The organism is Streptomyces sp. NPDC051677 (genome assembly GCF_044453465.1).
Taxonomy (GTDB): Bacteria; Actinomycetota; Actinomycetes; order Streptomycetales; family Streptomycetaceae; genus Streptomyces.
Genome location: NZ_JBITCT010000013.1, coordinates 112,852 through 170,522, shown reverse-complemented (window position 1 = coordinate 170,522; position 57,671 = coordinate 112,852). Strand labels below are relative to the sequence as shown.

General features: G+C 70.6%; 48 protein-coding genes (2 of these 48 only partly in view). 26 read left to right on the top strand and 22 right to left on the bottom strand.

What is annotated here, in order from left to right:
- From ACIBAF_RS17895 to ACIBAF_RS17870, 6 genes are all read right to left on the bottom strand, one after another.
- On the bottom strand, positions 1-1,114 hold the 5' portion of the coding sequence (locus tag ACIBAF_RS17895) for a serine hydrolase domain-containing protein (protein ID WP_399464175.1). The gene continues 65 nt to the left of window position 1, outside the view; 1,114 of the gene's 1,179 nt are visible here — the first part of the coding sequence; it begins with the start codon at positions 1,112-1,114; its stop codon lies off the left edge, out of view.
- 116 nt (positions 1,115-1,230) lie between these two features.
- A complete protein-coding gene (locus tag ACIBAF_RS17890; protein ID WP_399464174.1) occupies positions 1,231-1,713 on the bottom strand; it encodes an organic hydroperoxide resistance protein in 483 nt (160 codons plus the stop codon).
- Positions 1,714-1,853: 140 nt separating this feature from the next.
- Complete coding sequence (locus ACIBAF_RS17885) at positions 1,854-2,321, bottom strand: MarR family winged helix-turn-helix transcriptional regulator (RefSeq protein ID WP_399464173.1); 468 nt, start codon at positions 2,319-2,321, stop codon at positions 1,854-1,856.
- Entirely contained in the window at positions 2,318-3,115 is a 798-nt protein-coding gene (locus ACIBAF_RS17880) for an energy-coupling factor ABC transporter ATP-binding protein (RefSeq protein ID WP_399464172.1), read from the bottom strand. Before ACIBAF_RS17880 ends, ACIBAF_RS17885 begins: the two co-directional genes overlap by 4 nt.
- Positions 3,103-3,864, bottom strand: a complete 762-nt coding sequence (cbiQ, locus tag ACIBAF_RS17875) for a cobalt ECF transporter T component CbiQ (protein ID WP_399464171.1) — start codon at positions 3,862-3,864, stop codon at positions 3,103-3,105. Before cbiQ ends, ACIBAF_RS17880 begins: the two co-directional genes overlap by 13 nt.
- 4 nt (positions 3,865-3,868) lie before the next feature.
- The gene (locus ACIBAF_RS17870; protein ID WP_399464170.1) at positions 3,869-4,939 is read right to left on the bottom strand and encodes an energy-coupling factor ABC transporter permease; all 1,071 of its coding nucleotides are present in this window, start codon (positions 4,937-4,939) and stop codon (positions 3,869-3,871) included.
- Positions 4,940-5,113: 174 nt separating this feature from the next.
- Between ACIBAF_RS17870 and ACIBAF_RS17865 the strand changes: the two genes are divergently transcribed.
- A complete protein-coding gene (locus ACIBAF_RS17865; RefSeq protein WP_399464169.1) occupies positions 5,114-5,470 on the top strand; it encodes an SsgA family sporulation/cell division regulator in 357 nt (118 codons plus the stop codon).
- 101 nt (positions 5,471-5,571) lie between these two features.
- On the opposite strand, the gene ACIBAF_RS17860 is transcribed toward ACIBAF_RS17865, so the two are convergent.
- The 3 genes from ACIBAF_RS17860 to ACIBAF_RS17850 form a co-directional block, all read right to left on the bottom strand.
- Positions 5,572-7,257 (bottom strand): penicillin-binding transpeptidase domain-containing protein, encoded by a 1,686-nt coding sequence (locus ACIBAF_RS17860; protein ID WP_399464168.1) that lies wholly within the window; start codon positions 7,255-7,257, stop codon positions 5,572-5,574.
- A gap of 173 nt (positions 7,258-7,430) precedes the next feature.
- Positions 7,431-9,065, bottom strand: coding sequence for a penicillin-binding transpeptidase domain-containing protein (locus ACIBAF_RS17855; RefSeq protein WP_399464167.1), 1,635 nt, complete (start codon positions 9,063-9,065; stop codon positions 7,431-7,433).
- Between the two features lie 146 nt (positions 9,066-9,211).
- Positions 9,212-10,963 carry a dolichyl-phosphate-mannose--protein mannosyltransferase gene (locus tag ACIBAF_RS17850; protein WP_399464166.1) on the bottom strand — a complete coding sequence of 584 codons (1,752 nt, stop codon included), beginning with the start codon at positions 10,961-10,963 and terminating at the stop codon, positions 9,212-9,214.
- A 73-nt stretch (positions 10,964-11,036) separates the two neighbouring features.
- Between ACIBAF_RS17850 and rsmI the strand changes: the two genes are divergently transcribed.
- The 13 genes from rsmI to ACIBAF_RS17785 all read left to right on the top strand — a co-directional run bounded on the left by rsmI (position 11,037) and on the right by ACIBAF_RS17785 (position 28,173).
- Positions 11,037-11,942 carry a 16S rRNA (cytidine(1402)-2'-O)-methyltransferase gene (gene rsmI, locus ACIBAF_RS17845; protein ID WP_399464165.1) on the top strand — a complete coding sequence of 302 codons (906 nt, stop codon included), beginning with the start codon at positions 11,037-11,039 and terminating at the stop codon, positions 11,940-11,942.
- A gap of 277 nt (positions 11,943-12,219) precedes the next feature.
- On the top strand, positions 12,220-12,636 hold the full coding sequence (locus tag ACIBAF_RS17840) for a hypothetical protein (RefSeq protein ID WP_399464164.1): 417 nt from the start codon (positions 12,220-12,222) through the stop codon (positions 12,634-12,636).
- A 35-nt stretch (positions 12,637-12,671) separates the two neighbouring features.
- On the top strand, positions 12,672-13,550 hold the full coding sequence (locus tag ACIBAF_RS17835; RefSeq protein ID WP_399464163.1) for a TatD family hydrolase: 879 nt from the start codon (positions 12,672-12,674) through the stop codon (positions 13,548-13,550).
- Positions 13,551-13,692: 142 nt separating this feature from the next.
- Entirely contained in the window at positions 13,693-15,108 is a 1,416-nt protein-coding gene (locus ACIBAF_RS17830) for a ubiquitin-like domain-containing protein (RefSeq protein ID WP_399464162.1), read from the top strand.
- 78 nt (positions 15,109-15,186) lie between these two features.
- On the top strand, positions 15,187-16,062 hold the full coding sequence (gene rsmA / locus ACIBAF_RS17825; RefSeq protein ID WP_399464161.1) for a 16S rRNA (adenine(1518)-N(6)/adenine(1519)-N(6))-dimethyltransferase RsmA: 876 nt from the start codon (positions 15,187-15,189) through the stop codon (positions 16,060-16,062).
- A complete protein-coding gene (locus tag ACIBAF_RS17820) occupies positions 16,059-16,964 on the top strand; it encodes a 4-(cytidine 5'-diphospho)-2-C-methyl-D-erythritol kinase (protein ID WP_399464160.1) in 906 nt (301 codons plus the stop codon). Before rsmA ends, ACIBAF_RS17820 begins: the two co-directional genes overlap by 4 nt.
- A gap of 76 nt (positions 16,965-17,040) precedes the next feature.
- Positions 17,041-18,279 carry a hypothetical protein gene (locus ACIBAF_RS17815; protein ID WP_399464159.1) on the top strand — a complete coding sequence of 413 codons (1,239 nt, stop codon included), beginning with the start codon at positions 17,041-17,043 and terminating at the stop codon, positions 18,277-18,279.
- A 337-nt stretch (positions 18,280-18,616) separates the two neighbouring features.
- On the top strand, positions 18,617-20,425 hold the full coding sequence (locus ACIBAF_RS17810; protein ID WP_399464158.1) for an ABC-F family ATP-binding cassette domain-containing protein: 1,809 nt from the start codon (positions 18,617-18,619) through the stop codon (positions 20,423-20,425).
- Positions 20,426-20,615: 190 nt separating this feature from the next.
- Positions 20,616-22,484, top strand: a complete 1,869-nt coding sequence (locus ACIBAF_RS17805; RefSeq protein WP_399464157.1) for a PQQ-binding-like beta-propeller repeat protein — start codon at positions 20,616-20,618, stop codon at positions 22,482-22,484.
- A gap of 73 nt (positions 22,485-22,557) precedes the next feature.
- Complete coding sequence (locus ACIBAF_RS17800) at positions 22,558-24,600, top strand: PQQ-binding-like beta-propeller repeat protein (protein WP_399464156.1); 2,043 nt, start codon at positions 22,558-22,560, stop codon at positions 24,598-24,600.
- A gap of 273 nt (positions 24,601-24,873) precedes the next feature.
- A complete protein-coding gene (locus tag ACIBAF_RS17795; RefSeq protein WP_399464155.1) occupies positions 24,874-25,581 on the top strand; it encodes a LuxR C-terminal-related transcriptional regulator in 708 nt (235 codons plus the stop codon).
- Between the two features lie 321 nt (positions 25,582-25,902).
- On the top strand, positions 25,903-26,922 hold the full coding sequence (locus tag ACIBAF_RS17790; protein WP_399464154.1) for an alpha/beta hydrolase: 1,020 nt from the start codon (positions 25,903-25,905) through the stop codon (positions 26,920-26,922).
- 12 nt (positions 26,923-26,934) lie between these two features.
- Positions 26,935-28,173: a glycosyltransferase gene (locus ACIBAF_RS17785; protein ID WP_399464153.1), complete on the top strand. Its 1,239-nt coding sequence runs from the start codon at positions 26,935-26,937 to the stop codon at positions 28,171-28,173.
- A gap of 386 nt (positions 28,174-28,559) precedes the next feature.
- Here ACIBAF_RS17785 and ACIBAF_RS17780 read toward each other — a convergent pair whose 3' ends face one another.
- Entirely contained in the window at positions 28,560-30,011 is a 1,452-nt protein-coding gene (locus ACIBAF_RS17780) for an MFS transporter (RefSeq protein WP_399464152.1), read from the bottom strand.
- Positions 30,012-30,212: 201 nt separating this feature from the next.
- On the opposite strand from ACIBAF_RS17780, the gene ACIBAF_RS17775 reads away from it, so the two are divergent.
- Both ACIBAF_RS17775 and ACIBAF_RS17770 read left to right on the top strand, forming a co-directional pair.
- Positions 30,213-31,955, top strand: a complete 1,743-nt coding sequence (locus tag ACIBAF_RS17775; RefSeq protein WP_399464151.1) for a fatty acyl-AMP ligase — start codon at positions 30,213-30,215, stop codon at positions 31,953-31,955.
- A 48-nt stretch (positions 31,956-32,003) separates the two neighbouring features.
- Entirely contained in the window at positions 32,004-38,753 is a 6,750-nt protein-coding gene (locus ACIBAF_RS17770; protein WP_399464150.1) for an SDR family NAD(P)-dependent oxidoreductase, read from the top strand.
- Between the two features lie 93 nt (positions 38,754-38,846).
- Here ACIBAF_RS17770 and ACIBAF_RS17765 read toward each other — a convergent pair whose 3' ends face one another.
- On the bottom strand, positions 38,847-39,536 hold the full coding sequence (locus ACIBAF_RS17765) for a DUF5050 domain-containing protein (protein WP_399464149.1): 690 nt from the start codon (positions 39,534-39,536) through the stop codon (positions 38,847-38,849).
- A gap of 538 nt (positions 39,537-40,074) precedes the next feature.
- Between ACIBAF_RS17765 and ACIBAF_RS17760 the strand changes: the two genes are divergently transcribed.
- Positions 40,075-40,539: a hypothetical protein gene (locus ACIBAF_RS17760; RefSeq protein ID WP_399464148.1), complete on the top strand. Its 465-nt coding sequence runs from the start codon at positions 40,075-40,077 to the stop codon at positions 40,537-40,539.
- On the opposite strand, the gene ACIBAF_RS17755 is transcribed toward ACIBAF_RS17760, so the two are convergent.
- Together ACIBAF_RS17755 and ACIBAF_RS17750 are read right to left on the bottom strand one after the other, a co-directional pair.
- Positions 40,520-40,729 carry a DUF397 domain-containing protein gene (locus tag ACIBAF_RS17755; protein ID WP_399464147.1) on the bottom strand — a complete coding sequence of 70 codons (210 nt, stop codon included), beginning with the start codon at positions 40,727-40,729 and terminating at the stop codon, positions 40,520-40,522. The genes ACIBAF_RS17760 and ACIBAF_RS17755 overlap by 20 nt on opposite strands.
- An 8-nt stretch (positions 40,730-40,737) precedes the next feature.
- Positions 40,738-41,589, bottom strand: coding sequence for a helix-turn-helix domain-containing protein (locus tag ACIBAF_RS17750; RefSeq protein ID WP_399464146.1), 852 nt, complete (start codon positions 41,587-41,589; stop codon positions 40,738-40,740).
- A gap of 197 nt (positions 41,590-41,786) precedes the next feature.
- Between ACIBAF_RS17750 and ACIBAF_RS17745 the strand changes: the two genes are divergently transcribed.
- On the top strand, positions 41,787-42,191 hold the full coding sequence (locus ACIBAF_RS17745) for an ATP-binding protein (protein ID WP_399464145.1): 405 nt from the start codon (positions 41,787-41,789) through the stop codon (positions 42,189-42,191).
- 129 nt (positions 42,192-42,320) lie between these two features.
- On the top strand, positions 42,321-43,118 hold the full coding sequence (locus ACIBAF_RS17740) for an SGNH/GDSL hydrolase family protein (protein ID WP_399464144.1): 798 nt from the start codon (positions 42,321-42,323) through the stop codon (positions 43,116-43,118).
- Positions 43,119-43,241: 123 nt separating this feature from the next.
- Here ACIBAF_RS17740 and ACIBAF_RS17735 read toward each other — a convergent pair whose 3' ends face one another.
- Both ACIBAF_RS17735 and ACIBAF_RS17730 read right to left on the bottom strand, forming a co-directional pair.
- Positions 43,242-43,637: a hypothetical protein gene (locus tag ACIBAF_RS17735; RefSeq protein ID WP_399464143.1), complete on the bottom strand. Its 396-nt coding sequence runs from the start codon at positions 43,635-43,637 to the stop codon at positions 43,242-43,244.
- A gap of 36 nt (positions 43,638-43,673) precedes the next feature.
- Positions 43,674-45,380, bottom strand: a complete 1,707-nt coding sequence (locus tag ACIBAF_RS17730) for a sodium:solute symporter family protein (protein WP_399464142.1) — start codon at positions 45,378-45,380, stop codon at positions 43,674-43,676.
- A 148-nt stretch (positions 45,381-45,528) separates the two neighbouring features.
- Between ACIBAF_RS17730 and galT the strand changes: the two genes are divergently transcribed.
- From galT to galK, 3 genes are read left to right on the top strand one after another with little or no spacing between them, the layout of a single operon-like run.
- The gene (galT, locus tag ACIBAF_RS17725; protein WP_399464141.1) at positions 45,529-46,590 is read left to right on the top strand and encodes a galactose-1-phosphate uridylyltransferase; all 1,062 of its coding nucleotides are present in this window, start codon (positions 45,529-45,531) and stop codon (positions 46,588-46,590) included.
- On the top strand, positions 46,587-47,567 hold the full coding sequence (gene galE, locus ACIBAF_RS17720) for a UDP-glucose 4-epimerase GalE (protein WP_399464140.1): 981 nt from the start codon (positions 46,587-46,589) through the stop codon (positions 47,565-47,567). Before galT ends, galE begins: the two co-directional genes overlap by 4 nt.
- Positions 47,567-48,724 carry a galactokinase gene (gene galK, locus ACIBAF_RS17715; RefSeq protein ID WP_399464139.1) on the top strand — a complete coding sequence of 386 codons (1,158 nt, stop codon included), beginning with the start codon at positions 47,567-47,569 and terminating at the stop codon, positions 48,722-48,724. The genes galE and galK overlap by 1 nt, the downstream gene beginning before the upstream one ends.
- A gap of 28 nt (positions 48,725-48,752) precedes the next feature.
- Here the strand turns inward: galK and ACIBAF_RS17710 are convergent, their stop codons facing one another.
- On the bottom strand, positions 48,753-49,208 hold the full coding sequence (locus tag ACIBAF_RS17710) for a GNAT family N-acetyltransferase (RefSeq protein ID WP_399464234.1): 456 nt from the start codon (positions 49,206-49,208) through the stop codon (positions 48,753-48,755).
- Positions 49,209-49,476: 268 nt separating this feature from the next.
- Between ACIBAF_RS17710 and ACIBAF_RS17705 the strand changes: the two genes are divergently transcribed.
- Entirely contained in the window at positions 49,477-50,244 is a 768-nt protein-coding gene (locus ACIBAF_RS17705; RefSeq protein ID WP_399464138.1) for a LuxR C-terminal-related transcriptional regulator, read from the top strand.
- Here the strand turns inward: ACIBAF_RS17705 and ACIBAF_RS17700 are convergent.
- Positions 50,203-50,700, bottom strand: a complete 498-nt coding sequence (locus tag ACIBAF_RS17700; RefSeq protein ID WP_079661767.1) for a MarR family winged helix-turn-helix transcriptional regulator — start codon at positions 50,698-50,700, stop codon at positions 50,203-50,205. The two genes, ACIBAF_RS17705 and ACIBAF_RS17700, sit on opposite strands and share 42 nt — an antisense overlap.
- A gap of 119 nt (positions 50,701-50,819) precedes the next feature.
- Here ACIBAF_RS17700 and ACIBAF_RS17695 point away from each other — a divergent pair, with 119 nt between their 5' ends.
- Both ACIBAF_RS17695 and ACIBAF_RS17690 read left to right on the top strand, forming a co-directional pair.
- Positions 50,820-51,620: a trans-aconitate 2-methyltransferase gene (locus ACIBAF_RS17695; protein WP_399464137.1), complete on the top strand. Its 801-nt coding sequence runs from the start codon at positions 50,820-50,822 to the stop codon at positions 51,618-51,620.
- 82 nt (positions 51,621-51,702) lie between these two features.
- Positions 51,703-51,876 carry a CsbD family protein gene (locus ACIBAF_RS17690; RefSeq protein WP_399464136.1) on the top strand — a complete coding sequence of 58 codons (174 nt, stop codon included), beginning with the start codon at positions 51,703-51,705 and terminating at the stop codon, positions 51,874-51,876.
- A gap of 39 nt (positions 51,877-51,915) precedes the next feature.
- Here the strand turns inward: ACIBAF_RS17690 and ACIBAF_RS17685 are convergent, their stop codons facing one another.
- From ACIBAF_RS17685 to ACIBAF_RS17670, 4 genes are all read right to left on the bottom strand, one after another.
- A complete protein-coding gene (locus tag ACIBAF_RS17685) occupies positions 51,916-52,164 on the bottom strand; it encodes a type II toxin-antitoxin system RelE/ParE family toxin (protein WP_399464135.1) in 249 nt (82 codons plus the stop codon).
- Positions 52,161-52,412 carry a type II toxin-antitoxin system Phd/YefM family antitoxin gene (locus ACIBAF_RS17680; protein ID WP_399464134.1) on the bottom strand — a complete coding sequence of 84 codons (252 nt, stop codon included), beginning with the start codon at positions 52,410-52,412 and terminating at the stop codon, positions 52,161-52,163. The genes ACIBAF_RS17685 and ACIBAF_RS17680 overlap by 4 nt, the downstream gene beginning before the upstream one ends.
- A 62-nt stretch (positions 52,413-52,474) precedes the next feature.
- Positions 52,475-53,161, bottom strand: a complete 687-nt coding sequence (locus tag ACIBAF_RS17675) for a TetR family transcriptional regulator (protein WP_399464133.1) — start codon at positions 53,159-53,161, stop codon at positions 52,475-52,477.
- Positions 53,158-54,168, bottom strand: coding sequence for an acyl-CoA desaturase (locus tag ACIBAF_RS17670; RefSeq protein ID WP_399464132.1), 1,011 nt, complete (start codon positions 54,166-54,168; stop codon positions 53,158-53,160). The genes ACIBAF_RS17675 and ACIBAF_RS17670 overlap by 4 nt, the downstream gene beginning before the upstream one ends.
- Positions 54,169-54,403: 235 nt before the next feature.
- On the opposite strand from ACIBAF_RS17670, the gene ppc reads away from it, so the two are divergent.
- Positions 54,404-57,145, top strand: a complete 2,742-nt coding sequence (ppc, locus tag ACIBAF_RS17665) for a phosphoenolpyruvate carboxylase (RefSeq protein ID WP_399464131.1) — start codon at positions 54,404-54,406, stop codon at positions 57,143-57,145.
- Between the two features lie 75 nt (positions 57,146-57,220).
- On the opposite strand, the gene ACIBAF_RS17660 is transcribed toward ppc, so the two are convergent.
- Positions 57,221-57,671, bottom strand: partial view of an LPXTG cell wall anchor domain-containing protein gene (locus tag ACIBAF_RS17660; RefSeq protein ID WP_399464130.1) — the 3' portion only. Its footprint extends 260 nt past the window's final position; 451 of the gene's 711 nt are visible here — the last part of the coding sequence; its start codon lies beyond the right edge, outside the window; the stop codon is at positions 57,221-57,223.

The following is a 57,671-nucleotide window of genomic DNA, read 5'->3' as shown; positions in this document are numbered from 1 at the left end:
TCACGCTCGACCTGAAGCCGTTGGTGACGTAGCCGAACGCGATGCCCGACTCCGGGTCGGCGAGACCGAGGGCGCCGCCGCGGCCCGGGTGGCCGAAGGAGGTGGGGGACAGCAGCGGGGACGCGGGGCCGTGCAGCATGTAGCCGAGGCCGAACCGGGTGTTCACCACGAGCACCCGGTCCGGGCCCGACGACTGCTCGCCGCGCGCCAGTTCCACCGTCTCCGGGCGCAGCAGCCGTGTCCCGCCGTCCACCTCGCCGATCAGCGACGCGTAGAAGCGGGCCAGGCCGTCGGCGGTGGCGATGCCGTTGGAGGCGGGGAGGGCGGCGGCCCGGTAGGCCGGGTCGTTCTCGTCGGGGAGCGGGGTGATCGCGGCGAACGCACGGCGGGTGAGGGAGTCGGGGTCGGCGTAGGCGGCGGTGACGGCGGGCTTGGGCCGGGTCTTCAGCGCTCCCGCTTGCGCGGGCGCCTCCACCTGCCCCACACGCCCCACCCGCGCGCTCTGCGCCGCCGGCAGCCCGCACCACAGGTCGGCGCCCAGCGGCCCGGCGATCTCGTCGGCGATCCACTCGCCGACGGGCCGCCCGGTGATCCGCCGCACCAGCTCGCCCGTCAGCCAGCTGAAGGTCTGCGCGTGGTAGCCGTGGTCGGTCCCCGGCTCCCACACCGGCGCCTGTGCGGCGACCGCCGCCGCGCCCCGCTCGGGGTCCGCGGCCTCGGCGGGCGTCAGCGGCCGGTCCAGCACGGGCACGCCCGCGCGGTGCGCGAGCAGGTGCCGCACGAGCGTCCGCTCCTTGCCCGCCGCCTTGTACTCGGGCCAGTACGACCCTACGGGCGCGTCCAGGTCCAGCTCGCCGCGCTGGTGCAGCAGCAGGAGGACGGCGGCGGCGACGCCCTTGGTCGCGGACCGCACGATCTGCGCGGTGCCGTGCTCCCAGGGGGCCGTGCAGGCCGCGCCGTCCACGTCCTTCGAACCGGCCCACAGGTCGACGACCTGGTGCCCGTCCCGGTAGACGGCGACCGCCGCGCCCCGGTCGCCGAGCGTCTCGAAGTTCGCCGCGAACGCCTCCCGGACCGGCTCGAAGCCCTCGGCCACCGCACCGTTCACGTTCACGCCCACGTCCGCACGCCCTCTCGACCCGCCTCGTTCGACCCGCCTCGGTCTCGCCGAGGTCTCGCCTTCGACTCTCCGGGGAACACGCCCGGCGGGCCTGCGATTCCTGCGTCTCGCTAGCCGAGAAGGATCGTTACGTCGATGTTGCCGCGGGTGGCGTTCGAGTACGGGCACACCTGGTGCGCCGCGTCCACCAGCTTCGCGGCGAGGTCGGCGTCCAGGACGGGCAGCGAGACGCTGAGGGCGACCGCCAGTCCGTAGCCCTTGCTCTGGTTCGGGCCGATCCCGACCTTCGCCGCCACCGTCGACCCGGTGAGGTCGTAGCCCGCCCGGTTGCCGACGAGGATCAGCGCGTTGTGGAAGCAGGAGCTGTAACCGGCGGCGAAGAGCTGCTCCGGGTTGGTGCCGTTGCCGTCGCCGCCCAGCTGCGGCGGCATCGCCACCTTCAGCTCGATCTGGCCGTCCTGGCTGGTGACATAGCCGTCCCGGCCGCCGTGCGCGGTCGCCTCGGCGACATACATGATCTTCGTCGGACGGGTGTCGACGGTGTCGACGGTGTCGACGGCGGCGACAGCGTCGACGGCGGCGCCTTCGGTCATGCGGGACCTCCCCGGAATCTCCCCGATTACATCGTGCACAAGGTACTGGCCGGTAGGGAGGCGCCTGCTTACCAGGGGGTAGTAACCGCGGGTAACTTCAGCTCAGGACTGCCGCGTCCACCGCGCGGGGCCCGTCGCGTCTACCGCGCGCGGTCCGCCGCGCTCTGCGCCCGTTCCGCGAGCTCCCACAACTCCCCGCGCAACCGTGCGACCTCCGTCGCCATCAGCCCCGTCGACGCGAGCAGCGTGCCGGGTACGCGCTCCGCGCGCCCCTTCAGTTCCTCGCCGCGCCCGGTGCACGCGACGAGCACCGTGCGCTCGTCCCGCGCCGAGCGCTCCCGGCGCACCAGCCCCGCCGCCTCCAGCCGCTTGAGCAGCGGCGACATCGTGCCGTAGTCCAGCCGCAGCGCCGCGGCCAGCTCCTTGACGGTGGTCTCGCCGCGCTCCCACAGGACCAGCAGCACGAGGTACTGGGGGTAGGTGAGGCCCAGCTCGTCCAGGAGCGGGCGGTACGCGGCGGTCACCGCGCGCTGGGCCGCGTACAGCGCGAAGCACAGCTGCTCGTCGAGGAGCAGCGTGCCGTCGGCGGTGGGTGCCTCGTTCGTCACGCGCCCATTGTGGCCGAGCGCGGGTCGAACCCGAAGGGCAGCTCCAGGCGGTGCGCGCGCATCACGGCGTCGTCGGCGAGCAGATCGCCGGTCGGACCGTCCGCCGCGATCACGCCCTCGCTGAGGATCAGGGCCCGCGGGCACAGCTCCAGGGCGTACGGCAGGTCGTGCGTGACCATGAGCACCGTGACGTCCAACGAGCGCAGGATGTCGGCCAGTTCGCGACGCGAGGCGGGGTCGAGGTTGGAGGACGGCTCGTCCAGGACGAGGATCTCCGGCTCCATGGCGAGCACCGTCGCGACGGCCACCCGGCGCCGCTGGCCGAAGGACAGATGGTGCGGCGGACGGTCCTTGAACTCCGCCATGCCGACCTGTGCGAGCGCGTGGTCGACGCGCGCCTCCAGCTCCGCGCCCTTCAGCCCGGCGGCCGCCGGTCCGAACGCGACGTCCTCGCGGACCGTCGGCATGAACAGCTGGTCGTCCGGGTCCTGGAAGACGATGCCGACCCTGCGCCGGATCTCGGCCATGTGCTGCTTGCCGACGGGCAGCCCGGCCACCGTCACAGTGCCCGCGCCGCCGGTGAGGATGCCGTTGAGGTGCAGCACCAGGGTCGTCTTGCCGGCGCCGTTCGGGCCGAGCAGCGCGACCCGTTCCCCGCGCGCGACCGAGAAGTCCACGCCGAACAGGGCCTGGTGGCCGTCGGGGTAGGCGAAGGCGAGGCCGGAGACCTCGAGGGAAGCCGTCACGTCAGGAACCGTCACGTCGGAAGCCGTCACATCAGTCACAGGGACCATCCCAACACGCAGACGACGAGGGCGGCGAACGGGAGGGTCAGGGCGTACGACCACTGCGCGCGGGACGCGGTCACCTCGTCGATCACCGGCATCGAACCGGCGTACCCCCGGCTGACCATGGCCAGGTGCACGCGCTCCCCGCGTTCGTAGGATCGGATGAACAGCGCGCCCGCCGACTTCGCGAGCACCCCCCAGTGCCGCACGCCCCGCGCCTCGAAGCCGCGCGACTCCCGGGCGATCCGCATGCGCCGCATCTCGTCCGTGATGACATCGCCGTAGCGGATCATGAAGGAGGCGATCTGCACGAGCAGCGGGGGAAGCTTCAGGCGTTGCAGGCCGAGAAGCAGGGCGCGCAGCTCCGTGGTGGACGCCAGGAGCACGGAGGCGGCGACGCCCAGGGTGCCCTTCGCGAGGACGTTCCAGGCGCCCCACAGCCCGTTGACGCTGAGGGACAGCCCGAGGACGTCCACGCGCTCGCCCTGCGCCACGAACGGCATCAGCACGGCGAACGCGACGAACGGCACCTCGATCAGCAGCCGCTTCAGCAGGAAACCGGCCGGCACGCGCGCGTGGTACGCGACGAACGCCAGCAGGACGGCGTACAGGCCGAACGCCCACATCGCCTCCCGTGGCGTCGACACGACGACGACCACGAAGGCGAACGCGGCGGCGAGCTTGGTGTGCGGCGGCAGGACGTGCACGGGCGAGTGCCCGTGCCGGTAGAGCCGGTGCGCGTGTCCCGCTCCCACGCCGTCAGACGCCGCTCGTGGAGGCGCTCGTCGACGTCGGGGACACGTCGTCCGTACGGCGCCTGCGCACCGCCCAGAACACCGTGGTGCCCGCGACGACGGTCGTGCCGACGCCGATCACGCCCGCGAGACCGCCGGAGAGGCGCGCGTCGGTGATGTCCTTGACGCCGTAGTCGGCTAGCGGGGAGTCGGAGGACGCGTGCTTCTGGGTCTTCTCGTCGATGCCCTTGTCGGCGGCGACCTTCTCCAGGCCGTCGGGGCTGGCGGAGGCGTAGAAGCTGACGAAGCCGGCCAGGACGAGGGAGGTGACCAGACCGGTCACCCACAGCGTGCGCCGGGAGGTGCGCGCCGCGACGGGCGTCGTGCGCGCCCCCTCGGCGGCGGGCGCGTCGACCAGTTCGCCGTTCACCCGCAACTGGAGCCGCTGGCGCAGATCGCGCGCGCCGTGCACGAGATCCGGCCGGACGGCGACGACGGCGCCCACGGTCAGCGCGGTGATCACGGCCTCGCCGACGCCGATCAGCACATGCACGCCGATCATCGCGGTGGCCACCTTGCCGATCGCCACGTCGGTGGTGCCGCCGATCCAGTACAGGAGCGTGAACGCCACGGCGGCGGCGGGCACGGACAGCAGGGCGGCGACGAAGGACGCGGTGGTGATGGACCGTCGGCTGCGCGGCAGCACCTTCACCAGGGCGCGGAAGACGGCGTAGGAGACGACGGTCGTCACGATCGCCATGTCGGTGACGTTCACGCCGAGCGCGGTCAGGCCGCCGTCGGCGAAGAGGATGCCCTGCATCAGCAGGACCACGGACACGCACAGGATCCCCGTGTAGGGGCCCACGAGTATCGCGGCGAGCGCACCGCCCAGCAGATGGCCGCTGGTGCCCGCCGCGACGGGGAAGTTCAGCATCTGAACGGCGAAGATGAACGCGGCCACGAGGCCGGCCAGCGGCGCGGTCCGGTCGTCGAGTTCACGGCGCGCGCCGCGCAGGCTCACGGCGATGACGCCCGCGGCGACGACTCCGGTCACGGCGGAGGTCGGGGCGTTGATGAATCCGTCGGGTACGTGCACCCGTCGATGATAGTGGCTTAATGCGAATGATTCGCAAGAGCGAGGAACTTGTCTATCGCAGATGTGAGATACGTCGGAATGGAGGAGCGTATTCCGGAAAATATGGGACATTGGGATGAGCGAAAGCGGATTCACAGGTGCCGCACAGGTCACGCTGCGTGAGAGGGCGGGTCGATGTCTGTAGTCGAGCAGTACGCGCGAGCCCACATCGTCACGGACGCGGACCAGGTCGAGGAGGAACGCAGGGCCGTCCCCGTCGTCCTGCGCTACGACCCCGAGAACGACCCGCGCGCGGTACGTGTCGCGCTCCCTGACCGCCACGAGTGGACGTTCTCCCGCAGCCTGCTGGAACAGGGCCTGCGCGCCCCGGCCGGCACCGGCGAGGTGCGGGTGTGGCCGCTGGGGCGCGTCCAGGCCGTCGTCGAGTTCCACTCCGCGCACGGCGTCTCGGTCGTCCAGTTCGAGTCGAAGACGCTGCTGCGCTTCCTGCGCCGCACGTACATGGCGACGGCGCAGCCGGTCACTCACTAGTCGCGCACCGGCCGCGCACCGGCCGCGCACCGGCCGCGCACCGGCCGCGCACCGGCCGCGCACCGGCCGCGCACCGGCCGCGCACTGGTCCTGGCCGGGTCTCAGCCGCCCATCCGCAGCAGGGCCGCCACGATCGGGCCCGCCGTGTCGCCGCCGTGGCCGCCCGCCTGGACGACGCCCGCGGCCGCGAGGTCGCCGCGGTAGGCGGTGAACCAGCCGTTGGGCTTGTCCTGGTTGTCGACCTCCGCCGAGCCCGTCTTGGCGCCGTAGTCCGGGCCGAGGCCTGACATCGCCTCGGCGGCGGTGCCGGCCGCGGCGGTGTAGTTCATCAGCTCCCGCAGCTGCGACAGCGTGGACGACGACATCGTGCGCGAGGCCGTCGCCAGCGTGCGGCCGTCCACCGACGGGGCGACCAGGTACGGCTGGTGGAACGTGCCCGCCTTCACCGTGGAGGCGACCGACGCCATGTTCAGCGGGTTCATCCGCACCCCGCCCTGACCGATCAGCGAGGCCGCCTTCTGGGCCGCGGACTGCACCGGCACCGAGCCGTCGAAGGACGGCACGCCGATGGCCCAGTTGTCCATCGACAGACCGAAGACCTGCTGCGCCTGCTTGGTCAGGCTGTTGTCGTCCAGGTCGGGCGCCTGGCTGATGAAGGCGGTGTTGCAGGAGCGCGCGAAGCTCGCCTTGAACGAGCCGCCCTTGATCTGGAAGTCGTCGTCGTTGTGGAACTTCCAGCCGCCATAGGTGAACGTCTTCGGGCAGGGGTGCGTCTTGTCCGCCGACGCCAGGCCCTTCTCGATGAGCAGCGACGACGTGATGACCTTCATCGTGGAGCCGGGCGCGAGCGAGCCGTTGAACGCGGTGTTGAAGCCGGGGCTCGCGTTGGCCACCGCGAGGATCTCGCCCGTGGAGGGGCGCATCACGACGACCGACGAGCGCGCCGTCTTCGCCACCTGCTGCTCGGCGGCGGCCTGCAGGGTCGGGCTCAGCGTCGTCTTCACCGTGCCCGGGGTGCCCTTGCTGAGCTCCAGCAGCGTCTTGTCGGAGGCCTTCTTCGCCTTCGCCGCCTTCCCGCGGACGACCTGGAGCTCGACGCCCGCCTTGCCGCCGGCCTTCTTGCCGTACTTCTCCCGCAGACCGTCCAGCACCGTGCCCAGGGAGGGGTACTTGGCGGCCGTCAGCTCGCCGCCGTCCCGGTCGACGGCCTTCACCGGCGGCGTGCCGGACTCGCCGGTGACGAGCGTGTCGCCGTCCTGCAGGTCCGGGTGGACGACGGACGCGTGCCAGTCGACCTGCGCCTTGCCGTTCTTCGGGTTGCGCACGACGGTGAGCGCGCTGGAGTACGTCAGCGGCTTGCTGACGTCCTTGTACTTCACCGTGCCCGTCACGGAGAACGGGACCTTGGCGCCGGAGGCCGGGCCGGCGGTGAGCGTGACGCCCGTGACGTGGGCGTCCTTGGTGTAGCCGGTCAGGAGGGCGGTGGCGGCGGCGGAGTCGTCCGTGGCGGCGGCGGCCCGGTCCACCTTGCCCTGCTGCCAGGCCGTCAGGAACTCGGCGGCCAGGGTCTTCGTCTCGGCCGCCGACGGCGCGTCGGCCCTGACCCGCGGGATCTGCTTGCCGTTGGCGGCCGCGGCCGAGCCCTCGTCGGCCGCCGCCCCGCCGCCGTACAGCGCGTAGACGCCGAACCCCGCCCCGCCGACCACGACGGCGATCATGCCGCCGACGACGGCGGGACGCCGCTTGCTCGTGCTGCTCCGCTCTTCGACACGCCTTCTCTTGCCCACTGCCCAGATCCTCCGGATCCTCAGAGGCTTTCCCCCCAGCCCCACTGCCCTCGTTGCCCTCATTGACCCCAACGACGGCAACCACACTAGAGTCCCGTGCTGTGGGAGTGACGTCATATGTGACGTCAGCCACCTCTGAGCCGGTGCGGTCGGCCGGTGCAGCAGTGGCCGGTTCAGCCCGCCCGCAGTACCTCCACCACGATCGGGCCGGACGCGTCGACGCCGTGGCCGCCGTCCTGGGTCATCGCGGCGGCGGCGACGTCGCCCCGGTAGCCGGTGAACCAACTGTCGGACTTCGTCTGCCCGTCGACTTCGGCGGAGCCGGTCTTGGCGCCGATCTGGCCCCTGAGCCCGGCCATCACCTCGGCCGCGGTGCCGCTGGTGGCGGTGCGGTTCATCATGGAGCGCAGCTGCTGCACGGTGCTCGACGACAGTCCACGCGCGTGTGCCGGTTCACGGTCGTCCAGGCTGAGCGGCACGATCACCGGCTGCCGGAACGAGCCGGTCATCGCGGTCGCCGTCACCGAGGCCATGTTCAGCGGGTTCATCTGGACCTTGCCCTGGCCGATCAGCCCGGCCGCGGTGTCCGGGCCGCCGGCGGCCGGGACGGAGCCGTCGAAGGACGGGATGCCGGTCTGCCAGTCGAGGCCGATCCCGAAGCGGTCACGGGCCTCGTTGGTCAGCGAGTCGACCTTCACCGAGTCCGCGAACTTCACGAACGCCGTGTTGCAGGAGCGGGCGAAGCTCTCCGAGAGCGTCGCGTTCTCGTTCGGCTTCATGCCCTTGATGTTCTGGAAGGTCTGGCTCTCCGAGACGGCCGACGGCGGACAGGGCGCGGGGCCGTTCGCGGTGGTGAGCCCGGTGTCGATGAGGGTGGCCGCGCTGATGATCTTCATGGTGGAGCCGGGCGCGACCTCCCCCAGGAACGCGGCGTTCCAGCCGTCCGTGCGGTGGTTGGCGACGGCCAGCACCTCGCCGGTGGTCGGCTTGACGGCCACCACCGACGACTGCGCGTACTTCTGCACCGCCTGCTCCGCCGCCGCCTGCACGCTCGCGCTGAGCGTGGTGGGCAGCTTGCCCGCCTTGCCCTCGGCGAGGGTCAGCAGCGGGGTGTCGGCGGTGTCGGGGGCGGCGTGGTGGATCGCCAGCTCGACGCTCGCCGTACCGCCCGCCTTCTTCCCGTACTTGGCGCGCAGCTGGTCCAGGATCGGCCCCAGGGAGGGGTACTTCTCCTTCGTCAGGACGTTGCCGTCCCGGTCCACGGCCTCGATCGGCGGCGCCGCCGACGCGCCCGTGGCCAGCGTGTCGTCCATGTTCTTCAGCTCGGGATGCACGACCGACGGCTGCCAGTCCACGAGCGCCTTGCCGGTGGTGAGCCCGCGCACGACGGTGAGCCGGCTCTTGTACGCCAGCGGTTTGGACTTCCCGTCGTACGACACCGTCGCCTTGACGCTGAACGGCACGCTGTCACCGACCGCGGCGCCCGGTGTGATCTTCACCCCGGTGATGTGCGCGGCCTGGCCGTACGAGGTAAGCAACGGCCCGGCCTTCGCCGCGTTGTTGGTGAGCTGGGCGGCCACCGCGGCCTCCCCCTTCTCCCAGGCCGCGAAGAACTTGCCGCTCGTGTCCTTCACCTCGGAGCCGCTGGGCGGCCCGGTCTTCACGGCCACCGGCTCGGTCGAGCCCGGCGCACCGCCGCCGCCGTCCCCGTTGAGCGCGTTCACGATATTGAAGGCGCCATACCCGGCCCCGCCCACCATCACGGCGAACATCGACCCGACAATGGCCGCCTTGGCCCCCTTGCGCATGCTGTGCACCCTCCCCGTTGACCCCGCAAGACCCGCCCGAACCCGCCGGCACCCTCACGGGCGCATTCTGAACGTGTTCAGAAAGCTCTTCTCAGGCTCACAGTAAGCGGAAAGGGTGACGCAGGGGGCGGCAGTTTTCGGAATCGTTAGACCCAGGTGTCCAACCACATACGTGAACGCCAGTTGTCGATCGGGATCGACGTCCCCGTGTACAAAGGCCAGAAATAGATGAAGTTCCAGGCGATGAGCAGGACCAGGACGCCCGCTCCCGTCGCCCCCGCCACGCGGCGGGTGTCGCTCGAACCCGGTGGACCGATGATCGCACCGATCATCATCGCCACCGCCAGACAGAGGAACGGCAGGAAGACGACCGCGTAGAAGAGGAAGATCGTGCGTTCCTGGTACATGAACCACGGCAGGTAGCCGGCCGCGATGCCGCAGGCGATCGCGCCCGCGCGCCAGTCGCGGCGGAAGAGCCAGCGCCACAGGACGTAGGCGATGGCGAAACAGGCCGCCCACCACAGCACCGGGGTGCCGATCGCGAGGACCTCGCGAGCGCACTTCTCGCCCGCGTCGGACGGGCAGCCGTCCTTGCCGGCCGCGGGGGACTCGTAGAAGTACGACACCGGACGGCCCAGGACCAGCCAGCTCCACGGGTTCGACTGGTACGGGTGCGGCGAGGTGAGGTGGGTGTGGAACTCGTACACCTCGTGCTCGTAGTGCCACAGGCTGCGCCACCAGTCGGGGAACAGCCACGTCCAGTTGCCGCCTTTGCCGTCGGTGGCCGCCCAGTTGCGGTAGTAGCCGCCCGAGCCGTCGGCGGCGGACAGGATCCAGCCCGTCCACGACGCCACATAGGTGACCAACGCGATCGGGACCGTCGACAGGAAGGCGAAGCCCGTGTCGCGCTTCAGCGCCGCCAGGTACGGGTGGCGGGCGCCCGCCACCTTGCGCGAACCGGCGTCCCACAACACCGTCATCACACAGAACGCGACCAGGATGTACAGGCCGTTCCACTTCGTGCCGATGGCAAGCCCGAGCAGCAGGCCCGCACCCAGGCGCCAGGGGCGGAAACCGATGCGGGTGGTCTCGGCGATGTGCGCGTTCGGGCGGTAGCGGCCGTCCTCGTCCGGCTGGAGCGCGGCGGCGAGTTTCGCGCGGGCCCAGTCCCGGTCGGCCACCAGACAGCCGAACGCCCCCAGCACGAAGAACATCAGCACGCCGTCGAGCAGCGCGGCCCGGCTCATCACGAAGTGCAGCCCGTCCACGGCCATCAGGGCGCCCGCCAGACAGCCCAGGAACGTGGAGCGGAAGACACGGCGGCCGATCCGGCACAGCAGGAAGACGGACAGGGTCCCCAGCACGGCGGTCATGAACCGCCAGCCGTACGGGTCGAACCCGAAGATCAGTTCGCCCAGCCCGATCACGTACTTGCCGACCGGCGGATGCACGACGTACGCCGCGTCCGTCGGGATCGGGACATGTCCGCCCGTGGAGAGGATGACGTCGTTGGCGTTCTTGTCCCAGTTGACCTCAAACCCGCGGTGGACGACCGCCCACGCGTCCTTGGCGTAGTACGTCTCGTCGAATATCACCGCCTTGGGGCTGCCCAGGCGCCAGAACCGCATCACGCCCGCCATCAGCGTGACCAGCAGCGGCCCGCCCCAAGGCGACCAGCGCACGAGCCGTTCCGCCCACCGGTGCGGCACGCCGATCGCCTGCCACACCCGCGGGCTGGGCTTCGCGAACGGCGGCGCCAGCCGCTCACGGACGTCGGCGGAGGGCTCCGCCGTGTATCCGAAACGGCGCAGCCGCTGCTGCCACGCGGGCCGCCGATCGTGCGGCGGCCGGTCGGGCCGGTAGTCCGTGGAGTCCATGGAGGACGCGGTACTGGTCACCGCGCCATCGTAGGGAACAGGTCTGTGTGAGTCCCGTGCTTGGGGCCTCACCCGGCCCTGCGAGGATGGAAACGTGACAGCCGCACCCCGAAGCACGTCCACAGCCCCACCCGCCGCCGCGCCCGGAATCCTCGTGCTCGCCGGTACGCCCATCGGTGACGTCTCCGACGCCCCGCCCCGGCTCGCCGCGGAGCTGGCCGGCGCCGATGTCATCGCCGCCGAGGACACCCGACGGCTGCGGCGGCTGACGCAGGCGCTCGGGGTGACGCCCAAGGCGCGCATCGTGTCCTACTTCGAGGGCAACGAGTCCGCGCGTACGCCCGAGCTGGTCGAGGAGCTCGCGGGCGGCGCGCGCGTGCTGCTCGTCACCGACGCCGGGATGCCCTCGGTCTCCGACCCCGGGTACCGGCTGGTCGCCGCGGCCGTCGAGCGGGACGTCCGGGTCACCGCCGTCCCCGGCCCGTCCGCGGTCCTCACCGCGCTGGCCCTGTCCGGGCTGCCCGTCGACCGGTTCTGCTTCGAGGGGTTCCTGCCGAGGAAGGCGGGCGAGCGGCTGTCACGGCTGCGGGAGGCCGCGTCGGAACGGCGCACGCTCGTCTACTTCGAGGCCCCCCACCGGCTCGACGACACCCTCGCCGCGATGGCCGAGGTCTTCGGCGCCGACCGGCGGGCCGCCGTGTGCCGTGAGCTGACCAAGACGTACGAGGAGGTCAGGCGCGGCCCGCTCGGCGAGCTGGCGGAGTGGGCGGCGGAGGGCGTGCGCGGCGAGATCACCGTCGTCGTCACCGGCGCGCCCGAGCGCGGGCCCGAGGAGCTCGACGCGGCGGAGCTGGTGCGGCGGGTGCGGGTGCGCGAGGAGGCGGGCGAGCGCCGCAAGGAGGCCATCGCGGCGGTCGCGGCGGAGGCCGGGCTGCCCAAGCGGGAGGTGTTCGACGCCGTGGTGGCGGCGAAGAACGCGGGGGGCGCAGCGGCGTTGTGAAGGGGCTCACACCCCCTCTGAGCAGGGCGCATGCCGTCTGAGCGTGCGCCCCATGTGCGGGCAAAGGGCTGACGTCGAAGGCAAAGCCCACCCCCGCCCGTGAAGCCGCTTTGGCAAGGAAAGTCCAAATCGGCTCCAACAGTGCACAGGCCTGGTGCATTCGCTCCGGTCGAGGCGTCCACTGGTGACAGGGACGCACCCGTCCCTCGCTCCCAAGGACGTTCCGGGGGGAACGCCCGCGCCGGGAGCGACTGTCCAGCGGACAGCAGGAGCTGGCATGAGTGAGATCACAGGGCAGACCGGCCTCCGGGGCGGCGCGAACGCCGTCGTCAACGAGTCGTACTCCTTCGCCTGCATGCGCTGCGGGCACGGCTGGGAACAGTCGTACGAGATAGAGCACCACACCGACGCCGACGGCCACGAGTTCGTCCTCTACGTGGCGAACGGCCGGGTCGTGCCGTCCCCGCTGAGCCGCCCCGCGTGCCAGAACTGCGACGGGCACGTCGTGCGCATCATGGCGGCGGGGCAGGTCTCGTCGGTGCTCAGTGCGGCGCGTCCGCGCAAGGCGCCCCCCGCCGGACCGGCCGAGGCGCCGGTGACGGCCGCTGAGAAGCAGGCCGGGGAGCGGTCCGAGGAGCAGGACCACCACTGGCACCTGTCCGATCTCCTGCACCCCTTCCGCAAGGCCGGCTAGCAGGGGAGGGCGTGCCCCTTCCGTAGGATCGGGGCATGTCTTCGAACGCCGACAAGAGCGCCGCACCGCCGCTTCCGGCCCCCCTGGGGGCGCCGGTCGCCGACTCCCACACCCACCTCGACATGCAGTCGGGCACGGTGGAGGAGGCGCTCGCGAAAGCCGCCTCGGTCGGCGTGACGACCGTCGTCCAGGTCGGCTGTGACGTACGGGGCTCCCGGTGGGCGGCCGAGACGGCGGCGGCGTACGACAGCGTCCACGCCGCCGTCGCCCTGCACCCGAACGAGGCGCCGCGCATCGTGCACGGCGACCCCGACGGCTGGTCCCGGCAGGGCGCGCGCGAGCCGGGCGGCTCCGGGGCGCTCGACGAGGCGCTCGCCGAGATCGACCGCCTGGCCGCGCTCGCGCACGTCAAGGGCGTCGGAGAGACGGGACTCGACTACTTCCGCACCGGCCCCGAGGGCAAGGAAGCGCAGGAGAACTCCTTCCGCGCCCACATCGAGATCGCCAAGCGGCACGGCAAGGCCCTGGTCATCCACGACCGCGACGCCCACGCCGACGTCCTGCGGGTCCTGAAGGAGGAGGGCGCCCCCGAGCGCACCGTCTTCCACTGCTACTCCGGCGACGCCGAGATGGCCGAGATCTGCGCCCGTGCCGGGTACTTCATGTCCTTCGCCGGCAACGTCACCTTCAAGAACGCCCAGAACCTGCGGGACGCCGTCGCCGTGGCCCCGCTGGAGCTGCTCCTGGTGGAGACCGACGCCCCGTTCCTGACCCCGGCGCCCTACCGCGGCCGGCCCAACGCGCCGTACCTGATCCCCGTCACGGTGCGCGCCATGGCCGCCGTACGGGACCTCGACGAGGACGCCCTGGCCACCGCCCTCGCCGCCAACACGGCACGCGCGTTCGGCTACTGAGCGCCTCTGCGGAGCGCCCCCGCTCCCGTACCTCCCGACACCTCGAACACAACTCTCAGTAGCCACGTCACTTTGGAGAGTGACGGTCGCTCCGCTAGGTTCTGGGGGCCCGATCCGGACCCCACCCTCCTGGAGTGTCGGCGTGAGCAACTCGCAGCACCTCGAGTACGAGCCCCACGGCGGTGGCGGACCGTACGTCGACCTGCACAACGCGGAGACCATCGCGTACGGCGTGTACGCGGCGCCCGGGACGTACGACGACACGTACCGGCCCGCCTATGAGGCCTACGAGGCGTACGAGCCCCATGAGGCATACGGGCAGTACGAGGCGTACGAGGCCCCGCCGCTGCCTCCCGAGACCCTCGTCCTGCCGGAGCCCGTCCAGCTCGTCGCCGAGCCGCCGCTTCCCCGGCAGGGCGCCGGGCGGGCCGCGCGCCGGCGCAGAACGCGCTCCGCCGAGCGCCCGGAATCCACGATGCGCCGCCTGCTCCCGCAGGCACTCGTCGTCGCCTTCCTGGCCGGCGGCACCACCGCCTTCGTCGCCGAGGACAAGGCCGTCGAGCTGACCGTCGACGGCAGGCCGCGCACCCTGCACACCTTCGCCGACGACGTGGGCGAACTCCTCGCGGAGGAAGGCGTGCACGTGGGCGCGCACGACCAGGTGGCGCCCGCCCCCGGCGCCGGGCTCACCGACGGCGACGAGATCGCCGTCCGCTACGGCCGCCCCGTCCGCCTCACCCTGGACGGCCGGCGGCACGAACTGTGGACGACCGCACAGACGGTCGAGGAGGCGCTCCAGCAGCTCGGGGTGCGTGCGGAGGGCGCGTACATGTCCGTCTCGCGCGCCCAGCGCATCGGACGCGCGGGGCTCGCGCTGGACGTGCGCACCGAGCGCGCCGTCACCGTCATGGCCGACGGCCGGGCCCGAACCATCCGCACCAACGCGGCGACCGTGCGCGAGGCGGTGGAGGCCGCCGGGATCGTCCTGCGCGGCCAGGACACCACCTCCGTCGCGCCCGGCAGCTTCCCGCGCGACGGGCAGACGGTCACCGTGCTGCGGATCACCGGCGCCAAGGAGGTGCGCGAGGAGGCGATCCCGTTCGCCGTGCGCCGCACCGACGACTCCTCGCTGTTCACGGGCACGGAGCTCGTGGAGCAGGTCGGACAGCCCGGGCTGCGGCGGGACACGTACGCCCTGCGCATCGTCAACGGGGTGAAGCAGAAGCCGAGGCGGATGCGCAGCGAGGTCGTGCGTGAGCCGCGCGAACAGGTGGTGAAGGTCGGGACGAAGCCGCCGCCGACCTCCGTGGGGGGCGCCGACGGCCTGGACTGGCAGAGCCTCGCGGCCTGCGAGTCGGGCGGCCGGCCGGGCGCCGTCGACCCCTCGGGCAACTACGGCGGGCTGTACCAGTTCGACACCCACACCTGGCACAGCCTCGGCGGCAGCGGACGGCCCCAGGACGCCCCGGCCGCGGAACAGACCTTCCGCGCGAAGAAGCTGTACGTGCGCCGTGGGGCGAGTCCCTGGCCGCACTGCGGGAGACGGCTGCACGGCTGAGGTGCGCCCCTGCGGGGGCGACTCGGGGGGTGAGGTGCGGCGGCGGGCGGTGTCGGCGCCTCCCCGTACCCTTGTCCCGTGAGTACCAGCCCCGCCCCCGACGCCCTCCTGGGCCCCGCCGACATCCGTGAGCTGGCGGCGGTCCTCGGCGTGCGTCCCACCAAACAGCGCGGCCAGAACTTCGTGATCGACGCGAACACGGTCCGCCGCATCGTCCGCACCGCGGGGGTCCGGCCCGACGACGTCGTCGTCGAGGTCGGCCCGGGCCTCGGCTCTCTCACCCTCGCCCTGCTGGAGGCCGCCGACCGGGTCACCGCCGTCGAGATCGACGACGTCCTCGCCGGCGCCCTCCCCGCGACGATCGCGGCCCGCATGCCGGCTCGCGCGGACCGCTTCGCGCTGGTGCACTCCGACGCCATGCACGTGACCGAGCTGCCCGGCCCCGCCCCCACCGCACTGGTCGCGAACCTGCCGTACAACGTGGCCGTGCCCGTGCTGCTGCACATGCTGGAGACGTTCCCGAGCATCGAGCGCACCCTCGTCATGGTCCAGTCGGAGGTCGCCGACCGGCTCGCCGCCGGCCCCGGCTCGAAGGTGTACGGCGTTCCCTCCGTCAAGGCCAACTGGTACGCCGAGGTCAAGCGGGCCGGCGCCATCGGCCGCAACGTGTTCTGGCCCGCGCCGAACGTCGACAGCGGACTGGTCTCGCTCGTCCGCCGGAGCGAGCCGATCAGGACGACGGCATCGCGGCGCGAGGTCTTCGCCGTCGTCGACGCGGCGTTCGCCCAGCGCCGCAAGACCCTGCGGGCCGCGCTCGCCGGCTGGGCGGGCTCCGCGGCGCAGGCGGAGGCGGCCCTCGTCGCGGCCGGCGTCCCGCCCCAGGCACGCGGAGAGGCCATCACGGTCGAGGAGTTCGCGAGGATCGCCGAGAACAAGGAGTCGGGGCAGAAGTGAGCGTCACCGTGCGGGTGCCGGCCAAGGTCAACGTGCAGCTCGCGGTGGGCGCCGCGCGGGCGGACGGCTTCCACGACCTGGCGAACGTCTTCCTGGCGGTCGGTCTGTACGACGAGGTCACGGTGACCCCGGCCGACGAACTGCGCGTCACCTGCGAGGGCCCGGACGCGGACCAGGTCCCCCTGGACCGCAGCAACCTCGCGGCGAAGGCGGCGATCGCTCTCGCCGAGCGCCACGGCCGCGATGCCGCCGTGCACATCCACATCGTCAAGGACATCCCCGTCGCCGGGGGCATGGCGGGCGGCAGTGCGGACGGCGCGGGCGCGCTGCTGGCCTGCGACGCGCTGTGGGGCACGGGCGCGTCCCGTGACGAACTCCTCGACATCTGCGCCGAGTTGGGCAGCGACGTGCCCTTCAGCCTGGTCGGCGGTGCGGCCCTCGGCACCGGGCGGGGCGAGAAGCTGACGGCCCTGGAGGTCGGCGGCACGTTCCACTGGGTGTTCGCGATGGCCGAGCGGGGGCTGTCGACCCCGGCGGTGTTCCGCGAGTTCGACCGCCTCGCGGAGGGCCGCGGCGTCCCGGAACCGCTCGCTTCACGCGACCTCCTGGCCGCCCTCGCCAAGGGCGACCCCGACGCGCTCGCGGCCACCCTCTCCAACGATCTCCAGCCCGCCGCGCTGTCCCTCTTCCCCGAGCTGGCGGACACCCTCGCCGCGGGCCGCACGGCAGGCGCCCTCGCCACCCTGGTCTCGGGCTCGGGCCCCACCACGGCCCACCTGGCCCGCGACCCCGCCTCGGCAGCAGAAATCGCAGCGACCCTACGCACCTCGGCCACCTGCAAAAGCGTCCGCACAGCGTCAGGACCGGCACCGGGCGCGACGGTTGTCGAGGGCCGGCGGTAGGCATGGGTCGGGGGTAGGCATGGGTCGGGGGTCTGGGGGCGAAGCCCCCGGGGGCGGTCACCGGGGCGTACGGGACTTGTCGGGCGGCGGGGCGGATGCCGACGGCGCCGACCCGACCGACGCAGTCCCACCGCTCTGCCTCGCCGTCGCCGCATACGACGAGACCCTCGCCGAGGAGCTCCTCAACGCCGGCGCCGACCCCCTGCGCCCACTGGACGGTGTGCCCGGCGGCGACCCCGGCCTCCCCGGCGGCGACACCCCGCTGACCCGGGCCGTGGACAGCGGCTGCTCCTGGATGACTGCCAGGCTGCTCCCCGAGCCCGTACGCCTCGACGCCGACGCCCGCGCCGCTCTCCTGGCCCGCGCCCGACACTGGGCCGACGCCGACATCGAGGCCGAGCTGCGCCGCCGGACGGGAGCGGCAGGCCCGGTCGAGCGGCGCACCGTGCGGGTCGACGACTGGAGCTGCCACCACGAGCGGTACACGCTCGCCGGCCAGACCGTGTGGGACGGCCACCTCGGCGTCCTCACCGCCCTGGAGGAACGCTTCCGCATTCGCACGCCGTTCGACGAGCTCCTCGCGCGGGCGCTCACCCGCCCGGACCGGGACCACGCCGTCTGGACCGACGTCGTCGTCCACCTGTCCACCCGTCAGGACGACGAGACCTGGACCGCGGCCGAGGCGCTGCGCGACTGCCCCGACCGGCTCTGCCGTCTCTTCGCCGCGGACGTGCTGCGGTGCCTCGTCATCGGGCTCGGCGGTCTCTTCGCACGGCCGGGTACCGTCGTCGACAAGCCCGCGACCGAGGTGTTCCTCCCCTGGGCGGTGGAGGAACGGGACCCGGCGGTGCTCGCCGTGGTGCTGTCCGGGCTGAGCGAGGCCGACGGGGACGGCGTGGACGGCGCCCGGGCCGACGAGATCGACGCCGTCGGTCTGTCGTACGTCGGGCATCCCGATCCGCGGGTGCGTCTGGAGGTGGCCGAGACCCTGAGGAGGGAAGCCGAGCGCGTCCCGGCGGAGAAGCTCGACGCCCTGTACGCGCTCGCGCGCGATCCCGACGCCGGGGTCCGCGAACGGGCGGCGTACTGGCTGGCGTCCTGCCGCGCGGAGGCGCCCGGCGTCACCGACGTACTGGCCGCACTCCTCGACGACGAACTGCGGGACACCCGCGTGCACGCCGCCTACGGCCTCGCGAGGCGCGGTGATCCGCGCTGTGTGGAGGCCGAGCGGCGGCTGCGCCCCCTCGATCCCGACGGATGGCCGGATTCAAGCCTGGTGCGGGCGATGTGGGCGTACGAGGAGGGCGACGCATAGACCGGCGTGAGCCGGGCGTGCGCGAGGAGCTGCCCGCCCGTGCGTGCACCCGGCCGCCGTCCGGCGTGAGCCGCCCGGCAGCCCGCCGAGACCCAGGGGGCGTGAGCAGCTCGCGCGCGCGCCGTTCCTGAGCGGCGCGCACGATGGTTACGCGCGCCCTTCCGGACACTGCAGGCCCCCTCCGCGCACGGCACTCCGGCCCCGCGCGCCTGCGACGTGTACGTCAGCCGGACGGGCCGAAATGCCGTGACCGGTCCCTGTCAGTGAACGCCTGAAAGGCGATGCGCCCGTCCGGACTACCCTGGAGGGTCGATCGATCCCCCCGGGCAGGAGAGAAATGGCCGTCAATCTGGTCAATGTCGAGAACGTCAGCAAGGTGTACGGGACCCGTGCGCTCCTTGACGGCATCTCGCTCGGCGTGTCCGAAGGGGACCGGATCGGAGTCGTCGGCCGTAACGGCGACGGGAAGACCACGCTGATCCGGATGCTCGCCAGGCTGGAGGAGGCCGACACCGGGCGGGTCACGCACTCCGGCGGGCTGCGCATGGGCGTGCTCACGCAGCACGACTCCCTCGACCCCGCCGCGACCGTCAGGCACGAGGTCATCCGCGACCTGGCCGACCACGAGTGGGCGGGCAACGCCAAGATCCGCGACGTGCTGACCGGTCTCTTCGGCGGGCTCGACCTGCCCGGCTTCCCGCAGGGCCTGGACACCGTCATCGGCCCGCTCTCCGGTGGCGAGCGTCGCCGTATCGCGCTCGCGAAGCTCCTCATCGAGGAGCAGGACCTCATCGTGCTCGACGAGCCGACGAACCACCTCGACGTCGAGGGCATCTCCTGGCTCGCCCGGCACCTGCGCGAGCGTCGCTCCGCGCTCGTCTGCGTCACCCACGACCGCTGGTTCCTCGACCAGGTCTGCACGCGCATGTGGGACGTCCAGCGCGGCGCCGTCCACGAGTACGAGGGCGGCTACTCCGACTACGTCTTCGCGCGCGCGGAGCGTGAGCGCATCGCCGCGACGGAGGAGACCAAGCGGCAGAACCTGGTCCGCAAGGAGCTGGCCTGGCTGCGCCGCGGCGCGCCCGCGCGGACGTCGAAGCCGCGCTTCCGCGTCGAGGCCGCCAACGAGCTGATCAAGGACGTGCCGCCGCCCCGCGACAGCAGCGAGCTGATGAAGTTCGCGTCGTCCCGGCTCGGCAGGACGGTCTTCGACCTCGAGGACGTCACCGTCCAGGCCGGCCCCAAGGTGCTGCTCAAGCACATCACCTGGCACCTCGGCCCCGGCGACCGCATCGGCCTCGTCGGCGTCAACGGCGCCGGCAAGACGTCCCTGCTGCGCGCCCTGGCCGACGCCGCGCGCAGCGAGGGCGAGAAGCAGCCCGCGGCCGGCAAGGTCGCCGTCGGCAAGACGGTCAAGCTCGCCTACCTCTCCCAGGAGGTCGGCGAACTCGACCCCGCCCTGCGCGTCCTGGAGGCCGTCCAGCAGGTGCGCGAGCGCGTCGACCTCGGCAAGGGCCGCGAGCTGACCGCCGGCCAGCTGTGCGAGACGTTCGGCTTCAACAAGGACAAGCAGTGGACGCCGGTCGGTGACCTGTCCGGCGGTGAGCGCCGCCGCCTGCAGATCCTGCGCCTCCTGATGGACGAGCCCAACGTCCTCTTCCTCGACGAGCCCACCAACGACCTCGACATCGAGACCCTCACCCAGCTGGAGGACCTCCTCGACGGCTGGCCCGGCTCGATGATCGTCATCTCCCACGACCGCTTCTTCGTCGAGCGCACCACGGACCGCGTCTTCGCGCTCCTCGGCGACACCACCCTGCGGATGCTCCCGCGCGGCATCGACGAGTACATCGAGCGCCGGCTGCGCATGGAGGAGGCCGCGGCGGCCGCTGCCGCCCCCGCGGTCGCGCAGAAGCCCGCGTCGGAGAAGAGCGCCGCCGACCAGCGCGCCGCCAAGAAGGAACTCCAGAAGATCGAGCGGCAGTTGGACAAGGTCACCGAGAAGGAGGCCCGGCTGCACACCCAGATCGCCGACAACGCCACCGACTTCGAGAAGGTCGCCAAACTCGACGCCGAGCTGCGCGAGTTGGCCGGCGAGCGCGAGGAACTGGAGCTGCGGTGGCTGGAACTCGCCGAGGACGCGTGAAGGGTGCGTGAAGGCGCATAACGACGGCATCACAGGCCGGTCCTCCCTTGGGAACAGGGGCGGATCGGCCCCAGGAGCTGTCAGACACGGGTGATAGAAAGAGCCGTCTGAGAACTCTCTGAAGACGGCTCCGGGTGGTCACTGACCTGGGGGCGTGGCTAAAAATCAGTGACATAGGGGGAACACGCTGATGGCTCAGCCGCCCAATCAGCCGCCGCAGCAGGGTGGTTTCGGAGCACCGCAGGACCCACCGCACCAGCAGCCGCCGCAGCCGCACCAGCAGGCGCAGCAAGGCGGCTTCGGCGCACCCCAGATGCCGCCCCAGCCACCTCAAGCGCCCCAGGCGCCCCCGGGCCCGCCCGCCCAGCAGCCGGCGCAGCCCGGCTACGGCTACCCGCAACAGCCGGGCCAGGCAGGCCAGGCAGGGCCTTATGGCCAGCCCGGCCCCTACGGGCAGCAGCCCGGCGCCTACGGGCAGCAGCCCGGCCCGTACGGCCAGCAGCAGGGTCCGTACGGCCAGCCGAGCGGCCCCTACGGTCAGCAGCCCGGCTACGGCTACCCGGCCCAGCCGCCCCAGTTCCCGGGCGCTCCCGGCGCCCCCGGCACCCCGCCCCCGGGCGGCCGCAACCCCTTCAAGGGGCGGCCCGCGCTGGTCGTCGGGGCCGCGGTGGCGGCGCTGCTGGTGATCGGCGGTCTGGTGTTCGCGGTCACGAGCGGCGACGACAAGGGCGACAAGAAGCCGGTCGCCGGACCGAGCGGCGACGACAAGGCCACGGCGACGTCCAGCGGCGGCCCGGTCAACCCCGGTGACGGCAGCGGCGACGGCGGCAAGGACGGCGAGGACTTCAACGCGGGCCGCAAGGCCGGCGAGGCGAAGGTGCTCTGGTACAAGGAGGCGCCCGACGCGCCCGCCTCCGGCGCCGACGCCCCCGGCATGTGGATCACCTCCAAGGCGGCCGTGAAAGCGGCGTACAAGGACGTCGTCGCGTACAACGTGGGCGACGGCAGGCCGACCTGGGCCACCATCAGCTTCCCGCAGAAGATCTGCGCGGTCACCCCGCAGAAGACGGCGGACGACAAGGTCGTCGTCGCGTACATGAGCGGCACCAGCGACCGCGCCAAGTGCAACCAGCTCCAGCAGATCGACCTCAGGACCGGCGCCAAGGGCTGGACCGGGGTCGTCGCGGACGGCGCGCTGTTCGACAGCGCGATCGACATCGAGCTGTCCCTCACGGGCAACACGCTGATGGTGGGCCGCTCGCAGTCCGGGACGGCGTACGACGTGCGCACCGGCAAGAAGCTGTACGACAAGCAGAAGTACGGCGACGCGTGCTTCCCGTCGGCGTTCGCGGGCGGCGCCAAGCTGTTCGCGGTGGCGTCCTGTGACGCGACCGAGGCGAACGAGCACGACGAGATCCAGGAACTGGACCCGGCGACCGGCAAGGTCAAGTGGACCCAGAAGTTCGACAAGGGCTGGACGGTCTCGAAGACGTACTCCGTGGACCCGTTGGTCGTCTACAGCACCAACGAGGACAAGAACACCTGGAACATCGCGACGTTCAAGCCGGACGGCACGTACCGCTCGCAGGTCGGCTTCGACGAGGACTTCGCCCCCGAGTGCGACGGCGGTTTCCTGCAGCGCAACCTGACGGGCTGTGAGGGCACGGCCGCCGACGCCAACACGCTGTACCTGCCGACCGAGGCGAAGAGCGGCCCCAACGAGATCGTCGCGATCGACCTCTCCACCGGCAAGGAGAAGTGGCGCGTGAAGTCCCCGACCGACGAGGCGATGGTGCCGGTGAAGGTCGAGGGCGGCAACCTGGTCGCCTACGTCGAGCCGTCGTACGACGCGGCCGGCCGGGTGGTGGGCATCCCGACGGCCGGCGCCGCCCACACGCCGAAGACGCTGATGCAACTGCCCGAGAGCACGGCCGACATCGAGGACGGCTTCTACTCACGCGACGTCGACTGGGTCGACGGACGCTTCTACCTCTCCTCGACCCGGCTGACGGGCAACGACGACGACAAGGAGAAGCTGATGCTCGCCTACGGCAAGTGAGGCGGCCTGCCACCTTCTCGACACCCTGTCGCTCCTCGTCCGTCGTCCGTCGCCCTCCCGAGGTACCCACACCATGACCCAGCCGCCGCCCCCGCCCCCGAACCAGCCCCCGCAGCAGCCTCAGCAGCCGCAGCAGGGCGGTTTCGGCCCGCCCCCGCCGCCGCAGGACGCCGTCCCGCAGGACGCCCCGCCGCAGCCCCCCGCCCCGAACCTGGCAAAGGCCCCGGAGCCGGGCTACGGCTACCCCCAGGCGCCCCAGGCGCCCCAGGCCCCGGGTCAGGCGCCGCAGACGCCTCCGCCGCCGGCAGGCCCGGCCCCGACCGGTCCTCCGCAGCCCCAGCCGGGCTACGGCTACCCGCAGGCGCCGGGCCGGCCGACCGCCCCTCCGCAGCCCCCGGCCGCCGCTCCCGGCTACGGCTACCCGGCCCAGCCGGGCGCCCCCGTGCCCGGCGCTCCCGCCGCGTACGGCCAGCCGCCCCAGCAGCCGGGCCCCTACGGTCAGCCGAGCGCCCCGTACGGTCAGCAGCCCGGATACGGCTACCCGGGGCAGCCCGGCCAGCCGGGTCAGCCGGGATACCCGTCCCCCCAGCCGGGGTACGGCTACCCCGCGCCGCCCACCGTCCCCATGCAGCCCCAGCCCGGTGACGGCGGGGTCGGCAAGAAGTTCAACGCGCAGATGGCGATCATCGTGGCCGCCGTCGTCGCGGTCGCGCTGATCATCGGCGGCGGGGTCTGGTACTCGCAGTCCGGTGACAGCGGCAAGGACAAGGAGAAGAGCACCGCCGGTCCGACCGGCGGCGGCGACAAGGGCGATTCGGGCGGCGCCGGCGGCACGGGCGGAACGTCCTCCGGCGGCAGCGAGAAGGCGCCCGCCAACCCCGCCTCCGACGTCCTCTTCAAGGTCCCGATGCCCGCGATCAAGAAGGACGCCCACGTCGGCGTCCGGGGCTCCTGGGTGACCGACAAGGCGTATGTGAAGACCGGCGCCAGCGAGATCGGCGGCTACGACCTCGACAAGGGCACGAAGCTGTGGTCGGTGAAGCTGCCCGGCCCGGTGTGCGAGGCCAGCAAGTTCGCCACCGACGACTACCGCACGGCGATCGTCTTCCAGGCGAGCAGCGCCGAGACCGCCCGCTGCGACCAGATCGCGGCGATCGACCTCGCCGCGGGCAAGCAGCTGTGGAAGAAGACGGTCACGTCCGGCGACTACGCCGTCGACTTCGACAATGTCACGGTCAGCGCGAACACAGTCGCCCTGGGCAGCACCGACGGCGGCGCCGCCTTCGACATCGACTCCGGCAAGGTGCTGTGGTCGCCGAAGCCGGCCGACACCTGCTACGACGCCGGCTACGGCGGCGGCCCGAAGCTGGTGGCGGTGCGCAAGTGCGGCAGCTACGACAACCCCCAGCTGGGCATCCAGACCATCGACCCGGCCTCCGGGAAGGTGCTCTCCGAGTACAAGCTCGCCACGGGCATCGAATACGCGTCCGTCGTGTCGACCGACCCCCTGGTGGTGGCCGCCGACGTCGGCGACAGCGCCGGTGACGGCAGCGGCATCTCGGACCTCTTCTCCATCGACAACAAGACCGGCAAGCTGCGCACCCGTATCTCCGTGCCGGGCGACGACTACGCGGCCGACTGCGAAGGCATCACCAGGATCGAGGCCTGCATCGGACTGGCCGTCGGCAACGACAAGATCTACATCCCGACCGAGGAGCACGACGGCGGCGGCGACTACAGCCGCACCAACGAGGTCATCGCCTTCGACCTGACCACCGGCAAGCAGACCGGCCAGCGCGCCGACGCCGGCGACGGCTACACGATCTACCCGCTGCGCATGGACGGCGCCAACCTGATCGCGTACAAGCGGCCGCCGTACGACAAGGGCGGCGAGGTCGTCAGCATCGACGGCGGCTCCTTCAAGGAGACCAAGCTGATGGTGAACCCGGCCACGGACTCGGTGCACGACCTGGAGACCAGCATGTCCCCGGAGTACTCCGAGGTCCTCTTCGCCAAGGGACGCCTGTTCATGTCGGAGGTGTACGCCGACGACGGCGCGACCTCGGGCGGCGACCCGCAGTACCTGGCGGTCGCGTTCGGCGGCGCGGGCAGCTGATCGTCTTAATCGCCGTGACGGCCCCGTCCCTGCTCAGGGGCGGGGCCGTGCACGTACCGCCCATGACCCTCGAATGCGAGGAATTTCGGCGATCCGGGGCACTTCTCACCGGTAGGGGGAGCGCAACGTCGAACAAGCGTGTAGCTTCCGGGGGCATGAAGAACGGGGTGCCGGGGGGCACCCCTTTGTCGGTCCGGCTTTTGGTCCGGCTAGGTCCGGGTTGGTCCGTGTGGGTCCGTGTGGGCATCCATGCAGGGACTGGGGGGTTGCTCGATGGGAGTGCGGCTGATGGTGGTCGACGACCACCGACTGCTCGCCGAGGCGCTGGCCTCGGCACTCAAGCTGCGGGGGCACCGGGTGCTCGCCGCGGCGGCGCCGGCCGCGGGCGCGGCCGAGCTGGTGATCACCCGCGCCCCGGAGGTGTGCCTGCTGGGCACCGCGACCCCGGCCGAGCCGGGCATCTTCGACCCGATCGTCCGCATCAAGCGGGAGCGCCCGCAGGTCGCGGTCCTGGTCCTCGGGCCGGTGCCGAACCCGCGCGGCATCGCGGCGGCCTTCGCGGCGGGCGCCTCCGGCTACGTACGCCATGACGAACGGATAGAGGGCGTGGAACGCGCCATCATGAAGGCGCGGTCGGGCGAGGCGGCGGTGGCTCCCCAACTGCTGCAAGGCGCGTTCAGTGAACTCCTCAACCCGGCGGCCCAGCCCGACGACGAGGGCCAGCGCCTCCTCCAGATGCTCACCCCCAGGGAGGTGGAGGTCCTGGTCCGCGTCGCGGACGGCGAGGACACCCGCCTGATCGCCGCCGGCATGGGCATCGCCCCCTCCACGGCCCGCACCCACGTCCAACGCGTCCTGATGAAACTGGGCGTGGGCTCCCGCCTGGAGGCGGCGGCACTGGCAGCCCGGACGGGTCTGCTGGACCGTGCGGGGCCCCTTCCGCATTCTCCTCGGCACACGGACGTGGGGTCGCAATCCTGATCCCCCGGCATGCCCTGGCACCCGGCGTGACGTCACCGAGCTGATCATTTCCCCCGGAAACCGGTGTGTCGACTGGTGCTCGACGGGCGCATTTCGGCATGGTCTACCCCGTGAATGTCCGCCTTGTAGGCAAATGTCTGCCGTGGTGGAGAGTACCGTCGCCGCCCTCTCGCGCGGTCGGACGAAACGCCTGTCCTGGCCGACTGCCTGCTTGACGGCACGCCTGGGCCGACAGTGCGTGGAATCGGGCCGAGTCCTCGTGGCTGCAGCAGTGCCGCGTCCCTTTCCGGGTTTCACCCACCCCAAGGAGTCCCACAGCCCATGCCATCCGCCCGCACGTTGCCCGCCGGCCGGACACGACTCGTCGGCTGCTCACTTCTGGCCTGCCTCCTGCTGCTCACACCGCTGTACGGCGCCGGGACGGCTGCGGCCGCACACGGCGCCGACCGCGCATCCGGGTCGGCCGCCACCGAGGGCCGGATCGCAGCTGTCAGAAGACTCGACGCCCGGACCCTGGACCTGACCGTCCAGTCACCGGCCATGGGAAGGTCTGTGCCGGTCCGCGTCATCCTCCCCAGGAGTTGGGGCAGCGACAAGAAACGCAGGTTCCCCGTGCTCTACATGCTGCACGGCGGGGCCGACGACTACACCTCCTGGACGCGCGAGACGGACGTCGAGGCACTGGCGAAGAACTCCGACGTCATTGTCGTGATGCCCGACGGCGGGAAGCACGGCTACTACTCCGACTGGTACGCCGGCACGCCCCGCTGGGAGACCTTCCACACCACCGAACTGGTCCGGCTCATGGAGAAGAGTTTCCGCGCCAACTCCTCCAGGGCCGTCATGGGCCTATCGATGGGGGGCTTCGGCGCGCTCAACTACGCGGCGCGTCACCCGGGAATGTTCCGGTACACGGCCGCCCTGAGCACATACGTCGACCTCAACGACCCCGCGGTGCGGCTCTTCATCGACTTGAGCTCCAAGCAGGACGGCACCGACGTCAAGGACGTCTGGGGCGACCCGACGGCACAACGCGGCAACTGGCAGGCCCACAACCCGGCCGCCATGCCACGCGCCTTCCGTGGAACGAAGGTTCACCTGTCCATGGGAAGCGGGGAGCCCGGACCGCTGGACACCGGTCATTCGATCGGTGTGATCCTGGCGGGCGCGGTGGGTGAAATGGCGCTGTCCTCGGAGTCGGTGAAGAAATTCGCCGGTTCGCTCCGCTCCGCGGGCGTCGAGGTCACGACGCACTTCTACCGGCCCGGGACGCATTCCTGGCCCTACTGGCAGCGTGAACTGCACAGCATCTGGGCCACCATGATGAAGGAACTCGACTAGCGAGGCGAGCCAATGGGCCGAACAGTGGTGATGTTCGCGGCAGGGTCCCGTGGGGACGTTCAGCCGTGCCTGGCACTGGGCGGGGCGCTGACCCGCCAGGGCGATACCGTCCGGCTGCTCGCCAGCCCCCGCTACCGGGAGCTGATCACCGCGGCAGGACTGCAGTTCCACCCGGTTCCGGTGGATCCCACCGAGATCATCGAGTCGTCCCAAGGACAGAAACTGCTGTCCGGCGGACGTAACCCGGTCACGTTCATTCGCGGCATGAACCGGATCCTGCGGCCACTGTTCTCTCGTCTGTTCGCGGCGGCCCAGGCCGGCGCCGAGGGAGCCGATCTCGTCCTGGCCCCTACGTTCAGCTTCCTCGGCGTCCACCTGAGCCAGTACCTCAACGTCCCGCACGCGATCATTCACTATCAGCCGAGCCAGCCCACGGGAGAGTTCCCGCACCCCTTCGCGCCGGCCGCGAGTTTCCTCGGATCTCCCGGAAACCGCCTCAGCTTCGAAGCGGTCGACCTGGGGTCGTGGCTGGTGTGCCGACGGTTCGTCAACATGTGGCGCAGGGAGGGACTCGGTCTTCCCGCCCTCTCCCCGCTCGGCCCTGTCCGCCGAGTCCGCCGGGCCCCCGTGTTGTGTGCGTTCAGCCCTGTCGTCGTACCCCGGCCGGCCGACTGGGGACCCAACGTCCACCTGACCGGTTTCTGGCACCACCAACAGCCCCTGTGGGAACCGCCGCGTCGCCTGCTCGACTTTCTCGACGCCGGGCCCCCGCCCGTGTACGTGGGCTTCGGCAGCATGAGATCCAGCGACCCCGAGGCCACCGACCGCGTCGTACGAACCGCACTGCGGTGCGCGGGACTGCGTGGGGTACTGGCCGGGGATCCGACCACGAGCGACGACGACGTGCTCGTGGTCGGGGACACCTCCCACAGCTGGCTTTTTCCTCGTATGGCTGCGGTGATCCACCACGGCGGCGCGGGCACCACCGCCGCGGCCCTGCGTTCCGGAGTGCCGTCCCTGGGCTGCCCGTTCTTCGGCGACCAGCCCTACTGGGCCGCTCGGGCGCACAGCCTCGGAGTCGGCCCCAAGCCCTTGCCGTTCCGGCAGTTCACCGTCTCCGCTCTCGCCGACCGTCTGCGAGCCGTCACCGAGGACGGCGGCCATGCCGAGGCGGCCCGTCGGCTGGGCCGTGCCCTGACGGCCGAGGACGGCGTCGCGCGTGCCTGTCGCGTCCTGAACCAGCTCCTTTGAGGACCTCGCCTGCGTGAATGCAGACGATTCCGGTCCGCACCTCCCCCAACTCTCGGCTTCGCTCGAACCGGAGGGACCCCATCGCGGTGCCGCCGTGGGTTCCTGCTTCACAGGCCCTTGCCCGCTCCCTTGCGGGAGCTGGTCTTACATGGGCTTCCACAGGCGTTACTTTCCGTCCGTCCGGCGGTAGGTCGGACAACTCCGTCGTCCGACAAGGCGATCCCAGCCCTGGTGCCGCGCCCCTCCGGGCCACTATGGCGAGGATGCCCTACACCTCCACCCTGAAGGACCTCAGCAGAGTCCTGAAGGATGGAGCACTGGGCGAGCGTTCGGTAGCCGGCCTCATGGTTTGGCGGTGGGACGGGCAGCGTCACTGCCGTGCGTGCCTACACCTTCTCGTCCGCCGACGGCTTCGACAGGCCGCGGCCTTCTCGTGCAGGTTCACGGGGGTGACGCAGAGCCCACACCGCGACCGGCGCCGCCGCTCCGACCAACGCCGCGGCGATGCACAGTCCGGCCTGATACGCCACCAGGAAAGCCGCGCCGTGCGAGGTTCCCGCGGACAGAGTCCAGTGCTGCACGAAGGTCACCACCGCACCCATGAGCGCGATGCCGAACACACCGGACATCTCTCGCGTGGCGCTGAACAAGCCGGCTGCGACGCCGGACAGGTGACGGGGCGACGATTCCAGCGCCCGGGTCGTCAGCGGGATGGCCAGCGCGGAGCCCACCCCGACCGAGGCCAGCCCTGGCAGCAGGCCGACGAGAGCACCCCACACACTGCCCAGCGCCACCAGCAGCAGGCCCAGGGCGACCAGGAGCAGACCGGCGGCGGAGACCCGGCCGTCCCCCCATCGTCTGGCCAGGACGGTGACGAACGGAGCCGTGAGGACAAGAGCGGAGGCCACCGGAGTGAAAGTCAGTCCAGCCTCCGTCGGACTCAGCTGCAAACCGTTCTGCAGGAACTGAGAGGTATAGAAGTACACGCCGCTCACTCCGAGGCCCCACAAGAGCTGGGAAATGAGCCCGCCCTTGAAAGGCCGCTGTCGAAACAGTCCTCCCAGCTCCGGACCGCCGCGGAATTTCTTCCCGCAGCAGAGGGTGAGCGCACCCGTCACGGCAGCGATACCCGAGATGACCACGAGTGGGTCGGTGAACCCGTAGCTCGGCCCCTGGATCAGGCAATAGACGATCGCTGCCAGGGAGACGCATGCCAGGGCGATCAGCCGGCACGGGAGGCCGGCCAGGCTCCGCGCAGGCGAACCTTTCTCAGGCAGGGACGAGGCGGATACGGCCAAAGCGCCGACGAGAAGGCCGGCGAACCCCAGGGGAACATTCATGACGAAGAGCCATTCCCACCCCAGATGTTGCGTTACGACACCGGAGATCACCGGCCCGAGCGCCAGCGCGGAAGCCAGCGTGGCCGTTGTGGCAGCGAAGCCGGCGGCACGCACGCGGCGCGGCAGCTCGTGCGACATCAGGGCCAGGCAGGAGGGCAGGATCAGGGCGGCGCCGGCCCCCTGCAGACAGCGGAAGCAGACCAGCATCGCCGCTGTGGCCGACAGCGCACAGCCCGCGGAGGAGGCGGTGAACACCGTCAGCCCCGTCAGCAGGGTCCAGCGCCGGCCCCTGGTGTCGGTCAGCTGCCCGCCCAGAAGCAGAAAGCTGGCCAATGCCAGTGGATACCCCGTAGCCACCCACTTCACATCGCTTTCGGACAGGGCGAGTTCTGCACGCATCCGAGGCAGGGCGACATTCACCACGGTGTTGTCGAGAGCCGTGAGGAATGTGCAGAGAATGACGGTTGCGACGACGCTCAGGATGCGCAGTCGGCTCATGTCGCACCGCCCCGTTCTCTGTCGGCGTGTCACAAGTGAGAGCAGACAGTCCTATGTTTAGCTGATTGTCCGCTGCTTGCATCCGGAACAGCGCAATCGGTGATGTACGTCCGCCGCCCACTATGCCTGACAAAGGCTCCAGCCAATCCGTCATGGCCGAGGGGCCGCTTTCGCCCACTTACCTTAAGGTTCGGTGAGTCAGTGCCATCTTCGGTCAGAGACACACTCAGCCACTATCTTGCCCACGTTGCCGCACTCACGCCGGACGAAACCGCCTTCACGTTCGTCGACCACAGCACCGACATCGCAGGAGTACCCACCTCACTGACCTGGAGGCAGGTCGAGGACCGGGTACGCGGCCTCGCCACCGGCCTGCGCCACCTCGGCGCCGTGGGCGAGAGAGTGGCGATCGTGGCCCCGCAAAGCCTTGAATACGTCGTGGGATTCCTCGCGGCTGCCTGCGCAGGAGCCATTGCCGTTCCCCTTTTCCCCCCGTCCCTGCCAGGGCACGAGGAGAAGCTCGCAGCGATCCTCAAGGACGCCGCCCCCACATTCGCGCTGACCGTCGAAGGCGGGCGCACGGCCCTGACGGACTTCTGCGCCAAACACGGCGTGCCCTCCGGCTGCCGTGTCATCACGGAGCAGGAGCTGGCGGAGGCCGCCGTACAGCCCTCCCACGAACTGCGCCACCCCCAGACCGACGACGTGGCCTACCTGCAGTACACATCAGGCTCCACCCGCATCCCGACCGGTGTGGAGATCACGCATGCCAACGTCTGTGCCAACGCTCGCCAGGCGCTCGAGGCGTATGACCTCCGACGAGGCCGCAACTGCGCCGTGGGATGGCTGCCGCTCTACCACGACATGGGACTCGTGCTGGCCATCGCCCTACCGATCGTCGGCCACATGCCCTCCGTCCTCATGGACTCACTGGCGTTCATCCAGCAGCCGGTGCGCTGGCTGCGTCTGCTGAGCCTGCACCCCGGAGCCATCACCGCCGCCCCCAACTTCGCCTACGACTACTGCGTTCAGCGCGTGACGGCAGAAGAACGCGCCGAACTGTCCCTGGGACAGGTCGCCGCGATGGTCAATGGGAGCGAGCCCATCGGACCGCGCACCCTCGAACGCTTCCAGGCGGCCTTCTCCTCCGTCGGCATGATGCGGACCATCATGCGCCCCTCCTACGGGCTGGCGGAGGCGACCGTGTTCGTCAGCGCTTCGCCGACGGGGGAGGAGCCGACCGTCACCCCCTTCGACCGCGAGGCCATCGGGCAGGGAGTCGCCCGCACCGTCATCACCACCGACGACCAGGCCGTGACCGAACTCGTGGCGTGCGGGCGGCCCACCGGCCAGGAGATCGCCATCGCCGATCCCGCGACCTGCCAGCTCCGGGAAGACGGCCACATCGGTGAGATCTGGCTGCGCGGCCCCAACATCGGGCGCGGCTACTGGCGCCGTCCCGACCAGAGCGAGACGGTCTTCCGCGCGACGCCGCACGGCGACGACTCGCGCACGTACTGGCTGCGCACAGGGGATCTGGGGGTGTGGCACGACAAGCAGCTCTACATCACCGGGCGCCTGAAAGACCTCGTGATCATCGACGGGACCAACCATTATCCGCACGACATCGAGGCAACGGTCCAGGACGCGCATCCGGCCCTTCGCCCACACCACATCGCCGCGTTCGCCGTGGCCGGCGGAGACGGGGAGAGCCTGGTCGTCGTCGCCGAACACGGCCGGGACGTCAGCGATCCGCACACCGTCGCGGAGGAGGCGACGCGAGCCGTACGGGCGGCGGTCGCCACGCGCCACGGTGTGGCCATCCACGATTTCGTCCTGGTGCCACCCGGCACGGTCCCGCACACCACCAGCGGAAAAGTCGCCCGCAGCGCATGCCGCGAACGGTACCTGGCAGGGGACTGGCCGACGATCCCGGACGCCTGAGCGCGCAATCGACCCGTACCACATGAGAGTGCACACAGGGAGAGAGCGATGGAACCAGACAGGGAACCGGCCGTAGCGGCAGGGCAGAAGTCGGTGACCGAGGCCGGGCTACGGGCCACCCTGCGTCGGCTCATCTCCGAGACCTGCGGTATCCCACCGGCTGAACTCGACGACACCCGGCCCTTGGCCGAATACGGTCTGACGTCCCGGGCCGCCGTCGCGCTCACCGGACACCTGGAACAGGCACTGGACAGGCCGCTGCGGGCCACGCTGCTGTGGGAGAACCCGACCGTGGAGCGGCTGGTACGGCATCTGGCCACCGTCCAGCGGCCCGAGCCGGTCGCGGGAAACCCGGCCGAGTCCCACGGGAGCCGCCTGGCCGCGGCCGACGCGCGCCCGGCCCGCAACGCGGCCGAGACGCCCCCGCGGGCCTGCCCCATCGCCGTCATCGGCATCGGCTGCCGCCTCCCCGGCAGCGTTGACGGACCGGACGCGCTGTGGCAGCACCTGCTGGCGGGAAGCGACCTCACCGGTCACGTCCCGGCCAAACGCTGGCGGGACTTCGTGACCGGCCCCGGCGCCGCCGCCCTGCTGGAACACACCCCCCGTCAAGGCGCCTTCCTCGACGACATCGAGACCTTCGACGCGGACCACTTCGGCATCACCCCGCGCGAAGCCGAAGTCATGGACCCACAACAGCGCCTCCTGCTGGAAGTCGCCTGCGAAGCCCTCGACCACGCGGGACGGCCGGCCCACACTCTCGAGGGCACCGACACCGGCGTGTTCGTCGGCCTCAGCGCCCTTGAGTACGGGCATCTGACCACGGCGGACCCCACCCGACTCACCCCCTGGACCAGCACCGGAGCCGCGGGAAGCATCGTCGCCAACCGGCTGTCGTACCTGTTCGACCTGCACGGTCCGAGCCTGACCGTGGACACGGCCTGCTCATCGTCGCTGGTGGCGGTGCACCAGGCATGCCGGAGCCTGCGCGACGGCGAGTGCGACACGGCACTGGCAGCGGGCGTCAACGTTCTTCTGTCCCCCACCGTCACCTCTTCCCTGGAACACGCCGGCGTGCTGGCGGCGGACGGCCGCTGCAAACCGTTCGACGCCGCGGCCAACGGCATCATCCGGGGCGAGGGCTGCGGGGTCGTCGTCCTGAAGCGACTGGCCGACGCACAGCGCGACGGCGACCGGATCCTCGCCATCGTCAAGGGCTCGGCGGTCAACTCCGACGGCCGCTCGGCGGGGCTGATGGCGCCCAACCCCGCAGCTCAGAAGGACCTTCTGCGCAGCGCCCTCCGCGACGCGCAGGTGGAAGCCGACAGTATCGACTACGTCGAGGCACACGGCACCGGCACCATGCTGGGAGACCCCATGGAGGCCGGCTCGATGGGCGCCGTTCTCGGCGGCGCCAGGGCGGCCGATCAGCCGCTGCTCATCGGTTCCGTGAAGAGCAACCTGGGCCATCTGGAAGGCGCCGCCGGCATCGTCGGCTTCATCAAGACGGTATTGGCGCTCCATCACGACCGGATTCCGCACACCCTGCACTTCCGCACGCCCAACCCGCACATCGACTTCACCGGACTGCGGCTGCGCGTCGTGACGGAGCCTGTCGCCTGGCCGGAAGGAAGGAACGGCCCGGCTCGGGCCGGCGTATCCGCCTTCGGCTTCGGAGGCACCAACGCGCACGTCATTCTCGAACGGGCGCCCGCGCACTCCCCGAGCAGAGAGATCCGCCCACCGCAGGCCCTCGATGCCGACGACGACCACACGGGCACTCCGCATGTCCTCATCGTCTCGGCCCGGTCCGGGGACCGGATCGGCGACGCGGCGGAGGGCCTCGCCCGAAGGCTGGCCGCTGACGGTGCGCCCACACTCAGGGATCTCTCGCACACACTCGCCCGCTTTCACAGGGGTCCGGTGTGTGCCGCTGTCGTCGCGCGCACTCATCAGGAGGCGACCGGCCGGCTCGCGGCTCTGGCACGCGGAGAGGAAGTCACCGGCCTCGTGTCCGCCCGCACCGACGACTCCGCCGGGCGGTCGTCCGGCACCCGCCGCCCGGTCTTCGTCTTCTCCGGGCACGGCTCCCAATGGCCGGGGATGGGACTGAGCCTCATGCGAGAGGACTCCCTGTTCGCCGACGCCGTCCGCGAGTTGGACCCCCTGTACGAGGCCCAGGCAGGAGCGTCCCTGACGGACATGCTCTCCCTGCCCGAGTACTGGGCCGGCGTCGACCGCGTCCAGCCCTTGGTGTTCGGGATGCAGATCGCCCTGTCCCGGACCCTGCAGTCCTACGGTGTGCACCCCGCCGCCGTCATGGGCCACTCGATGGGAGAAATCGGCGCCGCCGTCACCGCCGGAGCCCTCGACCCGGCCGACGGCCTGCGTGTCATCCTGCGCCGGTCGGCGGAGCTCGCCGCCATCGGCATCGAGCGGGCCGGCGCCATGGCCGCCGTGGAACTGTCCGAACAGGAGCGCGCGCGGGTCCTGTCGCGATTTCCGGGGATCGAGATCGCCGTGTACGCGTCACCCCGCAGATGTACCGTCACCGGGCCGCCCGACACCGTGCAGCGCCTGGTTGACGAACTGACCGCCGAAGGCAGATTCGCCCGGGTTTTGGAGATCGGCGCGGCGGCGCACTCGCCCGCGGTGGATACCGCCGTGCCGAAGCTGCGGGAAGCCCTGGGTGGGCTACGTCCCCGCAAGCCGGAAGTCCCCTGGTACAGCACCGTGCTCGAGGACCCCGGCGCCGAGGTGCATGCGGACGCCGCCTACTGGTGTGCCAATGTCCGCAGTCCGGTACGCCAGCAACAGGCCGTGCGGGCCGCCGCCGCTGCCGGACACGATCTGTTCCTGGAGATCTCACCGCACGCCGTGGCCGTCATCCCGTTGAGCGAAGCGCTGCAGGCAGCCCAGGACGACTCCGAAGCAGAGGTCATCCCCACACTGCACAAGCGCCGCGACGAGGCGGTCGACCTGCGCACGGCACTGGCCCGACTGCACCTGGCCGGGGTGCGGTTGGACGAGGACCACGTGTGGCCCCGGGGCACGCAGGTAGCGCTTCCGACTCCCGCCTGGCACCACGAACGCCACTGGTTCGGCCGCCGAGGCTCCGTCACCACGTCACCTGTCGCGCTCCACCCCTTGCTGGGGCTTCGCGTCGACGACCCCCGCACGGGAGCCGTTCTGTGGCAGGCAGACGTCGGTACGGACACCGCGCACGCCCCCCGTCGCCGCATCCACGGCCGCCCCGTCCTCGACCTGGCCGCGGCTGCCGCACTCCTGATCGCGGCAGCGCAGGAGATCCACGGACGTGATGGCATCGACGACCTTCGCATCGAGGAACTGGCCATCCACCGGTGGCTCCCCCTGTCCGGCAGCACACCGGCCACCATCGTCTGGGAGCCGACCGGCCCTTACGCGAGGGTCACCGTCAACTCCCGTGCCACAGACGGCGCATGGCACTGCCATGCCTCGGCCCGGCTGCACACCGACCCCGTTCCGCCACCCGCCGACGTTTCCACCCCACCACCCTCAGCCGTCGGCCATTCGACGTTCACCGCAGGGAAGGAACCCAACCGGCGTTCCGCCGATGAAGAGCTCCTCGGGGCAGTCCTGTACGCGCCGGTCGCAACCGCCACCACCGGCTTCGGGCACGACGCCTCCCACGTCGACTTCGCTTCCGCCGAGATCATCCCGGCCGCTCTGCGCTGCCTGCACGTCCAGGGGCTTGCTTCGGGCGGCTCGACCTACGACGTCCAGTGCTTCCCGGACCCTGGGACGACCACCGAACCGGCGCCCGGTACAGCCGCGGAGGGCGGGGAACCAGGTTCCCGCTGGAACGTCGTGGCGGTCGGATCACAGAGACGGATCACGGCACAGGGTCTGGAACTGCGTCCGACCCGACGCGACGAGGTGCCCCAGCACCTCCACGCGCTCGCCTACGAGATCCAGTGGCAGAAGGCCTCCGTTCCGCTCCCCGGGCCACTCGGCAGCGCCCTGCTGCTGGCCGACGATCTCCCGGACGGCGACGGCGCCCTGACCGCGGCCCTGAGCGCAGCGCTCGAAGCGAGAAGCGTGCGGACGACGATCCAGGCCGGTCGAGCCGTGGACGACGGGCAGCCGGTCGAGGACTGGCTGAGGAGCACCGGCCAGGGCGATCCGGGCGCTGTGGTGCTGCTGCTGACCGGACGGACCGAAGCCGATGCCACCGCCGCCCTGCACAGAGCCGCGCAGATTGCACGACGCCTCACCTCCCACGGCTCTCGCACACCGCAACCGCCCCGGCTCTGGCTCGTCACCGTGCAGGCCCGAGCCGCGACACCGGGCGAAGCCGGTGAGCCGCACCTGGCCTGCCTGCGCGGTCTTGTTCGCGCGCTGGCCATCGAGGAACCCACCCTGCGGGCGAGTCTGGTGGACATCGACACCCAGCCCGAGGGCGTCGACGACCTCGCACGGGAACTGCTCGGCAACAGTCCCGAAGACGAGGTGGTCTGGAGAGCCGGTACCCGTCTGGTCGCCCGCCTTGCCCGTGCGGATCTGACGGAGCAGCAGTACGAGGTGCCTTTCGCCCGCCGGGACGGCGCCTACCTCGTCACCGGCGGCCTCACCGGCCTCGGCCTGGAAACGGCCTGTCGCCTCGCCGAACAGGGAGCCGGCCGCCTGGTCCTCAACGGAAGGCGGCCCGCCACCCCCGAAAGCCAGGGAGTCATCGCCGAACTACGCGCGCGCGGCACGTCCGTCGCCGTGGTGCAGGGAGACATCGCCGATCCGGACGTGGCGCCCCGCCTGGTGCAGGCAGCCGTCAGCGAGGGACACACGCTGCGTGGAGTCGCCCACTGCGCCGCAGTCCTGCACGACCGCATGATCACCGACCTCGAGCCCGCCGACATCGACACCGTTCTGCGGCCCAAAGTGACCGGCGCGCTCAACCTCGAGGCCGCCCTCGCCTCCCACGACATCGACTGGTGGGTGTCGTACAGCTCAGTGGCCGCGCTTCTCGGCTCCCCTGGGCAAGCCGCCTACGCAGCCGCCAACGCTTGGCTGGACGCGATCGCGCATCGCCGGAGAGCGGAAGGCAGGCCCGCCGTCTCGATCGCCTGGGGCCCCTGGAGCGGGGCCGGCGCCGCTCCCACACGTCGGGCCCTCGCGATGGACTACCTCACGGTGCCCGAAGGACTGGACGCCCTGCAGGCGCTCGTCGTCCACAACCGCACGCACACCGGCGTGGTCCACTTCGACGCCCAACGCCTGCTGGAGGCCTTCCCGAGCCTGTCCGCCCTCCCCTTCTTCGCGGACAGTCTCCGCATCGGCGCGACAGCCATGGAGGACTGGGGCGGCCCCGCTCGGATCGAAGCCCTCGGTGACGCCGCGGCGGACACGGTGTACTCGCGCCTGGTCAGACGTACAGCGGCCATCATGGGCTTCAGTCCGGCCGATCTGAACGACGCGGTTCCGCTCACGGAACTGGGCCTGGACTCCCTGATGGCGGTGCGCATCCGAAACGCCGCCCGGCAGGACTTCGCCGTCGAAGTTCCCTCGGACCTCCTGCTGCGCGGAGCAACGCTGCGCGAAATCGGTGAGAACGTGCTCGAAGGGCTCGGACTGGGGCTCGAACGTGGACGTGACACGGAAGACGGGGCGGCCTCACCGGAAGGGGCGGACGCACACCAGGACGCCACGGCATCGTCAAGCATGGCGACGCCCGAGCTGCCGCGCACGATCCAACCCCGTGACGCCGCCGAGCGCCTGGTGGCCGGCGCCTGGGCGGAAGTCCTGCGGGAGCGCCCCGCCGACGTCCACGCCGACTTCGTCGAGGCAGGCGGGAACCAGCGCTCGGCGGGAGCACTCGTCGATGCGATCCGCCGCCGCCTGGGGGACGCCCGCCCGAACCTCACCACCGAGACCGTGCTCGGGCAACGAACTGTCGCCGCCATCGCGGAACTGATCCGGCCGACGGTCAACCCGACCGGTGAGTCACCGGTCAACGCCCTGCGCCCGCCCCTGCCGGGCTCCTCCCAGCCCCCCCTGTTCATCTTCCACCCCGCCGGGGGGCCCACCTCGGTCTATCAGCCCCTCACTCAACTGCTGCCCGCTGACCAGGCCGTGTACGGAATGGAACGGCTGGACAGTGTGGGCACGATGGAGGAGAAGGCCGCGCACTACCTCACCCTCATCAGGGAGATCCAGCCGCAAGGCCCCTACCGGCTCCTCGGCTGGTCCTTCGGCGGCTGCCTGGCCTACGAGACGGCGCAACAGCTGACGGACGCCGGCGAAGCCGTCGACTTCCTCGGACTCATCGACACCATCCTGGCCGCCGCTCTTCCGGGCCTGGACTCTTCCGACCTGCTGCTGCGACGCTTCGGCCGGTTCGCCGAATACATCGAGAAGACGTACGGACACCGCCTGGACCTGGACTACGACGAACTCGCCGCCACCCCCGACGACCAGCAGATCGACGTGGTCATGCGCCTGGTGTCCGAAGCAGGCCTCGACATGAGCCCGGGCATCATGGAGCACCAGCGAACCTCCTACATCGACGCCAGAGTGGGCGAGCGCTACACGCCCCACCCCTACGACGGTCACGTGGTCCTCTACCGCGCCCAGCAGGCGCAACCGCTCACCACGGCGCTCGACCCGCGCTACCTGAGGCAGGAAGCCGACCTCGGCTGGGCGCCCCTGTGTCCGTCTCTCGAAGTCGTCCCGGTCGAGGGCGACCACCTCTCCCTCATCGACCCGCCGAGTGTCGCCACCATCGCGCGACATCTCAGGCAGCGCTTCGCGGCTTCCTCTTAGACCGCTGACCGGCCTCGCCCCGGCGAGTACGGCGTGCCGCACAGCACGCCGTACTCAGCACGAGGACACGAGGCCGGCCGGGCTCTGTCGGGATCAAACGGTGGCGAACGGCGTCGACTCCGTCGCGTTGTCGCCGAGGTTGTGTTGGTTGGTGCCGTCTGTGTTGATGGCCCAGAGTTGGTCGTCGGTGCCTTGGAAGTAGACGACGCCGTCGGCGGCGAACGGTGTCGACTTGGTGGTGTTGTTGCCGAGGTTGTGTTGGTTGGTGCCGTCTGTGTTGATGGCCCAGAGTTGGTCGTCGGTGCCTTGGAAGTAGACGACGCCGTCGGCGGCGAACGGTGTCGACTTGGTGGTGTTGTTGCCGAGGTTGTGTTGGTTGGTGCCGTCTGTGTTGATGGCCCAGAGTTGGTCGTCGGTGCCTTGGAAGTAGACGACGCCGTCGGCGGCGAACGGTGTCGACTTGGTGGTGTTGTTGCCGAGGTTGTGTTGGTTGGTGCCGTCTGTGTTGATGGCCCAGAGTTGGTCGTCGGTGCCTTGGAAGTAGACGACGCCGTCGGCCGCGAACGGTGTCGACTTGGTGGTGTTGTTGCCGAGGTTGTGTTGGTTGGTGCCGTCTGTGTTGATGGCCCAGAGTTGGTCGTCGGTGCCTTGGAAGTAGACGACGCCGTCGGCCGCGAACGGCATCGACTTGGTGGTGTTGTTGCCGAGGTTGTACTGGTCGGAGCCATTTGCGTCGATGTGCCAGAGCTGATTGTCGGTGCCTTGGAAGTAAACGACGTCCATGGAATTCCTCTCACTCTACGACGGCACATCACCGGCTTCCTCACAGTGATCTGCCGTTTGATTTCGCGTTGATTTCGCGGTCCTGAAGAGAATTGGATTGGCGTGATCGATGACGCGACTGAACCTTTCCGTGAAAAGGTGTCCGCTCTCGGCGTGATACCGAAATCCAATCCCTGCGGCGCCATTCTCAGGCAGCCAGGCGATCGTTGGAATTTGACGGGCCACCGCGTAACTCCTGGATGGTCCGCCACGAAGACTGCCCGGAAAGTCGCCCAGATCCACTATCGCTCAGTGCTCACAAGTGTCAAGCCGAGTCCTCTGTAATCGCATTTTGAACGAATTCTGACCTCGGCGGTTCACGAGTTCTCGTCCGTTGCCTGACGGGAACTCTGTGCTCGTGCGATGATTGCGCGGGTGATGACGTGATTCCAGGACCGCATGGCCCCTCCCCGGCCGACGCCCCTGTCGCGGCGCGCACGGGTCTGCCGGACCGCGCGGGCCCCCTTCCCGCCTCGGCGGACAGAACCGGAGGCCCCTCATGACACGCCGCACGGTCGTCGCCCGAGGCATACGCCTCGGCGCCCTCATCGGCGCCTGGCCCGCGGGCATCGGCGCCATCCTGTGCCTCATAGCGTCGTTCGTCTTCCTGACGGGCGGCCAGCAGGGGACGGCGCGGGCGCTGCTGATTGCGGCCGGGTTCGCCGTACTGATCAGCATGGCGGTGGGCGTCACGCTGGGCACTGCGACCGGCATCGCCCTGGCACTGGTCCCGCGCCGACTGCTGGCGCGCCCGCTGCTACGAGGCCTGCTCGCGGGCGTCACCGCAGGCCTCCCGGTGGCACTCCTGTCCATCACGGCCCTGACCGGAGACGGCTACAGCCTCGCGAGCTACCCGCCGTCGATCCACCTCCTCGCCTGGTCCGCAACGCTGACGATCGCCCTGGTCGCGGCAGCACGCAGCGGCGAGATCGCCGAGGGTCGAGCTAGTTTCGGGACGCGGTGAGCTCGCCGGCGCGTATGCCTGCCAGGAGGTGGGCAAGGGCGGTCGGGGTGGTGGTGAGGAGGGCGGCCGGGGTGTCGCTCTCGCGGAGGTGGAGGGTGGCGGGGGCGGGGGAGACGGCGAGTTCGACGCAGGTGTTGCCCTCGCCGCCGCCGGAGAAGGTGGACTTTTGCCAGTGCAGAGCGTGGTTCATAGGGCGGCTCACAGCTCCTTGGTCATGTGGTGGATGAAGTCCCGTGACGCTGTGGGGTCCAGCGACGCCATCTCCACCTTACGAAAGAGTGTTCGGAGTCGCTTCAACTGCGTTTCTGCGTCGATGAAGAGGGTGCCGGTGGGACCGTCGCGCATCCCGGTGTCCAGCTGGGGCAACGGACCGCCCATGTACATCATCGATGCGTCGGCACCGGCAAAGCCGTCCTGGTCCGTGGGGATGACGCGCACCGAGGTGTGACCCTGCTCGATCTGGTCGAGGATCCACCGGAGTTGAGCGAGTGAGGTTTGACGGTCGGCCACTCTGACCCGCAGGGCGAATTCGTGGACGATCGTTTCGTAGGGTGTTGGTTGGTCGCCCTCGATGACTGAGCGTCGTCGAATTCGGTGTTCCACCCGGGGTGCCAGCTCGCTGTCGGGCAACTCGGGGCGCATGTAGTTGAAGACAGCTCGGGCGTAGTCGGGTGTCTGGAGCAGCCCTGGAACGTAGTTGATGACGACCTCGTGCAGGAACGTCGCGTGGTGCTCGGCCTCGGCCACGTCGAGGTTCACCTGGGGCAGGACTCCCCGATAGTCGTCCCACCAGCCGCGTCTGCGATCGCCGGCCATGGCTGCCAGCGCGTCGATGAACTCGACGTCCGTGCAGGCGTAATGCGCTGCAAGTCGGCGGATGCGCTCCGCGCTGACGGCTGCGATACCCGCCTCCACTTGACTCATCTGGCCCGACGTCGAGTTCAGAAGGGCCGCCACCTCACGAGCTGTGAGGCCAGCGGCCTCGCGCAGCTTGCGCAGCTCTGCGCCCAGGCGGGCCTGCCGCGCGGTGGGATGACTCCTCGGTGCCATGTGCTCCCCAACGTCCCTGTTGCTGTGCCTCGTTCGGGTGCCAGATTACGGCAACAGGTTGCAGAGGCAGAAATTATTGCCTTACCGTCGGTGATGCACCGCACGCGCTGCGGAAGTGCACCGCTCCGTCCTGCCGGGACGGCTGAGGCATGCCACCGCACGGAAGCAAACTCACCACCCCCACCCGGAGTTGACGCATGTCCGAACCCTGGGAGTACTCCCTCTACATCCCCACCGACCCCCGCGCCGTCACCGTCTGTCGCCGCCCTCTCCGCCTGGTCCTCACCCTCCACGGACTCATCCACCTCGCTGACACGGCGGAGCTGCTCGCCTCGGAGTTGATGTCCAACGTCGTCCTGCACACCAAAGGCCCCGCCTGCCTCCGCATCCGCCTCCGGGACGGCGTCCTGCAGATCGGCGCCTGGGACGCAGACCCCGAACCGCCCGAGCCGCCAAGCCGGTTGGAGGAGGTCGGGGACGACGCCGAGAGCGGCCGGGGCATGGCCCTGGTGCGGGCCTGCTCGGACGTCTGGCACTGGCAGCCGCTGTCCCGCATGGGCCACCGGGGCAAGCTCGTCTGGTGCGAACTGGCCGTGGCATAGGGCAGGTCCTCGGGGCTCGGAGGGCAGGAACGGGGGCAGATCGTCACCTTCTTCTGCCGTTGCGACCGGCGTGGCTGATGAACTTCGACTTCCATGCACGTGCCTCACTGACCAGACCAGAAGGAACTCATGCGCAAGTTGACGTCTACTGTCGTGACCGGCCTCATGGCGTTCGCCGGAACGGTCGGCATGACGACCGCGCCCGCCCAGGCGGCGGGGGAGCTGGAGTACGTGGCTCTCGGGGATTCGTACGCGTCCGGGGTCGGTGCGGGGTACTACGACAGCGCCGCCGGCGACTGCAAGCGCAGCGCGCTCGACTACCCGGCCCAGTGGGCGGCCGCGCACTCGGACTTCACGCTGAAGGACGTCTCCTGCAGCGGGGCGACCATCGCGGACGTGCGCGCCGACCAGCTGTCCGCCCTGAGCGCCGAAACCGACCTCGTCACCCTCACGGTGGGCGGCAACGACGCCCAGTTCTCCAGCGTCGTCCAGGCCTGCCTCACGCAGAGCGACAGCTACTGCAAGACGGCCACCGACTGGATGTCGTCGTACGCGAAGAACCAGCTGGTGACGGAACTCGCCGGGCTCTACAAGGACGTCAAGGCCAAGGCGCCGGGCGCCGCGATCGTCGTGCTCGGCTACCCGCGGACCGTCTCCTCGACCGGCGCCTGCCCCGTGATCGACCTCAGCCCCGCCAAGCGCACCGCCATGAACGGGCTGGCCGACGCGCTGGCCGAGGGCGCCCAGGCCGCGGCGGCCAAGGAGCCGACCTCCTTCATCGACATGCGCGACGCGTTCAAGGGCCACGGGGCGTGCGGCTCCGACCCCTGGATCAACGACCTGACCGACGCGGCCTCGGTCTTCCACCCCAACCTGAAGGGCTACCTGGCGGGCTACGCCGCGAAGCTCAACGAGGCCACGGGCTGACCCACGGGCTGACCCCAGGCTGACGCCCCTCGGCGGACCCTCCCGGGTCAGGGGCTGCCCTCAGGGGCCGTCCCCAGGGGCCGGACCCGCTCGCGCGGCCCGGCCCCACAGCTCACCGCACGCTCACTCGCCCCGCGGGGGCTCCCCTTCCCCCTGCACCGCCTCCGGCGGCAGCGTCGGGGTGACCGGCGCCGCGGGGCGCAGCTTCAGCCAGGCCAGGAAGAAGACGCCCAGGGCCAGCATCCCCAGCCCCGTCCACAGGTTGATGTTGATCCCCTGCGCCTTGTCGATCTCCGCGTCGCCGTCCGTGATGCCGGCGATCGTGACGATCACGCCGTAGACGACGAACAGGCCGCCGATGATGCGGCGCAGGTCGAAGATGCGGGCCGCGGTCGCGGACTTCTCCTCGAGTTCCGTGACCTCGCGCTGGACGTCGGCCTCGGAGTACCCGGCATGCCGCAGCCGCTCCACGCGCTCCGCACGCGCCGCCTGCTCGTCGGGTTCGAACTGCTCGGACATGGTCCTTCCATTCTCCCGCAGTGGTCGTGACGGGGCTCAGAACGAGAACGGGATGTAGCAGGCGGCGGCCAGGATCACCGCGCCCCAGCCCAGCAGCGCGGGCCGCCGGTACCACGCGTCGTCGCCCGCCGCCGGCGGCTCGGCCATGCCGGGGGAGACGGTGCCGTAGACCAGGCCCTGCAGTTCCTCGTCCGGCTTCGGGGCGGTGAACAGCGACACCGCCACCATCACCACCGCGCCCGCCACGAACCCCGCGATCGCCGACACGAAGTTCGCGCCCTGGTCGGTGGGGATGCCGATGACGTCCTGCTTGTAGAGGACGAAGTAGTTGACCATCGCCGCCGTCGTGCCGGCCAGCAGGCCCCAGAACCCCGATTTCTTCGACGCCCGCTTCCAGAACATGCCGACGATGAAGACGACGAACATCGGGACGTTGAAGAAACTGAACAGCGTCTGCAGATAGCTCATGATGTTCGAGAAGGACGACGCCAGGAACGCCGTGCCCACCGACGCCGCCACGCCGATCGCCGTGATCAGACGGCCGAAACGGACGTAGTACTCGTCCTCCCGTCCCCGCACCACGTACTTCGCCCAGATGTCGTTGGTGAACACCGTGTTGAACGACGACACGTTCGCCGCCATGCCCGCCATGAACGCCGCCAGCAGACCCGTCACCGCGATGCCCAGCACGCCGTTCGGCAGGAGCTGTGACATCAGGTACGGGATCGCGTCGTTGTACTGGAGGTCGGAGTCCGCCGTGCCGATCTTCGGCACCAGCACGGCCGCCACCAGTCCCGGGATCATCACCAGGAACACGATGAAGATCTTCGGGTACGCGGCGATGAGCGGAGTGCGCTGCGCCGCCGACAGGTTCCTCGCCGACAGGGCTCGCTGGACCTCCGCGAAGTTCGTCGTCCAGTAGCCGAACGACAGGACGAAGCCCAGCCCCAGCACGATCGTCAGCCAGTTCGCGCCCAGCGGGTTGGCGCTGCCGATGCCCGTGCCGCCCCAGGCGCTGACGAAGTCGTCGCCGTGGGTCGCGGTCAGCTTGTCGCTCAGGCCGTCCCAGCCGCCCACCTTCTTCAGGCCCAGCACCGACAGCGGGATGAGGGCCGCCAGGATCACGAAGAACTGGAGCACCTCGTTGTAGATCGCCGAGGACAGGCCGCCGAGGGTGATGTACGCGAGGACGAAGAAGCCCGCCACCACGATCGCCACCCACTGCGGCCAGCCCAGCAGCGCCTCGACGACGATCGCCAGCGCGTACAGGTTCACCCCGGCGATGAGGATCGCGGCGAACGCGAACAGGGCCGAGCTCAGCAGGTGGGCCCCCTTGTCGAAGCGCAGCAGCAGCATCTCCGGGACCGAGCGGACCTTGCTGCCGTAGTAGAACGGCATCATCACCAGGCCCAGGAACACCATCGCCGGGATCGCACCGATCCAGTACCAGTGGACGGTGTACGCCCCGTACTGCGCGCTGTTCGCGGCCATGCCCAGGATCTCGGTGGCGGCCAGGTTGGCCGAGATGAACGCGAGGCCCGTGATCCAGGCGGGCAGGGAGCGGCCGGAGAGGAAGAAGTCGAGACTCGTCTTCACCGAGCGCCGGGCGGCGAAGCCGATGCCAAGGACGACGACGAAGTAGATGCCGAGGATCGTGTAGTCGAGCCAGTTCGTAGGCAGCCGCAGCTCCGCCGCCAGCTGTGGTGCCGTTGCCGTGTATGCCGTCTCTGTGGGGGTTCGCATGCACTGCTCACTTCGCTTGGTGTTCTCTGTTTGGTTGTGGTGGTGACACGCGTGGGGGTTTATGGTTTTATGTGTTTGATTCTGTTTGAAGCTTCGTTAGGTGTACTGAGCCAGGCCCGCGGGCCTGAGGTACGGATGGAGAGTCGCGGTGAAGAAGACCTCGACCCGCTTGGCCGACGGTCGTGAGCTGATCTACTACGACCAGCGGGACGACTCGGTGCGCGACGCGGTGGACAAGCGGCCGCTGGACCGCACCGTCACCACTTCGGAGGTACGGCGGGACCCGCTCCTCGGCGATTCCATCGCCGTGGCCTCGCACCGGCAGGGGCGCACATACCACCCGCCGGCCGACGAGTGCCCGCTCTGCCCCTCGCAGGGCGACCGGCTGAGCGAGATCCCGGACTCGTCGTACGACGTCGTCGTCTTCGAGAACCGTTTCCCCTCCCTGGCCGGCGACTCCGGGCGCTGCGAGGTGGTCTGCTTCACCTCCGACCACAACGCGTCCTTCGCCGACCTCACCGAGGAGCAGGCACGGCTCGTCCTCGACGCGTGGACGGACCGGACGTCCGAGCTGTCGCATCTGCCCTCCGTGGAACAGGTGTTCTGCTTCGAGAACCGTGGCGCCGAGATCGGTGTGACCCTGGGTCACCCGCACGGGCAGATCTACGCCTACCCGTTCACCACGCCCCGCACCGCCCTGATGCTGCGTTCGGTCGCCGCACACAAGGAGGCCACCGGCGGGGAGAACCTCTTCGACGCCGTCCTGGAGCGTGAACTCGCCGACGAGCGGGTCGTCCTGGAGGGCGACCACTGGGTCGCCTTCGTGCCGTACGCCGCCCACTGGCCGTACGAGGTGCACCTCTACCCCAAGCGCCGGGTGCCCGACCTGCTCGCCCTCGACGAGGACGCGCGCACAGAGTTCCCCAAGGTGTACCTGGAACTGTTGAGGCGCTTCGACCGGATCTTCGGCGAAGGTGAACCGCCCACGCCGTACATCTCCGCCTGGCACCAGGCGCCGTTCGGCGCGCTGGAGGAGTTCGAGGGCGTCCACCGGGACGACTTCGGGCTCCACCTCGAGCTTTTCACCATCCGCCGCACTTCCGGCAAGCTGAAGTTCCTCGCAGGCTCCGAATCCGGCATGAACGTCTTCATCAACGACATCCGGCCGGAGGCTGCGGCACAGCGACTGCGGGAGGTAGCGAGTTCATGAGCGGGAAGTACCTGGTCACCGGCGGCGCGGGGTACGTCGGCAGCGTCGTCGCCCAGCACCTGCTGGAGGCCGGCCACGAGGTCGTCGTCCTCGACAACCTCTCCACCGGCTTCCGCGAGGGCGTCCCGGCGGGCGCCGCGTTCATCGAGGGCGACATCCGCGACGCCCGCAAGCACCTCGACCCGTCCTTCGACGCGGTCCTCCACTTCGCCGCGTTCTCGCAGGTCGGCGAGTCCGTCGTCAAGCCCGAGAAGTACTGGGACAACAACGTCGGCGGCACCATGGCCCTGCTCGGCGCCATGCGTGAGGCGGGCGTGCGCAAGCTCGTCTTCTCCTCCACGGCCGCCACCTACGGCGAGCCGGAGCAGGTCCCGATCGTCGAGACCGCGCCCACGAAGCCGACCAGCCCCTACGGCGCCTCCAAGCTCGCCGTCGACCACATGATCACCGGCGAGGCCGCCGCCCACGGGCTCGGCGCCGTCTCCCTCCGGTACTTCAACGTGGCCGGCGCGTACGGCGCGCAGGGCGAGCGGCACGACCCCGAGTCGCACCTCATCCCGCTCGTCCTGCAGGTCGCGCAGGGCCGCCGCGAGGCCGTCTCGGTCTTCGGGGACGACTACCCGACCCCCGACGGCACCTGCGTCCGCGACTACATCCACGTCGCCGACCTGGCCGACGCCCACCTCCTCGCCGTCGCCGCCGCCAAGCCCGGCGAGCACCTCATCTGCAACCTCGGCAACGGCAACGGCTTCTCCGTCCGCGAGGTCATCGAGACCGTCCGCCAGGTCACCGGCCACCCGATCCCCGAGGTCGTGGCCCCCCGCCGCGGCGGCGACCCGGCCGTCCTGGTCGCCTCGGCGGCCACCGCCCGCGAACAGCTGGGCTGGAACCCGTCCCGCGCGGATCTCGCGGGTATCGTCGCGGACGCGTGGGAGTTCGCGCAGCACATCGCAAGCAGTGCGGCAAGGGAGCGGTAGTGGGGGCACAGGAAGTGCGCGAAGGGTTCGTCCGGCTGTACGGGGCCGAGCCCGAGGGCGTCTGGGCGGCGCCCGGCCGCGTCAACCTCATCGGTGAGCACACCGACTACAACGACGGCTTCGTGATGCCCTTCGCGCTGCCGCACATCGCCGTCGCGGCGGTCTCACGGCGCGAGGACGGCCTGCTGCGCCTGCACTCGGCCGACCTCGACGCCGGCGTCGCCGAACTCCGCCTGGACGAGCTGACGCCCGAGTCCGACGACGCCTGGACGGCGTACCCGGCCGGCGTCGTCTGGGCGCTGCGCGAAGCCGGCCACCCGGTCACCGGCGCCGACGTCCACCTGTCCTCGACGGTCCCGTCGGGCGCGGGCCTGTCGTCCTCGGCGGCCCTGGAGGTCGTCGTCGCCCTCGCGCTCAACGACCTGTACGAGCTCGGGCTGCAGCGCTGGCAGCTGGCCCGCCTGTGCCAGCGCGCCGAGAACGTCTACGTCGGCGCGCCCACCGGCATCATGGACCAGACGGCGTCCGCGTGCTGCGAGGCCGGCCACGCGCTGTTCCTCGACACCCGCGACCTCTCCCAGAAGCAGATCCCCCTCGACCTGGCCGCCGAAGGACTGCGGCTGCTGGTCGTCGACACCCAGGTCACGCACGCCCACAGCGGCGGCGAGTACGGCAAGCGCCGGGCGGGCTGCGAGAAGGGCGCCGCGCTGCTCGGCGTCGACGCCCTGCGGGACATCCCCTACGCCGACCTGGACGCGGCCCTGGCCCGGCTCGGGGACGAGGAGGAGGTCCGCCGCCTGGTCCGGCACGTGGTGACCGAGGACCAGCGGGTGGAGCAGGTCGTGGCCCTCCTGGAGTCGGGCGGCGACACCCGAGCCGTCGGCCCGGTCCTGACGGCCGGCCACGCCTCCCTGCGGGACGACTTCCAGGTCTCCTGCCCCGAGCTGGACCTCGTCGTCGACACCGCCCTCGCGAACGGCGCGCTCGGCGCGCGCATGACGGGCGGCGGCTTCGGCGGGTCGGCGATCGTCCTGGCCGAGGCGACCGACGTCGAGACCCTCACCAAGGCCGTCGAAGAGGCCTTCGCCGCCGCGGACTTCAAGACGCCCAGGGTGTTCGAGGCGGTGCCCGCAGCGGGCGCCCGGCGCCTGAGCTGACGTGGGCGGGCACCCCCTCCGGGGTGCCCTACCCGAGTCGCTTCGTCAGCGTGTACTCCGTGATGCCCGGCGGGTAGTCCTCGATCACGCACACCACGTCGTAGCCCTGCCGCTGGTAGAACTCCGGCGCCTGGAAGTCCCACGTCTCCAGGCGTACGCGGTCGCAGCCCCGTTCCTCGGAGGCGACGCGTTCCGCCTGCGCGAGGAGGCGGCTGCCCAGGCCCGTGCCGCGGTGCGGGGCGTCGACCCACAGGTAGGTGACGTGCAGCCACGTCGTCCAGGTGTGGCCGACCAGACCGCCCGCGAGATCGCCCACCGGGCCGGTGGCCCACACATGGAGCGGGGACTCGCGTTCGGCGGGCGTGCCGCGCAGGGCGCGCAGCACCGGGGAGGCCTCGGTGTTGGTCTTCAGGAGCCGTGAACGGAGAAGATCGCGTCGGGTCCTGTCGACTTCTGTCTCAAGACGAAACATGCGGCTCACCATAAACGCCCTGGCCAATCAGTTCTGCAATTTTCCTTCCCCTGTCAGCCCACGGCCCTACCCTGTGAACAGCACCGGTGGGGGCCGGTGCCGATCAGGGGGCGAGACAGTCGGGTACGACGCCCGCGGTGGGGGTAGCAGTCTCTGCACGGCGGCGGCCGTGCGGTCATGGCACCCTCTTCGGGCGTCGTATCCGCGCCGGCCTCCGTTCTCCGTCTCCGGACCTTGGGGTATCCCCTGCTCTGTCAAGGAGCTTGGGGAAGGGGGTTTCGTGGTTCGCATCCGAGTCCTGGTCGTCGACGACCACCGTATCTTCGCCGAGTCGCTCGCCGCGGCGCTGGCGGCCGAGCCAGACGTGGACGTGTCCGCGGCCGGCAGCGGCCCCGCGGCGCTGCGCAGCCTGGAGCGCGCGGCCGCCGAGGGGCGCCGGTACGACGTGCTGCTCGTCGACGCCGACCTGGGCGGCTCCCTGCCGGGCATACGGCCCGCCGTGCCCGTGCAGGAGGTGGGCGAGGACGGGCTCGTCGACGGGATCTCGCTGGTCGCGGGCGTGCGCACCGCCCAGCCACATGTCCGGATCGTCGTCCTCGCCGAGAAGGACGACCCGCGCCGCGCGGCCCTCGCGCTGCAGGCCGGGGCGTCCGGCTGGGTGGCGAAGGACTGCTCGCTGTCGCGGCTGCTGACGGTCATCCGGGGCGTGCTGCGCGAGGAGACCCACCTCCCGCCCGCCCTGCTCACGGGCGTCCTGCGCGAGTTGACGGCCGCCCGCAAGCACCGCACCGAGAGCGAACGCCTGGTCGAGTCCCTCACGCCGAGGGAACGCGAAGTGCTGCGCTGCATGGTCGCCGGACTGGGCCGCAAGGCCGTCGCCGACCGCCTGTTCCTGTCCCCGCACACCGTCCGCACCCACATGCAGAACGTCCTCGGCAAGCTGGGCGTGCACTCCACCCTCGCCGCGGTCGCCCTGGCCCGCCGGGCCGGGGTCGGGCCCGTGGACCTAGCCGGGGATGTTGTCGAACGGGGCGGTCAGCTGGCGTAGCAGGGCGGCCAGTTCGCCGCGCTGTGCGTGCGAGAGCTCGGCCAGGATCGCCCGCTCCTGGTCGAGCAGCCCGGCGAGCGCCTGGTCGGCGCGGTCCTTGCCGTCGTCCGTGAGGCGGACCAGCACACCGCGCCGGTCGCTCGGGTCGGGCAGCCGCTCCACCAGGCCCTTCTTCGTGAGCCGGTCGATCCGGTTCGTCATCGTGCCCGACGTGACGAGCGTCTGCGTGAGCAACTGCCCCGGCGAGAGCTGATACGGCGCACCCGCGCGCCTCAGCGCCGTCAGGACGTCGAACTCCCAGGGCTCCAGCTGGTGCTCGGAGAACGCCAGCCGACGGGCACGGTCCAGGTGCCGGGCCAGTCTGCTCACCCGGCTGAGTACTTCCAGCGGCTCCACGTCGAGGTCCGGGCGCTCCCGGCGCCACGCTGCGACCAGCCGATCGACCTCGTCCTCCATGACGATCAGTGTAGTGGTTGTGTCGACATGAAGTCTCTTGATGTCGAGCCTCTTGGAGATAAGTCTCTTGAGATCAAGTCTCTTGACATCGAGATAGATTGAGGGGGAAGGTACGAGGCATGACGACGACCAACCCTTCCTGGGACCCCGCCCAGTACCTGCGTCACGCCGGCCACCGCGCCCGCCCCTTCGCCGACCTCCTCGCCCGCGTCCCCGACCTGCCCGGCGACCCGCCCCGCATCGGAGACCTCGGCTGCGGCCCCGGCAACGTCACCGCCGTCCTCGCCGACCGCTGGCCCACCGCCCACGTCACCGGCTACGACAACTCGCCCCAGATGCTCGCCGACGCGGCGGCGCACGCCGGCGCGGGCCTCGACTTCGCCTACGCCGACCTCGCCGTTTGGGCGCCGCAGGAGACGTACGACCTGCTCGTGTCCAACGCCGCCCTGCACTGGGTGCCCGGTCACCTCGACGCCTTCGCCGGCTGGCTGGACGGCCTCGCCCCCGGCGGCACGTTCGCCTTCCAGGTCCCCCACAACATCGACGCGCCCCTGCACGCCCTGATGCGCGAACTCGGCGACACCCCCCGCTGGAAGGACCGCCTCGGCGACGTGCTGCGCCACGAGGACTCCGTGCACGCCCCCGGCGTCTACCTCGACCGCCTCGCCCGCCTCGGCTGCGAGACCGACGTCTGGACGACCACGTACTTCCACGTCCTCACGGGCGACGACCCCGTCCTCGACTGGGTCAAGGGCACCGGCCTGCGCCCTGCCCTCGACGCCCTCGCCGACGACCCCGAGGCCCAGGACGCCTTCGTCGCCGAATACCGCGACCTGCTCCGCGCGGCCTATCCGAGCGCCGAGTACGGCACGGTCCTGCCGTTCCGCCGACTGTTCGCGGTGGCGACGAAGCGCGCGTGAGCCGGTGTTTGAACGGGGGTGCACAAGGCCACTCGGGGTGCATCGAAGTCGGATGCGGCGATGCGGCTGGGAGTGATATGCGGTGGCGAAGGACCAGAAGGCCAAGGCCAAGAAGGAACAGGTAAAGGGCAAGGCCAAGGAGGTCGCCGGCCGTGCGGCGGGCGACCTGAGGATGGAGGCCAAGGGCCGCGCCGGCCAGTCGAAGGGCGACGCCCGCCAGGCCAAGGAGAAGGGGAAGGACGTCTTCAAGCACTGACCGACAGCAGGGCCGGCCCTTAGGGCCGGCCCGCTCGCGTCAGGCCGTGCGGCCCAGGTGGGTGACGAGGATGTGGATCACCTCGTCGTCGATGACGTACAGGACCCGGTAGCCGCCGACGCGCAGACGACGGATGTCGACGCCGTAGGCGACGGAGTTGGCGGGGCGCGGCGTTTCAGCGAGTTCGTCGACGGCCTCGTAGACAGCTGCGAGGCCGGTGGGATCCTCCTTGAGGAACCGGACGGCCTGCTCCGTGGCGGACGGTTCCCAGATGATGCGGTAGGTCACGGGCGCAGCCCGAGGATGCGTCCGACCTCGTCATGGGGGATGCCCGGTCCCAGCGTCCCCTCCGCCTTGCGCCGCCGGTAGTCGGCGAGGGCGAGGGCGTCTTCGAGATCCTCTATCACCTGCGGTGAGACGAGCAGCGCGGCCACGTGTCCGTGGTCGGTGAGGGCGATGGTCTCGCGGCTGTGGGCCGCGCGGCGGACCAGGTCGCCGAGCTGGGCACGGGCCGCGCTGATCGTGATCTCAGTCATGAGCCACATGATGGCACAAGGTTAATCTCGTGCCATCATGTTTCACCCTTCGGGTGAGGCGGTCAGCTCTTGCGGCGTCCTATCAGGTGCGGCTTCGCCTCCAGGCCGTCCAGGCCGTGCCAGGACAGATTGACCAGGTGGGCCGCCACCTCCGCCTTCTTCGGGCGGCGTACGTCCAGCCACCACTGGCCGGTCAGGGCGACCATGCCGACCAGGGCCTGGGCGTAGAGGGGGGCCAGCTTCGGGTCGAAGCCGCGGTTCTTGAACTCGCGGCCCAGGATGTCCTCCACCTGGGTGGCGATGTCCGAGATCAGCGAGGCGAAGGTGCCGGTGGACTGGGGGATGGGCGAGTCACGGACCAGGATGCGGAAACCGTCCGTGTACTCCTCGATGTAGTCCAGGAGTGCGAACGCCGCCTGTTCGAGGAGTTCGCGCGGATGGCCCGCCGTCAACGACGACGTGACCATGTCCAGCAGACGGCGCATCTCCCGGTCCACCACGACCGCGTACAGCCCCTCCTTGCCGCCGAAGTGCTCGTACACCACTGGCTTGGACACCCCGGCCTTCGCCGCGATCTCCTCCACCGACGTGCCCTCGAAGCCCTTCGCCGCGAACAGGGTGCGACCGATCTCCAGCAACTGCTGGCGACGCTCCGCCCCCGTCATCCGGGTGCGTCGCGCGCGCCGCGGCTTCGCGTCACTGCTGGGACTGGAGGTACTGCTGGAGTCGGTCGCCACACCGTCAATCATGCCGCCTCAGCGGCCGCCTTCCCCCGTCGGGAGCCGTCCCCACCCCTGTTGCGACGTGAATCGATACGCGAGCGTGACGGCCAGCGCACGTCGTACGCCCACCCGAGCATCTCGAACCACCGGATGAAGCGGGCGGAGGAGTCCACCTGCCCGCGCATCACGCCGTGCCGCGCCGACGTCGGATCGGCGTGGTGCAGGTTGTGCCAGGACTCGCCGCACGACAGCACCGCCAGCCACCACACGTTGCCCGACCGGTCCCGCGACTTGAACGGCCGCTTGCCGACCGCGTGACAGATCGAGTTGATCGACCAGGTGACGTGGTGCAGCAGCGCCACCCGCACCAGCGAACCCCAGAAGAACGCCGTGAACGCGCCCCACCAGGACATCGTCACCAGTCCGCCCACCAGCGGCGGCAGCGCCAGCGACAGCATCGTCCAGAACACGAACTGCCGCGAGACCGCACGGATCGCCGGGTCCTTGATCAGATCCGGCGCGTACTTCTCCTGCGGCGTCTGCTCTTCGTCGAACATCCATGCGATGTGAGCCCACCACAGGCCCTTCATCAGGGCCGGAACCGTCTCCCCGAACCGCCACGGCGAATGCGGGTCACCCTCCGCGTCGGAGAACTTGTGGTGCTTGCGGTGATCCGCCACCCAGCGCACCAGCGGCCCCTCCACCGCCATCGACCCCATGACCGCCAGCGCGATCCGCAGCGGCCGCTTCGCCTTGAACGAACCATGCGTGAAGTACCGGTGGAAACCGATCGTGATGCCGTGGCACCCCAGGAAGTACATGAAGACCAGCAGGCCGATGTCCAGCCAGCTCACCCCCCAGCCCCACGCCAGCGGCACCGCCGCCAGCACCGCCAGGAACGGGACGATGATGAAGATCAGCAGCGAGATCTGCTCGATCGAACGCTTCTGCTCGCCACCCAGCGTGGCCGAGGAGGTAGGGCTGTCGTCGGGCGCGTGGGAAGGGTCTTCGATCACGTTGGAGCCTGTGGTCATGCGCGTCCCCTGGGGGGTCTGGGATTGAGGGAGATGCCGTACCGCCGGAACCAAGGCTGTTTCCTACGGTTCCGTAACCTACGGCATCGTAAGTATGGCAGTGCGCTGCCCGGCGGCAAGAGCCCGCCAACCTGCGCGTCCTCCCGGGAACTATCCTTGGAGACGGTCGGACAGCGCCGTCCGCTCTGTTTAGTTCCCTCCCGGACGAGCTTCAACACTGCAAGGAGCCGCACCTGTGAGCAGTGCCGACGACCTTGGCCAGACCGACACGGCCACCAGCGCCGAGTTGCGCGCCGACATCCGCCGACTGGGCGACCTCCTCGGCGAGACCCTCGTCCGGCAAGAGGGCCCCGAGCTCCTCGACCTGGTCGAAAAGGTCCGCCGCCTCACCCGAGAGGACGGCGAAGCCGCCGCCGAGCTGCTGCGTGGAATCGAACTGGAGACCGCGGCCAAGCTGGTCCGCGCCTTCTCCACCTACTTCCACCTCGCCAACGTCACCGAACAGGTCCACCGCGGCCGCGAACTGCGCGAACGCCGCGCCGCCGAGGGCGGACTCCTCGCCCGCACCGCCGACCGCCTCAAGGACGCCGACCCCGAACACGTCCACCAGACGGTCCGCCACCTGAACGTTCGCCCCGTGTTCACGGCACACCCCACCGAAGCCGCGCGCCGGTCGGTACTCAACAAGCTCCGGCGCATCGCCGCGCTCCTGGAGACCCCCGTCATCGAGGCCGACCGCCGCCGCCACGACACCCGCCTCGCCGAGAACATCGACCTCGTCTGGCAGACGGACGAACTCCGCGTCGTCCGCCCCGAGCCCGCCGACGAGGCCCGCAACGCCATCTACTACCTCGACGAACTCCACGCGAACGCCGTCGGCGACGTCCTGGAAGACCTGACCGCTGAACTGGAACGCGTCGGCGTCAAGGTCCCCGACGACACCCGCCCCCTCACCTTCGGCACCTGGATCGGCGGCGACCGCGACGGCAACCCCAACGTCACCCCCGCCGTGACCTGGGACGTTCTCATCCTCCAGCACGAACACGGCATCAACGACGCCGTGGAGATGATCGACGAACTCCGCGGCTTCCTCTCCAACTCCATCCGCTACACCGGAGCCACCGAGGAACTCCTCGAATCCCTCAAGGGCGACCTGGAACGACTGCCCGAGATCAGCCCCCGCTACAAGCGCCTCAACGCCGAGGAGCCCTACCGCCTCAAGGCCACCTGCATCCGGCAGAAGCTGGAGAACACCAAGCAGCGCCTCGCCAAGGGCACCCCGCACGACCCCGGCCACGACTACCTCGGCACCAGCGAACTCCTGAGCGACCTCACCCTCATCCAGACCTCCCTGCGCGAGCACAAGGGAGCCCTGTTCGCCGACGGCCGCATGAACCGCACGATCCGCACCCTCGCCGCCTTCGGCCTCCAGCTCGCCACCATGGACGTCCGCGAACACGCCGACGCCCACCACCACGCCCTCGGCCAGCTCTTCGACCGCCTCGGCGAGGAATCCTGGCGCTACACCGACATGCCCCGCGAGTACCGCACCAAGCTCCTCGCCAAGGAACTCAGGTCACGCAGGCCCCTCGCCCCCACCCCCGCACCCGTCGACGCGGCCGGCGAGAAGACCCTCGGCGTGTTCGGGACCGTCAAGCGAGCCCTCGCCGTCTTCGGACCCGAGGTCATCGAGTCGTACATCATCTCGATGTGCCAGGGCGCGGACGACGTGTTCGCCGCAGCGGTCCTGGCCCGCGAGGCCGGCCTCATCGACCTCCACGCCGGCTGGGCCAAGATCGGCATCGTGCCGCTCCTGGAGACCACCGACGAACTCAAGGCCGCCGACACCATCCTCGAAGACATGCTCTCCGACCCGTCGTACCGCCGCCTCGTGGCGCTGCGCGGCGACGTCCAGGAGGTCATGCTCGGCTACTCCGACTCCTCGAAGTTCGGCGGCATCACCACCTCGCAGTGGGAGATCCACCGAGCCCAGCGACGCCTGCGCGACGTGGCCCACCGCTACGGGGTGCGCCTCAGGCTGTTCCACGGCCGCGGCGGCACCGTCGGCCGCGGCGGCGGCCCCTCCCACGACGCCATCCTCGCCCAGCCCTGGGGCACCCTGGAAGGCGAGATCAAGGTCACCGAACAGGGCGAGGTCATCTCCGACAAGTACCTCATCCCCTCCCTGGCCAGGGAGAACCTGGAACTCACGGTCGCCGCCACCCTCCAGGCCTCCGCCCTGCACACCGCCCCCCGCCAGTCCGACGAGGCCCTCGCCCGCTGGGACGCCGCCATGGACGTCGTCTCCGACGCCGCCCACGCCGCCTACCGCACCCTCGTCGAGGACCCCGACCTCCCGCCCTACTTCTTCGCCTCCACCCCCGTCGACCAGCTCGCCGACCTCCACCTCGGCTCCCGCCCCTCGCGCCGCCCCGACTCCGGCGCCGGACTCGACGGCCTGCGCGCCATCCCCTGGGTCTTCGGCTGGACCCAGTCCCGCCAGATCGTCCCCGGCTGGTACGGCGTCGGCTCCGGCCTCAAGGCACTGCGCGACGCCGGCCTCGACACCGTCCTGGACGAAATGCACGACCAGTGGCACTTCTTCCAGAACTTCATCTCCAACGTCGAGATGACCCTCGCCAAGACCGACCTGCGGATCGCCCAGCACTACGTCGACACCCTCGTCCCCGACGAGCTCCGCCACGTCTTCGACACCATCAAGGCCGAACACGCCCGCACCGTCGCCGAAGTCCTCAAGATCACCGGCGAGAAGGACCTGCTCGACGCCACCCCCGTCCTCAAGCAGACCTTCACCATCCGCGACGCCTACCTCGACCCCATCTCCTACCTCCAGGTCACCCTGCTCAAGCGCCAGCGCGACGCCGCAGCCGCCGGCGCCGAACCCGACCCGCTCCTCGCCCGCGCCCTGCTCCTCACCGTGAACGGAGTCGCCGCGGGCCTGCGCAACACCGGCTGAGGCCGGCCACGAGGACAGAAGGGCACCCCCGAGCGTCGAACCAGCTCGGGGGCGCCCTCATGCCCATCCCGTACGTCAGGCCCGGCGCCGCCGCACCACCAGGTAACCGCCCGCGCCGAGCAGCGCGGCCGCGACACCGGCCAGAGCGCCGACCGGCGCACCGTTGCCCGTCTCGGCGAGCTTGCCGCCGCCCTGCGGGCCGGCCGCCGACGACGGAGTCGACCCCGCGGAACCCGAAGGCTCCGCCGACGCCGACACCGAAGAGCTCGGCGAAGGAGACGCGGACGAGGACGCCGAATTCGACGGCGACGCAGACGCGGACGCAGACGTAGACGGGGACGCAGACGGGGACGGCGAGCCGCCGCCGCCCTCCTCGTCCCCGCACCCCGTCCAGAACACCTTGTGCTTCGCGGCCCCCTTCTCGCCCTCGAAGTTCCAGAACAGCTTGAAGTGCCCGTCCGCCAACGACAGGTCCTCGGTACGGCCGTGGCCCTTGCCGTCCAGGGTGATCGAGCCGCTCTTGACC

Coding starts and splice junctions, on each gene's coding strand:
- ACIBAF_RS17760 (WP_399464148.1), top strand. CDS start 40,075: ATGACACGCCGCACGGTCGTCGCCCGAGGCATACGCCTCGGCGCCCTC.
- ACIBAF_RS17680 (WP_399464134.1), bottom strand. CDS start 52,412: ATGACTGAGATCACGATCAGCGCGGCCCGTGCCCAGCTCGGCGACCTG.
- ACIBAF_RS17835 (WP_399464163.1), top strand. CDS start 12,672: ATGTCTTCGAACGCCGACAAGAGCGCCGCACCGCCGCTTCCGGCCCCC.
- galE (WP_399464140.1), top strand. CDS start 46,587: ATGAGCGGGAAGTACCTGGTCACCGGCGGCGCGGGGTACGTCGGCAGC.
- ACIBAF_RS17800 (WP_399464156.1), top strand. CDS start 22,558: ATGACCCAGCCGCCGCCCCCGCCCCCGAACCAGCCCCCGCAGCAGCCT.
- ACIBAF_RS17740 (WP_399464144.1), top strand. CDS start 42,321: ATGCGCAAGTTGACGTCTACTGTCGTGACCGGCCTCATGGCGTTCGCC.
- ACIBAF_RS17880 (WP_399464172.1), bottom strand. CDS start 3,115: ATGGTCCCTGTGACTGATGTGACGGCTTCCGACGTGACGGTTCCTGAC.
- ACIBAF_RS17730 (WP_399464142.1), bottom strand. CDS start 45,380: ATGCGAACCCCCACAGAGACGGCATACACGGCAACGGCACCACAGCTG.
- ACIBAF_RS17675 (WP_399464133.1), bottom strand. CDS start 53,161: ATGATTGACGGTGTGGCGACCGACTCCAGCAGTACCTCCAGTCCCAGC.
- ACIBAF_RS17795 (WP_399464155.1), top strand. CDS start 24,874: ATGGGAGTGCGGCTGATGGTGGTCGACGACCACCGACTGCTCGCCGAG.
- ACIBAF_RS17790 (WP_399464154.1), top strand. CDS start 25,903: ATGCCATCCGCCCGCACGTTGCCCGCCGGCCGGACACGACTCGTCGGC.
- ACIBAF_RS17700 (WP_079661767.1), bottom strand. CDS start 50,700: ATGGAGGACGAGGTCGATCGGCTGGTCGCAGCGTGGCGCCGGGAGCGC.
- ACIBAF_RS17735 (WP_399464143.1), bottom strand. CDS start 43,637: ATGTCCGAGCAGTTCGAACCCGACGAGCAGGCGGCGCGTGCGGAGCGC.
- ACIBAF_RS17855 (WP_399464167.1), bottom strand. CDS start 9,065: ATGCGCAAGGGGGCCAAGGCGGCCATTGTCGGGTCGATGTTCGCCGTG.
- ACIBAF_RS17780 (WP_399464152.1), bottom strand. CDS start 30,011: ATGAGCCGACTGCGCATCCTGAGCGTCGTCGCAACCGTCATTCTCTGC.
- ACIBAF_RS17805 (WP_399464157.1), top strand. CDS start 20,616: ATGGCTCAGCCGCCCAATCAGCCGCCGCAGCAGGGTGGTTTCGGAGCA.
- ACIBAF_RS17890 (WP_399464174.1), bottom strand. CDS start 1,713: ATGACCGAAGGCGCCGCCGTCGACGCTGTCGCCGCCGTCGACACCGTC.
- ACIBAF_RS17840 (WP_399464164.1), top strand. CDS start 12,220: ATGAGTGAGATCACAGGGCAGACCGGCCTCCGGGGCGGCGCGAACGCC.
- ACIBAF_RS17865 (WP_399464169.1), top strand. CDS start 5,114: ATGTCTGTAGTCGAGCAGTACGCGCGAGCCCACATCGTCACGGACGCG.
- ACIBAF_RS17765 (WP_399464149.1), bottom strand. CDS start 39,536: ATGGACGTCGTTTACTTCCAAGGCACCGACAATCAGCTCTGGCACATC.
- ACIBAF_RS17750 (WP_399464146.1), bottom strand. CDS start 41,589: ATGGCACCGAGGAGTCATCCCACCGCGCGGCAGGCCCGCCTGGGCGCA.
- ACIBAF_RS17770 (WP_399464150.1), top strand. CDS start 32,004: ATGGAACCAGACAGGGAACCGGCCGTAGCGGCAGGGCAGAAGTCGGTG.
- ACIBAF_RS17810 (WP_399464158.1), top strand. CDS start 18,617: ATGGCCGTCAATCTGGTCAATGTCGAGAACGTCAGCAAGGTGTACGGG.
- ACIBAF_RS17785 (WP_399464153.1), top strand. CDS start 26,935: ATGGGCCGAACAGTGGTGATGTTCGCGGCAGGGTCCCGTGGGGACGTT.
- ACIBAF_RS17670 (WP_399464132.1), bottom strand. CDS start 54,168: ATGACCACAGGCTCCAACGTGATCGAAGACCCTTCCCACGCGCCCGAC.
- ACIBAF_RS17745 (WP_399464145.1), top strand. CDS start 41,787: ATGTCCGAACCCTGGGAGTACTCCCTCTACATCCCCACCGACCCCCGC.
- ACIBAF_RS17755 (WP_399464147.1), bottom strand. CDS start 40,729: ATGAACCACGCTCTGCACTGGCAAAAGTCCACCTTCTCCGGCGGCGGC.
- ACIBAF_RS17695 (WP_399464137.1), top strand. CDS start 50,820: ATGACGACGACCAACCCTTCCTGGGACCCCGCCCAGTACCTGCGTCAC.
- ACIBAF_RS17710 (WP_399464234.1), bottom strand. CDS start 49,208: ATGGTGAGCCGCATGTTTCGTCTTGAGACAGAAGTCGACAGGACCCGA.